This window comes from Nostoc sp. DedSLP04 (assembly GCF_034530775.1).
Classification (GTDB): Bacteria; Cyanobacteriota; Cyanobacteriia; order Cyanobacteriales; family Nostocaceae; genus Nostoc.
Genome location: NZ_JAVRCL010000002.1, coordinates 1 through 57,671, shown reverse-complemented (window position 1 = coordinate 57,671; position 57,671 = coordinate 1). Strand labels below are relative to the sequence as shown.

The following is a 57,671-nucleotide window of genomic DNA, read 5'->3' as shown; positions in this document are numbered from 1 at the left end:
ATTGCTGCGGCTCGATTAATTACCAAAGATGAAGCCCCCTACGCGAAGGCACAAGCAGCAATTAACCTGTGGCGCTTAGAGGGTAAGCAGTATGTGAGTAACAAAACTCTTTTAGATGCAGCGAATGCCTTAATTAAGCCCGAACAGGCATCTACCTACAATCGGGCGATCGAAGTTGCCAAGAAAGTACCACCCGGACAACCAGGCTTCGATACTGCCCAAAAATCGATCGATAAATGGAGTGAGAAAATTTTAGACTTGGCAAAGCGTCGCGCCGCCGAAGGAGAACGTAACGCCGCAATTGCCACCGCAGCCTTAGTGCCAGAGGAGACAGGCGCTTACGAAGATGCTCAGGATGCCATCCAAAAATGGCAAAAGAAATAGTAAAAAAATAGTAAAAAATAGCAGAGAGTTAGGAGTTAGGAGTTATATTATTGATCCCTGAGTCGTTATTCCTTACTCCTAACTTTTCCCTCAACAGTACTGAGATATATCTTCGCCGCATTCATCGGCTAGATAACACATCGCTCGGAAACGTAAACCAACCACTTCTTCATATAAGGGGTTGAGCTTGCACATCGGCGGGATGTGAAACAAGGTCTTGCCAAATAATTTGACATCGCGCTCAAAGGGGCACTGAGATGGAATCAGTTTGCACAAACGGTGAGCTAGTTGGCGATCGCGGACTTGAATGTTTTCTACTCGCTGCCGTAAGGGTTGGAGAATATCCCAGTGAGGCTTGGAAGGAGAATGGTTTAACTGGGTTACTTTATGGTCAGTAGTCTCTGCTTGATTGATTGATACCCAGCTAGCCAGAAAAATCTTTTTTGTGGTATTGTCGAATACCTTCATGGTTAACCCTCTGTGTTATTGAGGCTATTCACCTTTTTGATGAATATATACAACGTGGCAACGAACTTTCCCGGAAAAATCGCGTTCTGACTGCGATATAATGTAATACCTGATTAGCCACTTAAGTCAGAACCTAATTTATTACTACGTCAAGTTAATCGCAAATTTCTGGGGATCGGTAGTGTAATATTACGATCTTGTTCATAACTTGACACAGTTTAAATTTTAATAAAGACATCCATCATTGGATAGGTTTTAGTGTAACATTTACACAACTTAATATAAGGTCTTTCTGAAAGAATTTTTGCTAAGTATAAACATCGATAATACCCTAGAAGGCATTTTTCCTCTCCGTGTTCCCACTTTTTCACGTAAGTGTGTCTTGTTCATCGCTAATTGAATACCGCAAAAGTAGTGATTTTTGATTGAGTAAAATCGATCGCATTTCACAAAATTTAGGTTGGCAGTGGCAATTTGAGAGTGATACAGTCTGAAGCGTTAAAATCAGATGAGCTTGCTTATGGTTTCTGTATTCTACAGCGCAATTCCTCCTGACAGTACGCTGTATGCACGGCTTCTACGTGAAAAGGCACTCAGTATCCTTGTAGCTTATCTTTTCCCCTATGGTTGCAGCATTTTCCGCTTTTTTGAAATTGAGCCTGAAGAGATTGACGAAATCGTGGAAGATGTTATCGAAACAGAACAAGAGACTTTTGGATCTGAGCTAGAAGCAAATCGGGTAATCGCACAATTGCGGTCTGAGTTAAGGCTTACTCGTCAAGTCTATCCAGGGATTGAAGATAGAACAGCAACACTAGAAAAATCATCTGCTGAGATCAAGGAACGTTTGTCGCAAGAGCTATCGAGAAGAAAGTTTGCGAATGCCGATGAGATTGTTGAAAAGCTCATGTTCGGAGATCAAACTTTTGCTCCAACTCTATTGTCAGCAGAGGAGTCATTGGGACTGATATCCCGTGAGCTAGTCAGTGAAGGAGCAAGCATTTTACGACAAATCGATCCTGAAACACTGTTTGCAAGAGATGAAGGTCGGGAAGGATGGTATCTTGACCACTTTGAGCAGTGGAGAGATTTGTATCTTTCAGCAGACGATAAAAATGAAGAGATATTGGTTGGAGTTGCTTGAGGCGACAGCAACCTAACAAGTTAGCTCGCCTCCAATAACTATAGATAATTTCTATGCCCATTATAAAAGAAAGCGCAAAGACGTTCAGAAAAATTCTGTGTCTTTGCGCCAATCAAAATCTGAGCAGTGGCTTTCACTGCTCAAACTTATCTCTGTATGAGATTTTTACCTGAAATTTTCTATGATGCTACCTGAGCAGCAGTCCGAGTCCGCCGTCTTCTGCCATCGGCAACTTTTACAGGTGGCTCATCAGGGATTTGCATCAACAAAGTCACAGATGGCTGACATTGTAATTCCCGACGGATGGAACGTTGCAATTCTCGTTCTAAAGTACCTTGCAATCCACCCCAGTCTATATCTGCTGCTTCACCTTGCTCAGGAGCAAATTCTGTCCAGCGCACAGAGAGAATTTCCTCAATGCGTTGTTTTACCCAGGTTTGCAGGAGCGATCGCTCTACACTTGTCACTACACCCCGGAGGTGAGTTTCTGGTTTTGCTAACAGTTTACCATTCCAATCAATGGCAGCTGCGATCGTGATGATGCCTTCTGAAGCCATGCGTTGCCGTTCTTGCAGCACTTTCGCACTTACCATACCCGAACTAGTAGTATCCACCAGTTCTATACCAGATGGCACTTTCCCAGCGACGCAAATGGCATCTTCTGTCAGTTCGACAATATCACCATTCTGAATAATGATCGTGTTTTCTGCGGGAATGCCCATACTCTGAGCCGTTTCTGCGTGCTTCACTAGCATCCGATGTTCGCCGTGAAATGGCACAAAGAATTTGGGTCGAGTTAAGGCAATCATCAGTTTTTGTTCTTCCTGACAGCCGTGACCGGAGACGTGAATTCCTTTATCCCGTCCATAGACCACTTTTGCACCTTGAATCATTAATTTATCAATGGTGTTGACTACAGCGATCGTATTTCCGGGAATTGGGTTAGCAGAGAATACTACCGTATCTCCTTCGCGGATTTTAATGTGAGGATGTTCTTTGTTAGCAATGCGGGTCATGGCTGCCATCAATTCACCCTGAGAACCTGTAGTTAAAATCAGCACTCTTTCATCGGGTAGGTTGCGGACAGCGTGCAATGGTTGCAGCAGATTGTCTTCACACTTGATGTAACCTAAATTGCGGGCATGAGCAATCAAGTTCAGCATGGAACGCCCGACAACTGTCACTACACGATTCTGCTTCTTGGCAATATCCAAAATCATGTTGATGCGATGGACGCTAGAAGCAAAGGTCGTGACAAATAATCGCCCAGGTGCTTGACTAAATACTCTCTCCAGATTGGGATAAACTGAACGTTCTGAAGGTGTAAATCCTGGCACTTCCGAATTAGTGGAATCACTTAGTAAACAAAGAACGCCTTTTTCTCCATGTTCTGCTAGGCGTTGCAAGTCAAACTTTTCACCATCCACTGGGGTGTGATCGATTTTAAAATCCCCTGTGTGAATAACTACACCCAGGGGAGTATGAATGGCAACTGTGAAACTATCAGCGATGGAGTGAGTATTACGGATATATTCAACTAAAAAGTTTTTGCCAATCCGCACCACATCACGTGGTAGAACTGTTCTGATTTCTGTGCGATCGCGGACTCCTGCTTCTTCTAATTTACCCTCTAGCATTGCCATTGCTAATCTGGGGCCATAAATCACTGGGATATCAAATTGCTTGAGATGAAAAGCAATCCCGCCGATATGGTCTTCATGACCGTGAGTAACAATCATCCCTTTAATTTTGTGCCGATTTTCCCGCAGATAGGTCATATCTGGTAAAACAATATTGACTCCATGCATCATTTCTGTGGGAAAAGCTAATCCTGCATCTAACAGGATAATTTCATCGTCATACTCGAAAAGACAGGTATTTTTACCAATTTCATGCAAACCGCCCAAAGGAATAATTTTCAAGGCGGAATTATTAGCTTCGTTTTTAGCCATTTTCTCCTTAGATTGTTACTTTTGATTAATTAAGTTGATAGTTAACTTTCCTTGTATTTCAGACAACATCTGTCTTTTAAGCCAGTCCCAAAGCAATCAAGTTTTAATTGAAGATTTCAATTTTTTATTCAATAAAATCAACTGTAAAACTCAAGGATTCATAGTATATCTATCAGTCCTAGCACAGGTTTTTAAATGCAACTTATGAACAATTACGATCGTTGTGTATATGTATCTTTGGCAAGGAGGAGAGTATCAACATTTAAATAGCTGGTGGTTAAATTAAACTAAGTTCTTTCAGAATCGCTTCTAACTTTTGACTTACTTCTAAATCAGCTTCACATAGCGGCGGACGAGTTGAACCAACCTCCCAACCTTGAAGTTGCAGTGCTTTTTTCACTGGAATGGGATTTGAAGTAAGAAATAAAGCTTTAAACAACGGAAATAATTGGAGATGAATGTCGCTTGCTACCTCAACTTTTCCCGCCCTAAAAGCTTGAATCATCTGCTGTAGTTGGTTTCCTACCAGATGAGAAGCCACACTTACCACACCCTTTGCCCCGATCGCTAACAAGGGCAAAGTCATGTAATCATCACCAGAATAGATGTGGAATTCTTTTGGTGTCAAGCGACGAATAACGCTAGCCTGATCTATATTACCAGTGGATTCTTTAATCCCGACAATATTGTTAACCTCAGCTAACCGGGCAACTGTTTCTGGCTGAAGGTTTTGTCCGGTACGACCTGGGACATTATATAACAACAACGGTAAGTCGGGACAGGCTTGTGCTATTGCCTTAAAGTGCGCTTCCAATCCCGCTTGCGGCGGTTTGTTGTAATAAGGAACAACTTGTAAGGAACCATGTACTCCTATTTTAGACGCTTTTTGGGTGGCTGCGATCGCTTCTTTGGTGGAATTCGATCCACAACCTGCGATTACCTTGGCTTTTCCGGCCACGGACTGTAATACCTCGACAAACAACTGGTATTCCTCATCCCAACTTAGTGTCGGGGATTCTCCGGTTGTGCCGCACATCACCAATGTATCTGTACCGTTGTTAGCTAGATGCGCCGCCAGTTCTGCCGCTACATCATAGTTGACACTACCATCTGCTTTAAATGGCGTAATCATAGCGGTTAAAACATTGCCAAAATCTCCCACCCTTTTTTCACTCCTGATTACCCATGTTTTTATATCTTGGTGGTTCTCTATTGTAATAACCTATTTGCAAATTGCTTTCAAGTGTCATTAGTCATTTGTTATTTGTCCTTTGTCATTTGTCATTTTACTAATTACCAATGACTAATACAACTCTTGGAGAGGCTGCGCCCGAAGCGTAGCTATGCCGCAGGCTTTACGACTACGCTCAGTACAAGTGACTAATGACTAATAGCTAATGGTTTAAGTAGATTTTTCTCTACTAACAATTCGGCTATTTGTACTGCATTCAATGCTGCACCTTTGCGAATTTGGTCGCCACATAACCATAATTCCAAGCCACAAGGATGAGAAATATCCTGGCGAATTCTTCCCACTAAAACTTCATCTCGACCGGTTGCTTCTATTGGCATCGGAAAATGATTCGTTCCCCAATCTTCTACCAATTTTACTCCCGGGGAGGAATTTAAAATTTCTTTGGCTTCGTTCGCACTGAAAGGAGTCTCAAATTCTAAATTAATGGCTTCTGAGTGAGCGCGGAGTACGGGAACCCGTATACAGGTTGCAGTGATTCTGATTTGCTGCGTACCAAATATTTTTCGGGTTTCGTTGACCATTTTCATTTCTTCCTCACAGTAACCCAAATCGTTTAATGGGGAGTTATGCGGGAATAAATTAAATGCCAATGGATAAGGCAATATTTCGGCAATCGCTGGCTGTCCTTGTAGTATAGCGCTTGTTTGGGTTTTAACTTCTGCCATTGCCCTAGCCCCAGCACCACTAGCAGATTGGTAGGTTGCAGCGACGATGCGTTGCACTGGTTTAACTTTATGCAATGGCCAGACTGCCACAGACATTAAAATTGTTGTGCAGTTGGGGTTAGCAATAATGCCTTGGTGATGCGCCGCAGCTTGGGGATTCACCTCTGGAACTACTAAGGGAACTTCCGGGTTCATCCGAAAAGCACTGGAGTTGTCAATTACCACTGCGCCCTTTTCCACAGCAACTGCTGCCCAAGTTTTGGATGTGGAACCACCTGCACTAGCTAGTACTATATCGACATTTTCAAAGGCGCGATCGCTCACTGCCTCTATTGGTATATTTTCACCTTTAAACCGCAGCGATCGCCCCGCACTCCGCTCTGATGCCAATAACTTCAAGTCAGCAACCGGAAAATTACGACTTTCTAATAATTCCAGCAACTCTGTGCCTACTGCACCAGTAGCTCCTAAAATAGCTAAACGATAGGATTTCGACAAACTTGCTTCCTCCTTATTAAGAGACTTAATCTGCAATTTCTTGGAACAATGGACAATTTAGTTATATTTAAATAGCGATCGCAGTCTGGAAATACATTTTAAATAGGTTTAAATTTTTCTTTCATTTAATATATCTTTATATATTTAATACATTTTTTTATAATGTTGCATTTTAAAATAACGCCGATTTTTTCATCAATAACTATAACTATATATTATACAATAAACCGCTATTTATCAGAAAAAGGGAGATATCTGCATTTAGGGGTTTAACAAGCATCCTTCCTGTAAAGAAACAAATGTATTGGCTACAAACTTGTTTACCAAAGATGATGAATATACTACGAGCTAAATGCAAAAAGCCAGCACAACACTGAGCTATGTGGTTAAGTGACAGATGCACTCTCGTACCACACATAACTTAATAATAGCTAGATAATAGCTAGACTCAATACTATAACTTTAATTTGAGGTACTAACCACTCTTTGAGACCAGGATATCACGGCGTTAGCCCACTGAATAATTAATTCCCAAGTTTTAGAGTGAGTCGGGGGTGAAGAAGGGAATAGCGTATTAGGTTACAGGGTAGAGGTGACAGGGTAAGGGTTACAGATTATTTCCCTATCACCTCCCCCTTAATATCAATGCCCCATTAACCAAATTGTTATGAAAGTAAAATATCAAGTCCTTGATAATTGGCAGTAAACTGGATCTTTGCCCCAAGACAAACATCCATCCTTGGATGTCACAAGACCTTTTGGCAAACTTCCATTGCCCTAAGAGACATCAAGCTATAAACGCAAACAATTATTTTATTGCGTTTTGTGTGTACTCGGAGTATAAAATACCAGAAAACTAGAGACAAAGCATGAAAGTTACCCAGGAAAAACTTCCCGCCAGCCAAATTGGCCTGGAAATAGAGATTACGCCGGAAATTACCAAGCAAACTTACGAACAGGTCATTAAAAACTTAGCGAGTACTGCCAATATTCCTGGGTTTCGTAAAGGCAAGGTGCCTCGGCCGATATTACTACAACGGCTGGGTACAACTCGAATCAAGGCAGCGGCGCTGGAAGAACTAATTCAAGATGGCATTGAGCAAGCAGTCAAACAAGAAGCCATCCCAGCAATCGGTCAGCCGCAATTGCGCTCCTCTTTTGAGGATTTGATTAATAATTATGAACCGGGAAAACCCTTGACGATTTCGGCTGCTGTGGATGTAGAACCAGAAGTGAATCTAGTGCAGTACACTGATTTGCAAGCCAAAGCCGAAGAAGTCAAGTTCGATCCAGAGCAAGTGGAGAACACGCTGGATAAGGAACGTCAAGAATTGGCGACATTGATTCCTGTAGAAGGACGTGCAGCTCAAATTGGCGATATTGCCGTAGTCGATTTTAAAGGTTCATTCGCCAGAGTTGAGGGCGAGGACGAAACAACAGAACTAGAACCGATTCCCGGAGCCGAAGCAACTGATTTTCAGGTTGAGTTGCAGGAAGATAAGTTTATTCCAGGCTTTATTTCGGGAATAGTGGGGATGAATCCTGAAGAAACCAAAGAGATTGCAGCACAGTTCCCAGATCCTTATGCTAATGAAGAATTAGCTGGAAAAGCGGCAACTTTTACCGTGACGCTCAAAGAACTGAAAGAAAAGGAACTACCAGAAGTAAATGACGATTTCGCCCAGGAAATCAGCGATTTTGAAACCTTAGAGGAGTTACGCGCTTCTTTGGTAGAGCGATATCAAAAAGAGGCGGACGACAAAACAAAAACCAATAAGCAGGAAGCCTTGTTAACGGAACTGCTCAAGCAGGTAGAAGTTGACTTACCAGCAACCTTGATTGAGCAAGAAGTGGATGCAATGCTAACGCAAACAGCAATCCGGCTGTCTCAGCAGGGATTGGATGTGAGAAAGCTGTTTACTCAAGATATTATTCCGCAATTGCGGGAGCGATCGCGTACTGAAGCAATTGAACGCATCAAACGCTCCTTATCCTTGCGAGAAATCGGCAAACGCGAATCTATCGAGGTAACACCAGAAGAAATCGCAGCCAGAGTCACAGAACTTTTGGAGCAATACTCAGAGGAACAAGACGTTGATGAAGATAAACTGCGCTCAATCGTGGAAAACGAACTGTTAACCGAAAAAATCATCGATTGGCTCTTAGAACACTCATCAGTTGAACTTGTACCCGAAGGTTCTTTGAGTCCTGCGGAGGAAACGGAAGACGCAGAATCAGATGCTGATGCTGATGCACCTCAGACTGAGGAAGAAAACAGCGAAGCTTCTACAGAAGTTACAGAAGGATAATAAAAAATCCCACAACCATGAGTTCACCAGTTCTGAGTTAAAGTACTGGTGAAATGGGTAAGCTAAGGGAGATGAGGGAGCAGAGAGCAGGGGAAAATAACCAATACCCAATGCCCAATGCCCCATGCCCCATGACTCAGGGATGAAGTCAAAATAATTAAAGAATTAATGAATTTTCGGCAAATAGTGACACTTGTTATCACTTGAGCTTGATACTGTGTTACACGAGAGGAAATTATATGAGGCATAATGGTTAACACGTAGCTTATAAAAATTCCATTCGTTGAAAAGGCAGCATCTGCTGCTGAAACATTTGTCCTAAATAATTCTCAAAGAAAGCTTGTATGCTTGAATCGCAGTCGGGAAATTCCCCAATCAGCAACTTAAGTCGAATAAACATTAACTCCCAGTTAAGCAGCCCTAGCAACATCGTGCCGATGGTGATAGAGCAATCTGGCATGGGAGAAAGAGCTTTCGACATCTACTCCCGCCTGCTGCGAGAGCGGATTATCTTTTTAGGAACGCCAATAGACGATGCCGTAGCCAACTCAATTGTGGCTCAGTTGTTATTCCTAGACGCCGAAGACTCAGAAAAAGACATCCAACTGTATGTTAATTCTCCTGGCGGCTCCGTCTACGCAGGGATGGCAATCTATGATACAATACAGCAAATTCGCCCTGATGTTGTTACCATCTGTTTTGGATTAGCCGCGAGCATGGGGGCATTTTTGTTGACAGCAGGGGCTGCCGGTAAGCGAATGTCTCTGCCCGACTCCCGGATTATGATTCACCAACCACTTGGTGGCGCTCAAGGTCAAGCCATTGACATTGAAATTCAAGCCAGAGAAATTCTTTACGTAAAGGCTAAGTTGAATCAGCTAATGGCTCACCATACTGGTCAACCCTTAGAAAGAATAGAAGCAGATACTGAGCGCGACTTTTTTATGTCGGCAGAAGAGGCAAAAAACTACGGTTTGATCGATCAAGTCATTTCCAGGCAAAATCTTCCCGTAGCAGGGGAAAACGTCACCATTCTGAAATAAGAGGCTGGTATGGTTAAGTACGACTCCCATTTAAAATGTTCATTTTGTGGCAAGTCTCAAGAGCAGGTGCGTAAGTTAATCGCAGGGCCGGGAGTCTACATCTGCGATGAATGCGTTGACTTGTGTAATGAAATACTAGACGAGGAGTTGCTCGATACCAGTGGTGCGGCAGCACAACCAGCACCAAGAGCAGAACCACCTGAAAAACGGCGTACCCACTCTGCTAGTATTTCGTTTAATCAAATACCCAAGCCAAGAGAGATTAAAAAGTATCTAGACGAACACGTTATTGGTCAAGACGAAGCGAAGAAAGTGCTTTCAGTCGCTGTTTACAATCACTACAAGCGGCTGGCGGTGATTCAGTCTAAGGCCAGTGGCAAACCTGGGGCGGATGATGCCATAGAACTGCAAAAGTCCAACATCTTGTTAATCGGCCCGACTGGTTGCGGCAAAACTCTCTTAGCCCAAACCCTAGCGAAAATCCTGGATGTACCCTTTGCCGTAGCCGATGCGACGACGCTGACGGAAGCTGGGTATGTGGGAGAAGATGTGGAAAATATCTTGCTGCGACTGTTACAGGTGGCAGATTTGGATATAGAGGAAGCGCAACGGGGAATTATTTACATTGACGAAATTGACAAAATTGCTCGTAAGAGCGAGAACACGTCAATTACCCGCGATGTTTCTGGCGAAGGCGTGCAGCAAGCCTTGCTGAAAATGTTAGAGGGAACGATCGCTAATGTACCACCCCAAGGAGGGCGCAAGCATCCTTATCAAGACTGCATCCAGATTGATACAAGTAATATTTTGTTCGTCTGTGGTGGTGCCTTCGTTGGCTTAGAAAAGATTGTAGATCAGAGAGTTGGCAAAAAAGCAATCGGCTTTGTGCAGCCAGGAGAAGGCCAATCGAAGGAAAAACGAGCAGCAGACACGCTTCGCCATCTAGAACCGGATGATTTAGTAAAATTTGGCCTGATTCCAGAATTTATTGGGCGGATGCCAATGGTAGCAGTAGTAGATCCGTTAGATGAAGAAGCACTGATGGCGATTCTCACTCAACCACGCAGCGCGCTAGTGAAGCAGTACCAAAAACTGCTGAAGATGGATAATGTCCAGCTAGATTTTAAAGCAGATGCTTTACGAGCGATCGCTCAAGAAGCTTACCGCCGTAAAACTGGTGCGAGAGCATTACGTGGTATTGTTGAAGAATTAATGCTGGATGTAATGTATGAGTTACCATCCCGTAAGGATGTGACACGCTGTACAGTAACACGGGAGATGGTCGAGAAGCGATCGACTGCCGAACTGATAATACATCCGTCTTCACTACCGAAGCCAGAATCAGCTTAATAGTCATTAGTGATTGGTCATTAGTCATTGGTCAAAAAATAAGGAATAATAACCATATACCAGGGACTAATGACAACTGACAAAGGACAAATGACTAATGCCTTATATTAATGTTCGTGGCGTTGAGCATTACTACGAATGGGTGAAAAAACCATCCGGTTCTTTGGTAAAACCAGTGATGGTTTTCATTCACGGTTGGGCTGGTTCGGCTAGATATTGGCAAAATACTGCTGATGCTTTATCAGAGCAATTTGATTGTTTACTCTACGATATGCGGGGATTTGGCCGTTCTGGTGGGAAGCCAACCATAGCCGAAGCAAGTGAAGCTGTTGCCGAATCGGAATCCCCCCAGGAAGAATCAGAGGCAATTAAAGAGTTAACCTATGAATTAGAGGAATACGCTGATGATTTGGCAGCTTTGTTAGATGGGTTGCATCTCCAGCGTGTTTATATCAATGCTCACTCGATGGGCGCTTCTGTTGCCACTTTATTTTTTAACCGCTATCCCGAACGAGTAGAACGAGGAATTTTAACTTGTAGCGGCATTTTTGAGTACGACGAAAAATCTTTTAGTGCTTTTCATAAATTTGGTGGTTATGTAGTAAAATTCCGTCCCAAGTGGTTAAGCAAAATTCCATTTGTTGACCGGATGTTTATGGCCAGATTTCTACATAGTTCCATACCACATTCTGAGCGGCAAGCTTTTTTGGAAGATTTTCTCGAAGCAGATTACGATGCGGCTTTAGGAACAATTTTTACTTCAGTCAGTAAAGCTCAATCTGAAGTGATGCCGGAAGAGTTTGCCAAGCTAACAGTGCCGACTCTGCTTGTGGCGGGGGAGTATGACAAAATTATTCCAGCCGAGATGGGGCGTCAAGCCGCTGCATTGAATGACAAAGTTAAATTTGTGATGATTCGTAACACAGCGCATTTCCCAATGTTGGAAGATGCGCCAACTTATATGCAACAGGTACAAGAGTTTTTGCAAATTAACACGGCAAAACCACAAGTCGGATAACTGATGGCGGTTTTTTAGACAGTTAAATGTACCTGTGTGATACCTTGACGCATTTTGTATTGTCGCTTTAACCAAGACTTTTTAATTATTTTACGGAGCAAGGGAGCAAGTTGAATCAACAGCGATCGCAGCAGTGCATTTTTTCGCAGTAGTTCGCCTTGTTTAGCTTCTTCTAACTGGAGTTGCTGGGCGCGGATAATTTCTGGCTGACGTTCTGCTTGGATGTGCAATAGTGCCATGTCAATATCCTGGTGTCCAGCTTCTTTTTGCAAAAGTGGCACAAGATGATTAGCAGCGACAATCACATCACGGAATGCGAGATTAATTCCTTGGGCACGGACGGGAGACATTGGGTGTGCAGCGTCACCTAGAAGTAATACCCCTGGTGCGTGCCATTGTGGACAATAACCAACCACAACAGAGAGCCTAATGGGGGATTCGATGGTGCCTGCATGATTACGGAAATGCTCTGCTAGCCATGAGGGGGATAGTGAGGCAAAAATATCTGCCCAGTTGGCTTGTTTGGAGTCAGTATTTTCGGTTGCTGACATCACCCAAGCCAGATGTAGTTTTCCTGATTCTGCTCCGTGAAAGATGGTAAATACGCGATCGCCATTTACAATAGTACGAAATACATTATCGGCTGCAAACTCAGGGCTGGCGGCAAGTTTAAACCAGAGAATATCAATATTTTTGGGTTGGCGTACCAATTCCAAACCTATACGTTGTCGCACAAGAGAATTTCGACCATCTGCCCCAATCACTAAGTCAGCAGTAAATTCTCTCCCATCGCTCAGTACTACACCTGCGACACGTTGGTTACTCCACAGCAAATCTTTGACTGGAACACCCTGGATAAATTCAAACCCATCATTGGTTTGAGCTTCCGAAATCAGTGCTTTTAGTAACGGTGGTTGTGAAACCAGTGTACAGGGTCGGGTTGCTCCCATTGGTTCCTCAACTCGAAACAACTGCTTGTCCCCGATAATGAATTCCCACGCGTCGAGTCGCCGATGGGGAATATCCTCTAACAACGCCAATAGACCCATTTGCTCTAGAGCATCTAAGCCACTGGGCATTAATCCTTCGCCGCGAAATACCCGATGAAAGTCTTTTGCTGCTTCAATTAACGTTACAGCAATACCACGTTTTACAAGAAGCAGGGCAAGGGTTACACCTGTTGGGCCTGCGCCCACAATTACAATCTGCACTATCCTATCCCTCCTGTATCAGTTGCTCTCAAAGATGTTGGTAGAATTATCTTGAGATTAACTTAAACCCAGTTCTCTTTTTAGTAAATTAATCGAGTTAGCGCCGATATAATTTTCAACCTTAATCAGCTTTGGTGGACGAATAATATCTTCATCAGAGGCTTGCACGGCTGCTTGTACTGCCGCAAAACTAGCTTGGTCGCTGATGATGACCTCAGCCCGTTTAACCATTGCTTGAAGTTTGTAAGCATCTTTTGGCTGCGAAGTCATCACCAATAGTTCATCGCCCCGCAAACCGTGGAGGATGACTTCTGCGGCTCGTGCAATCCCGGAACTAAGGCTAACTATGCCAACACAGTTTTCTTTTGGTAGAGTTTTTAATAGGTTGAGTTCTTTGCTGTAGTCGTAGATATCGAGAGGAATTACCCGTGCAGCTTTTGGAGCTGCGATCGCTTCTACATTACTGATAAAATATCGACTTGTGACTACTGTCGCCGAGGTAGTTTTATCTAACACAGCTGTTAATTCTTCCATTGCTACCAACTGGACTGGAATTTTTAGCGATCGCTCTAATTCATACACCATCAACTCACCAGCACCCATATCATAAGATGGAACTGCAACCAGTACCCGCGCACTACAACGCAAGCGCCAGTCAATTTCCGCTAAAAATAGCTCTCTAGCTTGGTTCAGCGTACATCCTTGAGAGAGCAGTTCGTCAAGTGCTTGCTGAACAACTTGATATGCATCAGGATTTTGTTTGAGAATTGGTGATTGCAGCCTACTACCGCCCTCATGACCTTGGGCGCGAACATAAATACCCGAACCAGCCATACTTTCAACAAATCCGTCTTCCTCTAGTTGACGGTAAACCTTACTTATGGTATTGCGATGTAATCCCGTTTGCATTGCCAGCGCCCGTGTGCTTGGTAATTTGTAGGCTGGGGGATATTGTCGAGAAGCGATCGCAAATCGGATTTGATTAAACAGCTGGGTTGATGCGGGAATTTCGCTGTCTGGCTGAATACGGAATTGAATCATCACCAAACCTCCTGAATACTAAGTGCTGAGTGCTGAGTCTTGAGTGCTGAGGTTTGAGTCTTAGGTGTTGCTTTCCTACTCAGCACTTTTAACTCAGCATCCCCGGATAACTAGTTGATTTATTACATACAAGATTAGTTATTTACATATAAATTTTTTCTAAACTCAATTTCTAATGCTCTCACTACTGGGAACTGATAATTTAATTAGAAAAAAGCTGGGCATACTGGCATAGTTATATCAAATAAACACACGGTTAATCACACAGCACTAGTAAAAATTATTATGACAGAGCAAGCAACAATTACCACAACGGTTAATCTTTTGCAAGATAATATTCAAGTGTCTGCTTATCTAGCAGAACCAAAAGAACCTGGCTCTTACCCAGGAGTTGTAGTATTACAAGAGATTTTTGGTATCAACGCTCACATTCGGGAAGTTACAGAACGGATTGCCCAACTTGGGTATGTAGCGATCGCACCGGCACTTTTTCAACGGATTGCTCCTGGCTTTGAAACCGGATACACACCCGAAGATATTGAAACGGGCAGAAGCTACGCCATGCAAACCAAAGCTTCAGAGTTGTTGAGCGATATTCAACTAGCGATTGACTACCTCAAAAATTTGCCCCACGTGAAAAAAGATGGTTTTGGCTGTATTGGCTTCTGCTTTGGCGGTCATGTCGCATATCTTGCAGCCACCTTGCCAGATATTAAAGCTACGGCTTCCTTCTACGGTGCTGGAATTACCACTCGCACGCCGGGAGGCGGCGCTCCTACTGTCACCCGCACCAGAGAAATTTCAGGCACTCTCTATGCCTTCTTTGGTAAAGAAGATGCTAGCATTCCAGCCGAACAAGTAGATGAGATTGAAGCAGAGTTAGAAAAATATAAAATTCTTCATCATGTGTTTCGCTACGATGGAGCTGATCACGGATTTTTCTGTAACCACCGTGCCAGTTATAATCCTAAAGCTGCGGCCGATGCTTGGGAGCAAGTAAAACAACTCTTTGGTCAACTAAACTGAAGCATACGCAGCCAAGTTCGTCATTGGTCATTGGTCATTGGTGAATACAAAGGACAAATGACAAATGACAAATGACAATTTAAACTTCAGTTGCACCATATCAAATAAAAACTAATCTTCAAAAGTCATGAATTCCGAATCGAAACTTTCTCAAACAGCCAATTCGCCCTTTACAATGGACGATTTTGCCAAAGCACTAGAAAAACACGACTACCAATTTCAAAAGGGACAGCTTGTAAATGGCAAAGTGTTCCAACTCGATCATGATGGAGCTTATGTTGATATTGGTGGCAAGTCGTCAGCTTTTCTGCCACGCGATGAGGCTTCTTTGAGAGCAGTTACCGATTTATCGGAAGTGCTGCCATTGCAAGAGGAAATGCAATTTTTGATTATCCGAGATCAGGATGCAGAAGGGCAAGTCACCCTTTCTCGAAAGCAGTTGGAAATTCAGCACATCTGGGAACGACTGGCCGAAATGCAGGAAAATGCTCAGACTGTGCAAGTACGAGTTATGGGTGTGAATAAAGGTGGTGTAACCGTTGATATTCTTTCTTTGCGGGGATTTATCCCGCGATCGCACTTGGCAGAGCGTGATAATTTAGATGCACTCAAAGGTCAAAATCTGACCGTGGGCTTTTTGGAAATTAATAAAAACACCAACAAACTCATTCTTTCCCAGCGTTTAGCAACTCGTTCTAGCAACTTCAGCTTATTAGAACTAGGTCAACTGGTGGAAGGTAAAGTTACTGGCATCAAACCTTTTGGTGTATTTGTCGATTTAAGTGGGATGAGCGCCCTACTTCATATCAAGCAAGTAAGCCAGAAATTTATTGATTCTTTAGAAAAAGTATTTCAAGTTGGTCAGCCAATTAAAGCTGTAATTATTGACTTGGATGAAGGTAAAGGCCGGGTTGCTCTTTCTACCAGAGTTTTGGAAAACTTCCCTGGCGAAGTGCTAGAAAATTTCGATGAGGTGATGGCTTCAGCTGAGGCGCGTGCTAATAGAGCTAATAACAAAGCGTCTGAATAGTTTTGAGATGGGCTGCTTGCACAAAGTATAAATAGTGCAATTGCACCTACCGTATATGGGATTAATGGGTGAATACTGCCCAAAAATTAATCAAAAATTCAAATTGTGGGTTATTTTATTACTCCCCCTGCATCTATAAAGATGTGGGGGGATTGAAATTGGGAAAACTTTTAACAAACTTACGTTTTTTTAGTACTTTTTCAAGCTAATATATAGGGTTTTTAGTAAGCATTTTATTGATGAAAAAATAAAGACTAAAGCTATTACTAAAAAAACATTACCTATTAAGATAAACTTGACATCCTAATAGCCTATAGCTAGTAATATGGTTAAAACAATAATTTTAGTTAGCTTTAGATAACTTTCACTTTTAACCACATAAATTCTTCTGAGTAAAACGTGTAGGCAATGCCAAAATTATGCAAGAGGTCTACCGCAGAAATATTGTGTGTTAGGATTTAAATACTTACCTACTTGTGAATTTAATTATTCCAGTTGAAAAACGCTACGATTTACCGCAAAACTTTACCCAGTGAAATTATCTAACTGAAAAATTATTTATGAATGTTACTACAGATCGGACACTTATTCACCAGAAAATATATGCGAAAGAATTACGTTCTCTGATACCACCTGAAGCATTTATTTCCGATCCAAGTAAGTTAATTATCTTGTTCATTAATCTGGCAATTTTGATATTAGGCTGGATGATAGCAGCTCGGCTAGATTGTTGGTCGCCACATCTTTTATGGCTTTATCTACCTTTAAGCATCATTATGGGCAATAGCGTTCTTGTCTTACTATTGAGTTCTCACGAGATGATGCATGGTAGCGTAATTAAAAACGCCCGGTTAACTTATATCATTAGCTTTCTAGGGCTAACAATTGGGTGGATGCCACCAACGTTGTGGAAAGCAGTTCATAATCGAGTACATCATAATCACACTAATGATTTAGGCGACCCAGATCGTAATTACTTGTATGAACAATCTTCAACCTGGGGAAAATGGATTCAGAACTTATTTGTGCCTTCTACTGAAGTCAATCCTATATGGTTCATAGTGGGAATGACTTCTGCTTGGGGAGTACATACTTTTCGCAATGTGACATCTGTGCTATTTTTCAATCATGAATCCGTCGATTATGTTCCTGCTGCATTTACAGTCAGTCCGAAAGATCGTCGAGCGATCGCAGGGGAATTATTGATGATGATCGTGATTCATCTGAGTATCCTCATCTATCTTCAACTTGACCCCATAAAGCTCATACTTGGTTATTTTTTACCGATTGCAATTGGTTATGCCGGAGTAATTTTTTATATTTATACAAATCATTTACTTTGTCCCATGACTAGTGTGAACGATCCACTAATTAATAGTATGTCTCTCCGGGTTTACAAAATATTTGACTTGTTACATTTCAATTTTTCTCATCACACTGAGCATCATATTTTTCCAGGAATGAACTCGGACTATTATGTGATGGTTAGGGATTTGTTAGAAACTCAATATTCTGAAAAGTTTAATTTATTGGATGCTGGAGAAGCTTGGCATTTGCTGCTGAAAACTCCCCGGCATTATAGAGATGAAAATACTCTTACAGATTGGTCAGGAGAAAAGTCTGTCCCCTGCCCTACAAGCGACAATTAAAAAGCTGACTTTTCATGCTATCTAGAAAATCTCTCTCCTTTCAGGAGAGAGACTTTGAATTTTCCACCTTAATCCCCTCTTTACAAGGGGGAAAACTGGAAAATCTAGTTCCCTCCCCAATACATACGGGGAGGGTTAGGGTGGGGTAAAAAACGTTGATACACCAATTATGACTTTTCAAACATCCTCTTAACAGCTTTTGGCTATGGGCGGGCAAGATGCCCACTCCACAAGAAGTAGTTGAGTATTTTTTATTTGGGAGTCCCTAAAGTCAAATTTAATAAGCAAAATGACATTTGACTTACTCAAAAGCTGTGTTTGCTTACTCAAAAGCTGCTTTTACTTTCTAATTTCGGTGTTTTCCGCAAGTAAAATGAGCTTTTACTTTCTCAAACCCCAGTTTGCTTTCTCATTTTGGTGTTTTCCGCAAGCAAAATCAGCTTTTACTTTCTCAAACTCCAGTTTGTTTTCTCATTTTGGTGTTTTCCGCAAGCAAAATGAGCTTTTACTTTCTCAAATCCTAGTTTGTTTTCTCATTTTGGTGTTTTCCGCAAACAATCAAGCATATTGCTGACTTATTCCAGTAATTCACACATTCGTGACAACTATCTCTTTGAAATTACTTCTGTTTATCTTTATCTAATGCTTCCTGGATTGCACGACGGCAAAATTCTGGAGGATCATCCTTTGTAGATAGTTCTTCCTTCATAGTCTTGGTAATGCGTAGGTTAATCCTTTCTGTTAATGATTCTTCTCTATTTGATTTAATTGGTTGTAAATTTTGTGGATTCCCTTTAGGATTAGGCATTATTGAGAAATATAAATAAGGCTTGATTTACTTGGTGCCAAAACAATAGATTGTTTTTTGGTGGTTGCGACAACTTGCCGGAAGTACAACCACCAATATCCAATTTCAAAAATGGACACTACTATTTTATGTTCACGCGTTCCGAACTTGAAATCAAGACTATTAAAGAATTACGCGACTTGTGTCGGAGATACGGCATCAAACCAACTGGGAATGCAGGATACAAAACCTCATACATCGTAACTCTGATGGCATTTCCACTTTTAGCACTGCAACAAATGAAGCAAGGTAAAGGGTTAAAATTCCCTAACTTTAACGCTATCCAGGTAATCAGTTCTGCTATAGATGAGATGAATTCACCCACAGATGAGCAAGCAGCACTAATTCGGATAACTTTAGAGGGCAGGAAAATGAGCTATCCTGACCGATACGACCAGGAAAACCTGCTAAATTTGCACAAGGCTAAGATGTCGCTTGAACAAGCTATTGACTTGTTGAGCCAGTAAAACTAATCCTATTATTCTATCCCCTGCATCTACAAGGATGTGGGGGATCATTTTTAGAGTATTAAAATAAATAAGGTGTGACTATATATCGAGATATCGAGAATTTTGACAATTATAAACGCTGTAACTATTCAATTTAGGTATTTGTATGTTTCTGGTAACTGGAGCAACGGGAGGCATTGGTCGCAGAGTTGTGCGACTTCTACGACAACGAGAACAGTCTGTGCGGGCATTTGTCCGCCTTACCTCGCGCTATAGCGAGTTAGAACATCGGGGTGCAGAAATCTTCATTGGTGACTTGCTAGAGGAAAAAGATATCCAGAAAGCTAGTCAGGGTGTGCGGTATATTATCAGCGCCCACGGTTCTGATAGCGATGCCCTATCTTTAGATTACCGTGCCAATATTGAACTCATCGACCAAGCGAAAGCCAATGGCGTAGAGCATTTTGTCTTCATTTCTGTACTGGGAGCGGATCGCGGTTATGAAGATGCTCCTGTTTTTAAAGCTAAACGAGCAGTAGAGCGATATTTGGCAGCTAGTGGCTTAAATTACACTATTTTGCGCCCAGCTGGATTAGCATCTAACTTGCTGCCACTAGTAGAACGATTTCGGGAAACGGGATTATATCTGCTGGTTGGCGATCGCAAAAACCGTACCTCAATTGTCAGTACTGATGATTTGGCAAGGATAGTAGTGGATTCTGTGACAGTTGAAGGCGCTCGCAACCAGATTTTACCCGTTGGAGGGCCAGAGATTTTATTACGAGAAGATATTCCCCGGATTTTTGGTCGGATTTTTGCCAAAGAACCAGTAATAATTAACTCACCCCTATTTCTGATTGATGGGTTACAGAGTGCATTAGGTTTATTTAATCCCCAAACCCAAAAAGCTTTGGGAACTTTTCGTACATTGCTAGCAAATGAATTTTTCTGTACAAAAGATGAAATTGCCAATTTAGAGACGATTTTTAACTTCCAATTAGAGACATTAGACAGTTTTTTGCGGCGCTATTTAGCAGTTTGAATAGTCATTAGTCATTAGTCATTGGTCATTCGTGAATAATCAAGGACAAATGACAAATGACAAATGATAAATGACAAAGGACAAAAATATATGGTAAATGCTGCTCAAGCACGTCAAACAAAAGAGCGATTCGCTAAACCGGAGGAACAACTTACTTATGAATTAGGGAAGGCCGTACAGGAATTGCCACCCCTGTACACTAGATTATTAGCGGGAACGATGAGTGCCATTGTATTTGGAGCGATCGCTTGGGCGTACTTCTCGCAAATAGATGAAGTCGCAACAGCACCGGGGGAATTAATTGCTTCTACACAGGTAAGACCGGTGACATCTTTGGGTGGAGGGTCAATTGTCGCTGTTAAAGTACAAGAAGGCGATCGCGTTACTAAAGGTCAAGTTTTGGTTCAAAAAGATCCAGACTTGCAAGTAACCGATGTTTCCCGCCTAGCTAAATCTACCAGATTGATTCAAGACGATTTACAACGTTTGGATGCAGAACGCACCGGAGCTAAAACTACTGGGACGAAACTGCAAGATGAACTTTTAAGTTCCCGCCTGCAAGACTACCAAGCGCGTCAAGCAGCAGCAGAAGCAGAAGCAAATCGTCAAATAGCACTCATCGATCAAGCTAAAGTCCGCTTGAGCAGGTTGCAAGATAACTTAGTTAATGCTAAAAGCAGCTTTGCGAATGCTCAAACCAACCTTGTGAATGCAGATAGCATCCGAATTAAAATTGAAAGTAATTTAGCCCTTGCTCAAGAAAGGGAAAAAAGCCTACGCACTCTAATTACTCCTGGCGCTGTGCCTCGTGTCGATTACCTTGATGCCCAAGAAAGATTAACTCGTGCAAAGACAGAAATCACTAGATCGCAAGATGAAGTGATCAACGCTCAAAATAGAATCACAGAGGCTCAAGATAAAGTCACATCATTAGAAAAAGATATTGCTGCTCAAGTCCAGGAAATTCGCCAAGCACAACAAGCTTACAACGCTGCACGCAGTCAGGCGCAGCGTGTAGCATCAGAACGCCAAAGCGAAATTTTGACGCAATATAATAAGCGTAAAGAAGAACTGACAACTGTACAAGGTCAATTAGAGCAGGCGAGGAAGCAACAAGCTTTAGAAACGATTGAGGCTCCCGTAGCCGGTACAATTTATAAAGTCAAAGCCACCAAGGGGCCAGTACAATCGGGTGAAGAATTGCTGTCAATTTTGCCGGAAGGCGAAGAAATGCTTCTAGAGGTGAAAGTTCTCAACCGTGATATTGGGTTTATTCGTCAAGGAATGAAGGCAAAAGTGAAAATGGCGACTTTTCCCTTCCAAGAATTTGGCATTGTGGATGGCGAAGTTATGCAAGTCAGTCCAAATGCAATTGCTGATAAAGAATTGGGTTTAGTTTTTCCGACGAGAATTAAGCTAAATAAACACGCGGTAAATGTTCGAGGTCAAGAAGTAGAATTTACACCAGGGATGGCTGCTACAGGTGAAATTGTCACTCGGAAAAAGTCAATTTTGACATTCATTACTGAGCCTGTGACACGGCGATTCAGCGAGGCATTTTCTGTTAGGTAGGAAAGTCTGTTAGATTAGCTACAAGTAAGGGTTTAGCATTGTTCATTGGTGTCAACTTAAGCTGAAACTCCTTTAAAACCTCGTTTCCAGCCTCTGGCTGGAAATGCACTTCAATTGGGCTGCTGCCGCCAGCAAGAGAGGCGGAGCCTCTAGGACGGCATTCCCAGTCGGAGACTGGGAACGAGACACGGGCAGTATTGAACTTAACTGCAAATTGCTATAATTTTCAAGCTATACCCAAAAATTTTATTTTCTATACCGATCTATTTGTTTTTACATTCCCTCTAGTAGTTTGACAAAATCTGGATTATTCTCATCCTGATTGCTATTCACATTGATGCTACCCAGAATCTTCTCATAGCTTTGAAATTGCGACCATAATTCTGGATTTGTTGATATGTTATTACCTTCGGCTGATATCAGATATTTTGTGGTTTCTGTAATTGCTTGACCAATTACAGGGTTAAAATCAGAATTATTCCAACTATTGATATTTTCTGGTGTTAGATATCTTGTAGTTTCTGTAATTCCCTGACCGATTAGAGAACCAAAATTGGAATTATTAAAACTATTGATATTTTCTGGGGTTAGATATCTTGTGGTTTCTGTAATTCCCTGACCAATTAGAGAGCCAAAATTGTAACTATTAAAACTAGAGCTTGTAGTTTGTGTACTATTTCCTGCGGTTTCTGCAATCACCTGACTCGCTAGAGAACTGACATTAGAAATTTTAAAACTAGAGCTTGTAGTTTGCGTACTATTTTCTGCGGTTTCTGTGACAATCTGACGTACTTGGGCATCTGTCAAGTTAGAGTTAGCACTAAGCATCAGGGCAACGATACCAGCAACGTGGGGAGCAGCCATAGATGTGCCGCTATAAGTTGCATATTGATTATTCGGAACTGATGAATAAACCTTGACTCCTGGAGCTGTGACGTAAGCGATTGGATTTGTTCCAGAGCGGTTAGAGAAGTCAGCCAAATTATTATTCTTATCTACTGCCCCAACGGCAATTCCCGACTTGGATGCATAGCGGGCGGGATAGTCTGGTGATGAGTCACCATCATTACCTGCTGCCATGACGACAATCACTCCTTTACTGCTGGCGTAGTTAATGGCTGACTCTAAAGTGCGATTGGAAGATCCGCCTCCTAAACTCAGGTTAATCACATTAGCTCCATTATCTACAGCGTAGCGAATACCTTTAGATATGGAACTATAGGAACCAGAGCCAGAGCTATCTAAAGCTTTGACAGGCATAATCTTGGCATCGTAGGCAATACCAGTGACACCGTAGTTATTATTTTCTCCTGCGATCGTGCCGGAAACATGAGTACCATGACCGTTGTCATCTAGGGTGTTGTTATTTTGATCGGCAAAGTTCCAGCCGTAAGTATCATCAACATAGCCATTTCCATCATCATCTATACCGTTACCTGCAATTTCCTTGCTATTCGTCCAGATATTATTTTTTAAATCTTCGTGGTTGTAGTCAACTCCAGTATCTACAACAGCGACAACAACGCCTTTACCTGTATATCCATGTGCCCAAACTTCCGGTGCTTTAACTAGGTCTGCTCCCCAATTATTGCCACCGAGATCGGGAACATCAGCAAAGGTATTTTGACCAATAGCTCTAGCCACTGCTGCTGCTCCATTAATCAAGCCATAACCATTAGTGGAGTTATAATTTTGAGTGTTAAAAGCATTATTAGTAGGGTTATTGCTATTTTTAGATTCATCCTTATTTCGCAACTGCACATCAGCATCGGCTGAGTTATAGCTACTACATCTGCTGAAGTTGAGGCTGTATCCATCTTTTGTATTAAAGCTATCTAATGAGGAGATTGAAGTGGTATTTAGCTGTTTATTTGACAATATATTGTTATTAACATCATCAATGTGCATAAATTTTTTCTCAAAGATAGCAACCGTTTTTTGACAGTTTGAAGCTTTGAAACCTTGACAATCAAAAGATTTCAATGTGTGAATAAACTTCATTCTCAATAATTACTATGGAATCTAATAACAAAATGCTAATTTTATTACCAAAAAAAATTATGATAATTACGGTTTTTATTAAGAGTAACTTTGTCGAGTAAATCTTAAATATTTGAGGTGTATTAATGGAGACTAAAGTAAAAATGATAATAGGATGCTATAACTCCTTTTGTTACTCTTAAAACTGCTGCGATCGCTAGCTATAAAAGTTATTTACACCACACAGACTGGAGCATCAACAAAATAAAAATAACGAATGGAGTTATGCTCCATTCGCCAAAGGCTATGCTTAAGCCGCTTTGCAAAGGTTTCTTTTTTATGTAGCTACAAGCTTTGAGTTAGTTAAATCTATTAAATGTTTGCTTGCTGTCGCTGATATAATGACCAATACAAACCCTTTTGTTGCAACAACTGTGAGTGAGTACCACGTTCGGCAATCACGCCTTGCTCTAATACCAAAATCAAATCAGCACGTTTAAGGGGAGCAAAGCGGTGAGCAATCAGAAACACGGTACGGTTGGCGGAAATTTTTTGCAGGTTTTGCAGTACTTGTTGTTCAGTTTCACTATCCAAGGCACTAGTAGCTTCATCCAAAACTAGAATCGGCGCTTGGGAAAGAAATAGCCTTGCTAGGGCAATGCGTTGTCTCTGTCCGCCAGATAAAGCTGTACCGCGTTCGCCAACATTGGTTTCGTAACCGTAAGGTAATTGACTAATGAAGTCGTGTGCCACGGCTAATCTTGCCGCTTCTACTACTTGCTCTGCGGTAATGTCAGGACTACCGAGAGTGATATTTTCCAAAATAGAACCATTGAATAAAAAGTCTTCTTGGAGAACTACACTAACTTGTTGCCGCAGTGAGGCTAAATCGGCACTTTTTATATCAAAACCATCAATCAGGATGCGTCCTGATTCAATTTGATAGAGGCGTTGTAATAGTTTAGACAGAGTACTTTTCCCAGAACCGCTACGTCCGACAATGCCAACAAACTGCCCTGGTTCGGCACTGAAAGAGATTCCCCGCAGAATTGCTTCAAAGTTCGGGCGGTAGCGGAAAAATACTTGCTCGAAGGTGATTTGTCCTTTCAGGGGTGGCAAAACTAAGCCAGTTCCCAGTTCAGCTTCTGGGGAGACGTTGAGAATATCACCAATGCGATCTACAGAAAGTAGCACTTGTTGAAGGTTTTGCCACAACTGTACTAAGCGCAAAAGCGGGCCTGTGACTCTACCAGACAACATTTGAAATGCAACAAGCTGTCCAATTGTGAGCTTTTGTTCGATGACTAACTTGGCTCCATACCAGAGAATCAGCATGGTGGACAAATTAGTGAGAAAGTCACCAATGTTGCTGCTGATATTGGAGGTGGTAGAGGCTTTAAAACCTGTGCGAATGAAGCGGGCAAATAAGCCTTCCCAGCGATCGCGGGCTACTGGTTCGGCTGCATGGGCTTTAACGGAGTGAATTCCCGTCACTGTCTCTACTAGAAACGATTGACTATCGGCACTCCGGTTAAAGGTTTCGTTGAGCCAGTTACGCAGAATTGGTGTTGCAACTATCGTCAATGTGGCAAATAGCGGCAGTACTGCTAAGGCCACAAAGGTGAGTGGAATATTATAGTAAAACATCAATGCCAGGTACACCACAGCAAAGATGCTATCTAGAATTACAGTTAATGCTGTACCTGTGAGAAACTGACGAATTTGTTCGAGTTCCTGGACTCTTGCTACTGTGTCTCCGACGCGTCGCGACTCAAAATAAGCTAATGGCAGACGCATCAGATGGCGAAATAGCTGCGCTGATAAACTCAAATCCAGACGGCGAGCTGTATGGGTAAAGATGAATAGGCGCAGAATACCCAGTACGGATTCAAATATGGCTACGCATAAAAGTGCGATCGCCATCACATCGAGAGTCGGCAAACTCCCCTGCACCATCACTTTATCAATGACGACTTGGGTAATTAGCGGTGTTGTTAACCCCAAAAGCTGCAAGGTAAAAGATGCTAACAATACTTCCGTGAGCAATCCTTTATACTTCCAAACTGCTGGGGTAAACCAACTGAGGTTAAATTTTTCTTGCTGGGATATGAGTTCTACTTGCCACAATTGTCCATCCCAAGACGCCTCAACTATAGATTGCGGCAAGCTTTCACAAGTCCGTTCAGGATTTAGGGGGTTAGCGATAATTAAGCGATCGCCCTTAACTCCATAAGCCACCACCCAGGATGGACTCTGGGGTGAGTCAGAATTCCACAGCAATAAAGCTGGAAATGACAACTGTCGCAACTCACTCCAACTCACTTGTAACCGCCGCAACACTAACCCTAACTTTTCTGCTGCTTCCACAACCTGTTTTGGGCGTTGTCCTCTAAGTTGACGCTGCACCCATTCCAGTTGCACAGAATTTTCTAACTGTTGCGCCACCATTGTTAAACAGGCAGCAGCGGTATTCCAACTGGCAACAAACGGATAAATTGCAGCGATCAGATTGGCGGCTGGGAGTCCTTTTTGTGGTTGGAGGCTGTGGGGGCTGGAAGTCCCGTCTGAGGCTGAAGTTACTGAAGGAGTGCTAGAGAAGGAAAATGTTTCCCTTTGTCCCTCCATCTCTACTGGTAACGCTTGCCAAAATTCCTGAATTTGTGGATGAGAAAATTCTGCCCACAGCGCAGTATCCCAATAAACTACTATCACTTCTTTACTAGCAGCTACAGCTTTAAAATCCGCAGACAGCTTTTGGAAGTCGCCAAACCAATCCCCTGCATCTAGGGCGGCTATTGGTTTACCAATGCCTTCTTCTCGCAAGCGGACTTTCCCAGCCACAATTAAGAATTGATAACCGCGAACATCGTTTGACCAGATTTTTTCTCCAAGACGATACTGGCGGGTTTGGCACTCATTTTCCAATCGGGATTGTTGTTCGGGAGTCAGCCAGGATAGCGGTGGCTGATTCCAAGGCAAAGAAGCTAGCACTTTTAATCGTAAAGATTCATTATCCAGAGTTTTTAACTCACTTGTAACTTGACTGTCAGTTTTTGAATTTTCTCTGCTAGCCATTTTTCAAACAACTCATTTTGTAGTGCTTGCTGTAGTTGAGTATCTTCTAAAGACGCTGGTAGAAATTGTTCTACTCGAAACAAACCATAAGGCCCTTCTCCTTGGGGAGAGTCTTTGCCAACGATTTCTATTGGGCCTATCAATTGTCCAGGACTGGCCACATCAATAGCTGCCCGCAATATATCCGGCATACTACCTCGGCTGACGATTCCCATCATGCCATTCACAATTCGGTCATCTGAAAGGGAATACTCTTTAGCTAGTTGCTCAAAACTACCTCCTTCTTCTATTTGGGTTTGGAGTTCGTCTGCCAATTCTCGATTGTCAACAACAATCCGGGAAAGTACTACCCGATCCAAAAAAATCTTGCGTTCAATAAAATATTCTGGGAGTTTTGTTTGTGTCACTACAGCTTTCAGCTTTTCTAACTTGTAACCAAAAGCAACCGATGTGTGAAAAGTAGCGTAATCCGTATTATTTGTCTTTAACCATTCTTGAAAACTTTGGGGGTCAGTGAGTTGATTTTTTAGTCTAAAGTCAATTATTGACTGTTCAGTTATTGCAGTGCCAATTTCAATATCATCTCGTGTTCGGATTTCTTCCTCAATTACGTACTGCCGGAGAATATCTCCAATGAACTGTCCCAATTTTCCAGACGCTTGCAGGTACTTTACTGCTTGCTCTATAGAAATTATTTGGTCATTAATTGTCAAAAATGATAAAGATTCCATGAACTAATTATGTGAAAATGGTTAATCACTTATAGTACTTTTTTATTAAATCATATAGAAATAATCTGGTTATTGATGGATAAATATGATAAAGATTCCGTGAACTAATTACATCTAAATGGTCAAAAAATTATATAGCTAGTAAATAAAATAATTTGCCACGATCACTTTTACAGTCTAACGGGGACAAAACAGGATTGAAAATATCATTGATAGCGTAGTAGTAACGGCAGATTAGTTATTTTCTAGCAATGCCCCACTTAAATAGAGTAATTATTTCTTTCCAGTCTAGTTAATGAAACTTATCCATGTCCAAGCAAGTAGTACAGATGCGATCGCACCGATTAATGTATTAAAAATATTTACTACTTCATTGGTCAGCCAGGTATACTTAGATTGCAGTGTTGCACCAATCACACTTTCTAGGTTGGTGGCAATAAATGCTGCCAGCACACACCAAGCGACTCCCAATAGATCGATTAAACCAACTCCCCAACCCACAAATGCGATCGCTACAGAAGCCACAATCCCAGCTAAAGTTCCCTCCAAGCTTACTGCTCCTTCTGTGCCACGAGGTACTGGTTGGAGTGTGGTAATCAAAAAGGTGCTTTTACCATAAGCTTTACCAACTTCACTAGCAGTGGTATCAGCCAGCTTGGTACTGAAACTCGCTACATAGGCTAGCAATAATAGGGACTGGAGACTTGTACTGAGCGAAGCCGAAGTATTGGGGATTAGCGACTGGGGATTAGATACGAAGAATCCCGAATTTATTATTCCTACTCCCAAAGCACACAGCGCCCCAGTCAAAGCCGAACCCCAGACATTTTCTGGGCCTCTTGCCCCAGAACGCTTTTCGGCAATTCCTTCTGCCTCCTTCTGCGCCATCCCGATGCGGGTAACGCCAGAACCAACCAAAAAATAGAACATTACTACTGCATATCCTTGCCAGCCTAATGTTACCCAAATTAAGATGGCCAAAAACCAGGCGTGGAATAATCCAGCAGGGGTAAGTAGCTTTTTGGGAGCAATCCAAGCTAAACCCAATAAAATTGTGTTTAATACTACTGCTACTAACCAGGGATTTACAGAATCTATTGAGGATAACATCAGCAATTAATCATGAGTAATTTTGTCTGAATATCAACAGAATAACGAATTTGTGATGCTTAATGCTTTATTTTTGAACCCTCTTTAAGTAAAGTAATATGTTTGTATTATTAACTAAATTGCGTAGGCATCGCTCTGAAAGCTGAGTGTCAAACCATCAATGGTGTCTTAGATATATGCTGCAATGATTAAACAAAATGCAAAACTTCTTTTGAGTTAGGTAAACTCTTCTCTGTAGCCGCAGAGTACAGTGGCGGAAGTATTACTCAGTCCCCAATCTTAGTAATAAGGATAAAGAATATAAGTTAATGTCAATAAAAACTGTGTCCAAGTTAACCACAATCAAAACTTAATAGCATAAATTGTAGATAGCATAAATTACTAGTATTTTTCACATAAGCTATGAGCCAAACTTTATTCCATTTAGCTTTCCCTGTAACTGACATTGCCCAAACAAAAGCATATTATGTAGATGGTTTGGGCTGCATTCCTGGTCGTGAAAACCACCATGCCCTGATACTCAATCTCTACGGTCATCAATTAGTGGCTCATGTCACAAAAGAACTTTTGACACCGCAACAAACTATATATCCCAGACATTTTGGGCTAATTTTTACCCAAGAAGGTGACTGGCAAGACTTACTACAAAGGGCACAACGACAACAGCTACTTTTTCGTGAAGAAACCAAAAATCGCTTTATCGGTTCTCCTCTTGAGCATCGCACTTTCTTTTTAGAAGATCCCTTTTATAATCTCATGGAGTTCAAGTATTATCGTCATCCAGAGGCAATTTTTGGGAGTTACGAACATACGCAAATTGGCGATAGGACTTAAAAAATTAAAAATTAAAAATTAAAAATTAAGTAATGCAAGTCTATCAAGCATCCTGGTTACTGACTGGATTTTTTATTCAGCAAGGGTAACTTAATAGGCTTTGCTAAAGCTGCTGTGACTACTGCTAAACTCCTGGGGTCTGTTACCATCCAACGGTGTAGAGCAACTGGTACTATTACTTCGCTTCCTACGGAGATTTGTGAACTATTCGCTGGGACAATCATTAAATCATAAGGTGTCCAGATAGATGTAAAATCTAGCTGCCCCAACATTACAACATCTGAATTTAAATCCTTGAGAAAAATGCTGTCAGGGCGCATTTGTAGGCAACCAAGACGCCAAGAACCATAAGCAACCACAGTTCCATGATGGGGCGAAGAGATCGTGATAAACCGCTGCACGCGGTTAATTCCTCCCAATCTCTGAACATAGTAACGGCTGACAATTCCTCCCATGCTGAAGCCTACTAAATCTAGGCGTTGTTCTGGTGCAAAGGTAGCTGTAACATAATCGGCTACCTGCTTTGCCAATTCATCAAGACCCACATTACCATTATTGGGAACGAGATCCAGGCTATATACAGACCAACCCCGTTGTATGAGGTATGCCCTCATTTTATGGAAAACTGCCTCTGTATCGACAATGCCGTGTATTAACAAAACGGGATTGCGTTGTTGATTTTCAATGTTCATTTACAAAATCTAACTGAATTAAAGGGTGTATTTCACTTTTGTAGACACATCCTGCTCTACAAACTGAAGCTATTGCTTTTCGGATTCGATATTGTTGCAAACAAAACTGAAATGCTTCCAAAGAGAATTTGTATAAAGTTTTACAAATTAATCCGTTCGTCTGCCAATAGGCTATGACACTCTTCTTACTGGGTGAGAGCAAACTGCTTATTTAACTTCAATTGGGTATTTAACAAACAAAGAAATGTTAATTATTGTAAAGCTTGCTTTCAGAATCTTGCTCTTAGCTACAGTAAAATTTAATAATTAATTCTCGGTGTGTGCAGGTTGCAAATGCTTGCAATAGAACATTTGCCCTGTGGTTTTACTACAATGTTAATTAAGCACAAGCCTATAAGGGTTGTCACCAGAGCGAGGTGACACTAAGTAGATAATGTAACATTTTGTCGTAATTTTTAACAATTACGGTCGAGTTCAAAATATAAAAGGTAAAAGGCAGGAGTAATTGTAATGGATTTTATCAAAAAGTTAATTTCGGGTATTCAGGGTTTTCTTGGCGGTATTCTGGGTTTCATTACTGGATTGTTACCAGGGAAGAAGAAAAGCAACGGCTACTTCTTAGAATTGGACGAAGCCAAAGATGCTGCCAAAGATGCTGCTAAAGAGGTAGCATCGAACGCAAAGAAAGTAGCAGAGACAGTTACATCGACAGTTGCATCGAATGCTAAGAAAGTAGCAGAGACGATTACATCAGAAGCACCAACTCCATCTAAACCAGATTCATTGAACGGAACAAAAACTGCTGCGGCTAAGACTAAGGCTAAGGAGAAATCAGCTAAAAATCCCAAACCAGCCGATGTTCAACTAGTCCAGACTGCTGAAGGTCTGAAAGTTGAACCGGGCAAAAAAGAAAAAGCCGCAGCCGCCAAAGTCCTCAAAGAGGAGCCAAAAGAAACTACCTTTGCACCAAAATATCTTGCTCCCTCGGCTACTAGTTCTAATGGTCGTCGTCGTCCAGGGGCGAATATGAGTGCTTATCTAGACATGGCACGTCAGATTAAAACACCTAAATAATTTATAGAGACCGTAAATTTACGGTCTTTATAGATTAAGCGTGAAGATGCAAGGTTAAGATAACTTTGCCAGTTGTAGATGGGGGAACTCTCCAAAGTAAGAGCGATCGCTTAATTTTATCCACTACAACTGGATCTTTTAGGGTGGAGGTTTCCTCATCCAAAACTACCCGTTCTACCCGACCTTTCTTGACGGTGAACTCAAAGACGATTTCACCACTGAAGCCGGAAGGAAAGTTTAGTTGCTGAAGGTGTCGGGTTAGATTAGTAATTTCTGTATTATCCAAGCCAGTTGCGCTGATGACCTCTAACTGATGGTTGATGGCTGCGTCTAATATTTCATCTTGTGCCATCTCCTCTAAATCAAAGTTCAAAGATATCTCGACTTCTTTGGCTACTGGGGATTGTGGCGATCGCTTTTGCCGAAGAAAATCTGGAGCTTCTGCTGAAGCTGGCGCTGATAAGGTTAAGAATTCCATTTGATCCGCAAAACCACCAGCCGGAGCATTGCCAAACACTCCTTTGTAACTAACTGCTTCAGGCATTTCCACTGGCATTTGCATAGATACATATTCGCTTCCTGGTTCAACCCGCACGTCATCACTGACGGCAACAAAAGCAGTGTATTGAGAAAGTAGTTGATAAGTTAAGGCTGTTTCTGTCACCGCTTCTACAACAGCTTTAGTTTCAAAGCTCACCATCTGATTCATCAAGTCTTTGATGCAAGCACGTCCCCATAACTGGGCTACAGCAAGATTTCCTGTTTCTTCAAATTTGAGGTGAAAAGTTTTTTCGTAGTCTTTACCGCCCGCAGCAACGCCGGAAATTTGCAGATTACCTCCGACTCTATCTTGCTTCCGACCAAACAACACTAATGGTTGTTCGCTGAATAAATCAGGCGCTATTGCTGGGTAAATAACAGGCGATTCTGTCTCACCCTGCCAAGAAATTTGAATATTCGTGAGTACAGGATTGTTAATTTGTCTGTAGAACTTTTCGGTAACTTCTTCTGTGGGTTCATCATGACGAATGATTTGGGATATTCCCCGGCCAATTTCGGCGATGCGATTTAGTAAGAAACGGTTGACTGAACTACCAGCACCAAAACTGTAAAGGCGATTTCCTGGTTGGAGGTGCTGTTGTACTTCTGCTAAAATCTCATTTTCGTTGCCGATATAGCCATCAGTTAAGAGTACAACACTGCGTAATCTTCCGACTGGTGTAGGGAAATTTATGGCTGTACGAATGCCACTGAGCATTTCTGTGCTGCCATCAGCTTGTAAATTGTTAATGTAAGCGATCGCTTTGGTACGATTTTCTGCTGTATTCGGTAGAGGTTTTTTTGATAACTGTCTGACTCTATTGGAAAAATCGATAATTGTGAAAGTATCGTTGGGATTTAACCCATTAATAAATCGCCGCATTAATTCCTGACACTTCCATAACGGATCGCCAGATTGTGAACCGGAAGTATCCACCAAAAATACAACATCTTTAGGGACAATTTGATCCGTGGAATATTCCAAAGCTGGAATCAGATATATGGCAAAATGTCCGCCGCGATCGTCGGCTTGGCTTAATACTGTGGATTGAGTTTCTTTACCAGAAACTTGATAACGGAGAATTAAATCTTTGTTGGGAATTGTATCTTCTTTGGCTAATTGAATCCGTACAATTTGACCTGAGTGTTCAATTTTTAATTGATGGGAAGGAGAACGCACTTCATAAATTGGTAAACCTGCATCAATTTCGACTGTGACATTAATATTGTGACGCGATCGCATTCCTTCTGGGACTACAGGTGGTGTAATGCGGGAAGCATCAGGAACTCGGTCTGTATCACCGCTACCATCTATCGGCGTTCCCGGAATATATCTTGGCCCCACCACCATCGGGAAAACAAATTCGTAGTTTCCCGCCTCAAATTTTAAACTTTCGGTGTAACGAATTGTAACATCAATTTGTTCGCCAGGTTTGATGTTAGCGAGAGATTGGGTAAAAATGTTGTCTCGTTCCTGTTCTAGTAGTCCGGCGGTGCGTCCTTCTTGTTTGGCTTGTTCATAGATTTGTTGTGCTTCTTCACGTTTTTTAATATTACCTTTGATGATGCGATCGCCTATTTTGATTTCCATGTCATCCACCGCCGCCTCATCAGGTAACGGAAAGATATAGACTGCTTCTAAAGGCTGCGTGAAGGTATTTTCAAAGCTTTGAATGACATCAACTCGTGACAAGTTACCTGCAATTTTTGCTAGAACCTCTGTATGCTTGAGTGGAAAAACTAGTTGCTCTCCTTGAGGCGATTGAACATACAAACCCCCTAGATGTTGTTTTTTAGCACTTACTATATTCATAGAACACTCCTATTTGATTTGTGAACTTACTTTTTAAAGTAGGCAATAAGTAACTTAATTACGAATTACGAATTACGAATTACGAATTATTTAACAAACACCAGTCCACTATACAAATGAAAAGCTGAATCCCAATTAGTCTGTTCTCGACGAAACAAATCGATGTGAGACTTGATATGACTCAACATTTCTGTTTGATCTAATGTTGTATCTGCAAAAGGCGTGAAATCTGACCAGATTTTGACTTGAGGTAGTTGCTGGTCAATCCAACTTGATAAACTATTCCAATTAATTCTGATTGTATTTTGGCTAGCTTGAGGAATGATTTCTAAACCTTGCTGGAATTCATAGCCATTATCATAAAGTCGGAGAATAGAACGCCTACCAGGTATGTGTAAATCACAAAACTGAGCATAGTCTTGTGTTTGGGTTTTCCATTCCAGTTTACGGCGAGCATCAACATCTACAACTTGTTCAAAAATGGGCAAAAGTCCTACTACTCTCGCTGTGACTTCTGACCAGTCAAAGGTGAGAGAACCAAGTTGATTGACTTCGTTTCGGCAAACAACAGTAGCTTGTGGGGTAGATGCTTGGAAATGTTTGACTTGATAAACTTGAATTTGCTGAATTTGCGCTATTGTTGCCCAAAAGCAAGGAATACCAGCCTGCTGTAGCTGTTTGCCATAAAATTTTAGTTCTCCTACTTGGCCAGTGCGGTACAATCTCCAGCCACGACTTGGGAGTATCAGCCGTGCAGTGTAGGGATCTAGCTGCATAATCTGAGCAAATTTTCGAGACACTTCTGTTTTCAATTCGTTACTGAGTGGCTCTAAGACTAGTACGCCAAGTTCGATGTTATTTGGTTCAGATTTTGCTTGGGAAATAGCTCTTTGTCTTTCTTCTAGCTCCATTTCTTGTAGCCGTCGCAAACCTTGGCGTGCGAGCGTTACTATTTTGGCGTTCCTTGTATCTCGCAGCAATTGCCGATAAATTTGTTCTGCATCTTGGCGCTTTTGGGATACTTCATGGAGCCGACCGAGATAATATTGTACCCAAGGATTTTCGGGTGATTCTTTTTGCAGCTGTTTGAGTAATTTAGCTGCTGTTTGATAATCTTTATGCTCAAAGGCGATCGCAACTTGCTCAATCATCACTTACTCTAAATACACGTTGGAGTGATGTCTCGCGCAAAAGTAATTTTGCGTGAGCTATAAATCATTTATACTTCACAACTTGCGGTAATCAAGGATAATGCTACTACTGGGGCTGTAACTGCTCTCAAAATGCGGCGACCAAGAGAAACAGGCTGAAATCCAGCTGACTTTGCATTCTCAATTTCTTCTGTTGTCCATCCTCCCTCTGGGCCAGTAGCAATAACAATTGTCATTTGTCCTGTGTCATTTGTCATTTGTCCTTTGTGATGTAAGCAATCTTTTAAATGGGGAAACTCACCACGCGCGACACAAATATATTGTTGGCTATTCGCCAATGACAAATGACTAATGACTGATGACAAACCCGTATTAAAAGCAACAGGCTCTAAAATTGTCGGCACGAATGAGCGCTCTGATTGTTCGGCGGCTTCGGCTGCAATGCGCCGCCAGCGTTCGAGCTTTTGAGGACTAGGATGAAGTAAAGTGCGATCGCTCAATACTGGTGCAATACAAGTTACTCCCAACTCTGTACAACACCGCACTACTTCATCAAATCCATTGCCTTTGGGCAACGCTACCATCAGGATAATTGATACAGGTAATTCTGTTTCCACCAAAAGCGCTTCTAAAACCCGTGCTTGTTCCCCTGCTAGCTGCGCTAACCACCATTTTCCTCTACCATCCATTGCAATAAAGCGATCGCCTTCACGCAAGCGCAACACACGCCCCAAATAATGCTGCTGTTCTTTGGTGAGTAAAATTTGCCCTTGTTGAAATTGGGAGGGTGCAATCGCAATTCTTTGCAGTTGAGACATGGGATTTTGGAATTTCAAGAATATCAAATCAAAGATGGACACAGATAAATCCATCTGTGTCCATCATGGTTTAATTATTTATTCGGCTTACGAAAGATTCTGGAAGTAAACCTCTAGCGCTTCAGTAACTAACTGAGTCATCGGCTTACCTTGACTTTCTGCTACTTCTTTCAACTTGCCATAAACCTCTTCTTTCAAATTGACCCGATGACGCGATTTGTTTGCACCATTAGCTGTTTGCGGTTCGTAGCTAGCAGCAAATTCGCGGATGGCATCAAAACCAACGCGATCGCAAAAATCACCAAACTTTTCTTTCGATTTGCGAGATTTCTTAAAGTAGACAAAAATCGGCTCTAAGAAGGTTTCCAAGTCATTATGGTGCAGCTTTTCTATGTAAGGTTGCGCCAGTCGAGTTTGATTTGCCGAACCCCCTAACCATAATTGGTAAGATTCTGGGGCGCTACCGACAAAGCCCAATTCTGCTAAGTAGGGACGAGCGCAACCGTTGGGGCATCCAGTCATCCTTACCACAAAATGCTCTTTTTGTAAACCAACTTTATCCAAAAGGGCGCGAACTCTTTCCAAAATACCCGGTATTGCTCGTTCTGATTCCGTGATTGCCAAGCCGCAAGTGGGCAAAGCCGGACAAGCCATTGCATACCGTACTAAAGGTTCGATTTTACTGGGGTCGTCTACGACACCGTGACGGCTGAGAATGTCTTGAATAGCTTGCTTGCTATCTGGTTCGATATCGTAAAAAATTAGGTTGTGGTTGGCACTCAGGCGGATGTGTAAGTTGAACTGCTCGACAATTTCCCGCAAAGCGGTTTTCAGTTGAAACGAACCTTCATCTTTGATTCGACCATTGTCAATGGAAATTCCTAAGAATAGCTTGCCATCACCTTGTTCATTCCAGCCGAGGAAGTCGTAATATTTAAACTCTGGCAGTGGTTTGAAGGCTTCAATTGATTTACCGAAATATTCTTCAACTTGAGTGCGGAATTTTTCTAAGCCCCAATCGTTGATTAAATATTTTAATCTGGCATGACGACGGTCGGTGCGATCGCCATAATCTCTCTGGGTAGCAACAATCGCTTTTACTATGTCGTAAACGTCATCCTTCGCCACATAACCGATGGGGTCTGCTAACCTAGCGAAAGTTTCTTCTTTACCGTGGGTTCTACCTAAACCACCACCAGCAAAAATATTAAATCCTTCTAATTGCTTCTTTTTATTGGTAATCACTACCAACGTCAGGTCTTGAGAATACAAATCAATCGAATTATCCCCTGGCACTGTCACGCAAATTTTAAACTTGCGAGGCATATAGTACGTGCCATAAATCGGTTCTTCGTTATCATGAATAATTGTGCCATTGCCATTGCGCTGTCGGGCTGCCTTCACCTCTGGGTCTTCTTCAGCACTAATTGCTTTTTCGCCATCTAACCAAATTTCGTAATAAGCGCCTGTCTGTGCTGTCAGCAAGTCAGCAATATTCTGGGCATAGTCCCAAGCATACTGATACTCTGGGCGATTCTTAAATGGGGCTGGTGGTGCCATCACGTTGCGGTTAATATCGCCGCAAGCTCCCAAAGTCGAACCCAGGTTCTTGACAATCGTGGCAATTGCTGATTTAAGATTCTTCTTTAAAATTCCGTGCAGTTGGAAACCTTGACGCGTAGTTGCTCGTAACGTGTGGTTGCCATACTCATCAGCTATTTTATCTAAAGCCAGATACAGCTGCGGCGGTACTAAACCACCCGGATTTTTTGTCCGCAGCATAAACTGGTAATCTTTTTCCTGTCCCTTGGTGCGGTTGTCGCGGTTATCCTGCTGGTAAGAACCGTGATACTTCAAAAGCTGTACCGCATTTTCAGTAAAATGGGTAGTATCTTGAAGGATTTCAGTTGCTACAGGTTCACGCAAAAAATTACTATTTTCCTTGATCCCTTCTACTTTGGAAGGCTTACGGCTAGCGATGGGGGAAGGAGCAGATTTAACCATTAGACTTGTATAGTATTCTCAATAAAGCATTAGTAGACGCCGAATCAGCACCCTTCGGCTAGTTTATCCCCGGTAATCCGGCCGGAATAATGAGGAATATTTTAATTTTATCACGGCAAAAGCTGGCTTTGTCAGTGATGTAATACTTAACAAAACCAGCTTTTTGGAGTAGTGAGTGAAGAAGTGCTGAGTCCTAAGTACTAAGTAAAGTATAAACTGACTGAGGACTCAATAATTTTTTATTTGAAGCGATAGCCAAGACCACCGTTGATGGTAACAGCAGAAGCATCACTATTTTGGTAGGCACCAAGTCCTACTTTAGCGTTAGTGTAGACGAGGAAGTTATTAGCAACTTCCGATTCAACACCAGCACCTACCACTACTGAATCTTTGTTACCTATAGGAGTTGGTGAGCCATCTTTCTCTACAAAAGAATAACCACCAGTTAAATAAGCATTAGTTCTATTAGCGATAGGCACATCCACAGAAACTTCTGGGATAATGGCACTTGTCTTATCACTCCAGAGGACATTACCGCGTGCAGAAAATGGCGTAGTTCCTAATTTCACGCGACCTGTAACATTACCACCAAATGTGGCATCATCGTTGATACCTTGTCCGCCACTGGTAACGCCAGCGGCAACACCAGCACCAACATAGCTAGCATCAGTACCCTTTTTAGTTTCAGCAGAAGCTTGACCAGCTGATAGAACAAAAGGAGCAACTATTAAGGAAGACAATGCTGAAATTGTCACGAAAGACTTGAGTAAGCGTTTCATAATTTTTACCAAATTTTGTATTTTTTACTTGTATATTCCAGGTCGAAAATAAAGTGATAATGTTCCAAATAATTCTCAACTTTTATTAAAAAATTGTTGTTGTTAATGTATAACGCTTACAGGATAACTATCCCTTAAATTGATAAATAAGCTGTTATAATTACATCTCAATGTCTTTACATTCTGTCTGTTTGTTCCCCCAATAGACGCTTTTAAAACTGTCACAATATTTGGAACTAAAAATAAGTCGGGATATGGTAAATAAAATACCCGATTAATAATTTTTGCCTACCTTTTCACAGATGATGAAGTAGGCTGTAACATCTGTTGCAACAAGCTATAGAGGGAATCTATAAAGTTAATTTTGAGCAATTCTTGTGGAGATTGAATAATGCTAACCGCTACAAAAACGTTATCTGGTTTGATGGGTTTATGTGTCGGTGATGCGTTGGGTGTGCCGGTGGAGTTTACTAGCCGTGCTGAACGAGTAAAATCTCCAGTGACAACGATGCAAGGTTATGGCACATGGAATCAACCACCAGGAACTTGGTCAGATGACAGTTCCTTAAGCTTTTGCTTGGCAGAATGCCTTTGTCGGGGGTATTCGTTGGATGCGATAGCCAATTCCTTCTGGCGCTGGTATAAGGAGGCTTACTGGACTCCCCGTGGCGATGTCTTTGATATTGGTCAAACTACCCACACAGCAATTATGCGCCTGAAACAGGGAGTTGTTCCCCATCAGGCCGGTGGTAAGGTTGAAAATACTAATGGCAATGGTTCTTTAATGAGAATCTTGCCGATGGCTTATTGTCACAGAAGCTTAACTTTAGCCGAATTGCTAGCGCGGGTGCATGATGTTTCGGCAATTACCCATGCTCATGCGCGATCGCAAATGGCCTGTGGCATTTATATTAGTATTGCAGTGGCGCTCTTGGAAGGGGCTGACCTCCAAACAGCTTATTTACAAGGACTGCAAGATATCCAAACAATTTATTCTGTCCGAGAATTTTTGTTAGAGAAGCCGCATTTTGGCAGAATTTTCAGTGGTGAGATTGCCAAGATACCAGTGGAAGAGATTAATTCTGGTGGCTATGTGATTGATACTTTAGAATCATCCCTGTGGTGTTTGTTAAATAGCTCGTCTTATTCTGAAGCTGTACTGAAAGCTGTCAACTTAGGCGGAGATACAGATACTACCGCTGCTGTCACTGGTGGATTAGCGGGAATTTACTACGGGGTGGAAAATATTCCCAAACAATGGATAAATCAAATTGCTCGTAGACAGGACATTATTTACTTAGCAGAACGTTTTGCAAGGGCTGTCTACACTTAGGTTAGGAGTTAAAAGTTAAGAGTTAAGAATTATGAAACTCTAAACTCCTAACTCCTAACTCCTAACTTATAACTCTTAAACCGTAGACAAAGAATAGACCTGACCATCAATTAGCAGTCGTGTAATGCCCTTAGCTTGGAGATGAGTCCGAGCCTTATGCAGCATTTTACTATCAGGAACTTTAATCACGCGATCGCGTTTAGTAGAAAAACGCTTGGCGACACGATGGTTATCAAACACCGGCAGAGTTCTTTGCTGGGTTTCCAGGCTGGGAATTTGTCCCAAATCACCAAAGTCCTTCAGAGGTCGCGTAATTAATTCTGAGGAACGGTCAATTACCAAATAGCAAGTTTTGGGCAAATTGGCTATCGACAGTGGTAAAACTTCAACTGATGCTTCACCTGGTCTTCTTCTTGTAACTAAAGGTCTTTGCTCATCCAGGTCATCATCATCAAAGTCTTCTTCCTCAAAGTCGTCATCCTCTAAATCATCATCATCTAAATCATCCAAATCTTCGGATTCGTCGAGCAAATCTTCGCCCAGCATGTGCGCGATAACAGCCGCTCCTGGATGTTCATTCTTTAGCGGTGGGATGGGGATGCTGACTATTTCCGGCGGCTTTGGCTCTGGAGTTTCTAATTTATCTGCTGTGACTCGGAGTTTCGGTTTTTCCGCCGCCGAGGGGCGTCGTCGCACTCTTCTACTAGCAGCAATTGACTCCGCCGTTTCCTCTGAGTACACTTCCTGCTCTACACGAATTATTTTACGTGGTAGTGGCTCAACCTTTGGCACTTCCAAGGGTTGGCTTTCGCTGGGTGGAACTTCTATCTCCGGCTCTGGTTCTGGTTGACTCAGCAGTGGTAACTGCTCGTAGCTCACCTGTGCCCTTCCTTCAGGAGTTCTCGCAGCCCGCTTTAAGGAGACTAAATATTCATACTCATCTTCTGGCAAAGTGCTTTTGAGCAGGCGACTAATTGTCGAATTACTCACACCATAGCGGTCTGCCAAAGTTGAGGTTGTTTCAGCAGTCTCTCGATATAACTTCAGAATTTCTTGCTTGTCAGAGTCTGTTAGTTTTCTCACGGTAGATACCAAAAATCTTTACTAAGCTCGTTTACGTCCGCTGGTACGCCGCGTTCGTCTTAGTGATGCGTCATATTCTAAGGCAGCGCCCATACCAAATAACACTCCACTAAACACCCAAAACACTTCTAATATTTCTCCACTTTGATAATTGGGGCCTTGGGCATATTTAAACCACATATCTGCAATGTAGAGCGAAAAGGCCGCCGCTGCAATCATTCGCCAAGACTGGGAAACTCTTCCCCCCCAAAAGGCTAGTAGCAGAGTGGTAGCAATAATTAACAAAACTACATCGCTAACTACGTAAAACCAATTCAAAATAGCGACTAGCAGTTCTGAGGGTGTTTCTTGTTGCATAGAAATCCACCATGCCAACAAACTACCGAACACTGCAATTGCTAATACAATTAGCCACTGCCATTTTTCCAGATTGATTCGCCTGGAAGCCACAGCTAAAATCATGCCTGCGCCAAGTAATAGATAAGTCAGTACAAAAAATATATCGCCCACAGACACATCCGGTTCATCTTTTAAAACTATTTCGGTATAGCCGAAAATTATCCCTCCAACGAAATAAGAAAGCATACCTAGCCCAATTAAGAGCCAAACATTTCGGCCACTGACGATTTGCGGACTCAGCCAGTTCCTCAAGCATAAGATACTGGCACCCAAATAAGCTAAAGCTTCAAAAATATTTGTGCCAATCACATACCATTCGGCTCGGCTTTCGATGCCATCGGCTCCAGGAACTTTGGCACTAAATAACAAAAAGTATAGCAGTGCCAGTACGGCCCAGCCAATATTAGCTAAGACAATGTTCTGAGTAGTGAAAATTGATTTAGAAAGGAACGAATTCTCGTAAGAGTTACTCATAGGACTTGACTATGTAGATGCACTCTGGCAGTATTTTGAGTTAAAGGACTGTATATCTAGCAGTGTGTCTATCAGGTAATACACAATCGGACACCAAAAGCAAGTGCCAGTGGCAGGAATTTTGTGAAAAAATTTCCCTGCTACTGCCATAGTTTACCCAGTGGCGATTGATTTAGCCAAGTGATAAACAGCGATCGCTCGGCTTCTGGCATATCTTCTAGCTTATAAATTACTTGTTTGGTAAAATTAGCATTGCCAAAATAGGCTTTTCCTAATCTATGCAGTTCTTGTAACAGGATAACTACATGGTTTTCTTGCCAATCAGGTATTTTAGCTGTTGGCAAAGGATTAGTAGATACCAGATATTTCACTGCTTCTAAAGAAGATGCTTGGGGAAATTGTTTTTGCTTGAACACCTCCGCAATATCTTTTTCAAATAATGCAGCTTGTCTAGCACCTAAAAACTCTTCAATGTCGATAGAAACACCCTGCAACAGCAAAATACCGGCTTGGATTAAAATCGCCGTTTTGCCATGATTACCTGTGTCACTATCTAGTTGCTCTAAACGGATTTTACCCCAAACACTAAAGCGTTCCGGTTCCTCCAGCAAAACACAGGCTTTACCTCGGTTATCCGTTAATTCTCTCCATAAGGCTCTAGCTTCTTCCTCTTGACTAGCTTTGAAAACACTAATCAAGCGGAAAGTCTGCCCTTGATAACTAAGAATCGGCACCTGCTGATCCTTTTTTGGGTGCTGAATGCTTGATATTTCAACATCCTGCCGTTTGAGAATAAACATGGCACTAGCAAATAACTCCTCACAGGGGCACTCTTAATATGGAATATATAATGGCATTTGGCAGTATCGCCAAGGCTGAAATTACCTAGCATACTGTAGGAATGAGCCTCGCGATCGCCAGATTCTTCCCGAAGGTAGCCGCCCAGAGGACGTTAGCGCTAACGGGCAAATAACCCCTTGACAACACAATATATCTAAACCAATACCCCATCTGTTTCGTTTTCAGTGTAGATTGCACTAACTAGCGACTAGCATCTTAGCCTTGCTAGTGGTAAATCTGCAATTTTCGATTGCTTCTTGTTACGTCGAAACGATATAATAGTTAAGATGACTCTTTTGGGAGCCATTATTTTGTTTTGGGCGCGTAGCTCAGTGGATAGAGCCACGGATTTCTAATCCGTTGGTCGCAGGTTCGAACCCTGCCGCGCTCGTTTTAACTTAATACGAACCCTAAAAAAGCCTTTTCATGCTAATTTACCAAATAGGCTTGAGAGTTCATATAAATGCACCACACAAAAGATAAAGGCGATCTAGCAGCTGCTAAAGTGATAGCAGATTTAGTCGAGAAAGAATATTCGGTTTTTGTACCAGTAGTAACTGAACATGCACCCTTTGATTTGATTGCCTACAAAGATGGCAAATGTTACAGAATTCAAGCTAAGTACAGTTGTGATGGCACATTGAAAAATAAAAGCAATTGGGCAGACAAGAATGGTTGTCATGAGAAAAAATATAAATCTGATGACTTTGATTTCTATGGTCTTTATTTGCCAGATATAAACAAAGTAGTATATCCATCAATCACGTTTGGCGGTTGCGGTATCAGGACAACGCCACCTAAATCACCTAATCCTTTTTATTGGTGGGAAGATTTTACAGATTTAACTGAAGTAGCACTTAAGCGAACCTACAAGGAGTTTGGCGTTGACTTAACAACTAGAAAGGTTAACCCAGACTCTAGGATTCATACCAGAAAAGTAGAAAGGCCATCTAAAGAAGAACTAGAAAAACTAGTTTGGAAAAAGCCAACAGCGCAAATTGGGAAAGATTTTGGCGTATCTGATAAGGCTGTAGAAAAGTGGTGTAAGGCTTATGGGATAGAAAAGCCACCTAGAGGGTATTGGGTAAAGAAAGCTTATGGAACAGTAGAAGGACAGTTAACAATCATGACGAAGATTGAAACTTATTGAGTCTACTCAAAAAAATCTAAATAAATGAAAACTTTTTTATATACATCAGATATTCCATCTAATCGGAGTGAGGTTTTAGACTCCCTTAAGGGACTTGTGATACTTAATTTGACTAGATATAGTTGGGAGCCACCTGATAGGGCGGTTCTGGAATACGGCATTGAAGCAAAAGAAGTTTTTTCACTGACAGCCGGCTGTCTTATTATGAGCTTTGACTCAGGGCTAGTTATTGGATATGGAAGTCAACCATCAAAAAACTCAGTTACTATCTGGGTTGAGAAAAACGAGGCTGGTGAAACAAGTGAAGAACTAGCTGAAGAAGATAACGAGCTTTATCCAGTAGATGCAAGAGATGCAGTATACAGTAATAATTTTTGGGCTAGGTTTGTAGGGCAACGTATATCAAATATAACTATTTGAAAAAGAAGTTACAGCAGCGCACTATACGCAGATATTGCAAATGAAATTGGATTACTCCTTGAGGTAGAAGATGGGAGTAGATTTATCGCTTCTCACGGATTACATGACGATTCGGATGATTTTTCGGTAATTCAGGAATCACAGATTGATAATGAAATTCGTAATCAGATCCAAGGACTTTAGAGGAGAAAGTGAAAAAAGGGCGTTGCTCAATAGTAGGATAAATGTCTCTGCGGCTTATACTGAGCCTACAAAATCATAGCCAAATCATAGCCAAAAAAACAACCTGGATATCCCAAATTCTGATCTGATAGTCAAAATAGTCACAAATACAAATAAGATAATTAGCTTTTTAACATTTGAATTCCTTCAAAAGCTTGAAGCCCTTGCTTTTACGTTGATTATTTTATCAATTTAAAAAGCCCGTGACGAGGATTGAACTCGTGACCTCACCCTTACCAAGGGTGTGCTCTACCACTGAGCCACACGGGCAAAAGATAACTTCTGTTTTTTAGTTGTAAGTTACAATGCTGGGAGCTTTGCTCTTAACCCAGTCATTATAACTTATAACTTCGTAAGTGGTGGGCCGGGCTGGATTTGAACCAGCGTAGGCGCTAGCCAACGGATTTACAGTCCGTCTCCATTAACCACTCGGACACCGACCCGATTTGTCTCACGATTTAACATATTAGCACCATGATTTAGAAATTGCAAGTAATTATAAAAAACAACTTGCGGGTAGAGATCGCAACAAAACTGCGTCTCTACCATTTGTATAAAAAATACTGCTTACACGCTCATCTCCAGCATTCGTTGCATTGGTCGCAGTGCAGCCAGCCGAATACCCTCTGACATGGTAATTTCAGGAGTACGATTTTTCATTGCCCAGTAAAGCTTTTCTAGGGTGTTTAATCGCATAAACGGACATTCGTTACAAGCACAGTTATTCATCGGCGGTGCAGGAATAAAACGCTTGTCAGGAGCTAGTTTTTGCATTTGGTGAATGATTCCAGGCTCTGTAGCAACGATAAATTCTTTGGTGGGGCTGTTTTGACAATACTTGAGTAAAGCGGCTGTGGAGCCAATAAAACTGGCGTGGCGTAATACACTACTTTCACATTCTGGATGTGCGATCGCCTCTGCTTCGGGATGGGCAATTTTTAACTGGACAATTTTCTTTTCCGAAAAGGTTTCATGGACAATACAGCTACCTTGCCATAGCACCAAATCTCGTCCAGTCTGTTCCATAACATACCGCCCCAAATTCCGATCTGGGGCAAAAATAATCGGCTGTTCTTTCGGTATCTGCTGCACAATTTTCACAGCGTTGGAACTAGTACAAATAATATCGCTCATTGCCTTGATATCAGCAGAACAGTTGATGTAAGACACCACCAAATGATCTGGATGCGCTGCTTTAAAAGCTGCGAATTCGTCTGCTGGACAACTGTCGGCTAAAGAACAACCAGCATTCAAATCTGGTAAAAGTACTAATTTATCAGGATTAAGTATCTTTGCTGTTTCTGCCATGAAGTGAACACCAGCAAAGACAATTACATCAGCATTAGTCTTTTCGGCGGCTCTTGCCAGTTGTAATGAATCCCCAATAAAGTCTGCAATATCCTGAATATCTGGCTCTTGATAATAATGCGCCAGGATAACGGCGTTGAGTTCTTTTTTGAGACTCTGAATCGCGGCAAACAAATCTAGTGGTACACCCAGTTGGGTGTTTTCTCGTTGAGCTAGTGCAGTGGTAAACACAGTTTAGGGGTGCTTTATGTTGCAAATGTATGTCCTGTGGATTCAATTATAGTAGTTTTTACCAAAAATAGTGGACGGTTGATATTTTGGGGTTGTGTCCAAATCGGGCTGAGTTTCATATCCTGGAGATAGACGGCAAGGAAAGTGGCATGACCAGTCAAGAAACTCAATCGATAAACCTCAAAATTGCTGTAGTTGGAGATATTCACGACCAATGGGAAGTGGAAGATGGCGTTGCACTCAAGCATTTGGGTGTTGACTTAGTGCTGTTTGTCGGGGATTTTGGCAATGAATCGGTGGAAGTGGTCAGAGCGATCGCTTCTCTCGATATTCCCAAAGCAGCCGTGATGGGCAACCACGATGCCTGGTACACCGCCACCGAATGGGGACGCAAAAAGGCTCCTTATGACCGCTCTAAGGAAGACTGGGTACAGGAACAACTCGATTTATTAGGTTCGTCCCATGTTGGTTACGGTAAGCTGGATTTTCCTGCTTGGAATTTAACTGTAGTGGGGGGTCGTCCCTTTACTTGGGGTGGCCCAGAGTGGAAATTCGCGGAAATCTGTAAAGAACGTTACGGTGTGACGAGTTTGGAAGAATCCGCCGATCGCATCTTCAAAGCTGTTAAAAGCGCCGCTTACGAGACAATTATATTTTTGGGTCACAATGGGCCGAGTGGGTTAGGCGATCGCCCCGAAGACCCCTGCGGCAAAGACTGGCATCCAATTGGCGGCGACTTTGGCGATCCAGATTTGGGCGAGGCGATTTCTCAAGCCTTGACTGCTGGTAAAACCATTCCTTTGGTGACATTTGGTCACATGCACCGAGATTTACGCCATACCAAGAAGGTGCAGCGCAAACCCATCTTTAGAAGTCCAGAGGGGACAATTTACTTAAATGCGGCTAGTGTCCCCAGGATTGTGGAAAATGACGGCGAGAAGTTGCGTAATTTTTCCATTGTCACCCTAGAGGCGGGTGTGGTTTCACAAGTTTCCTTAGTTTGGGTGGGGAATGACTTTCAGGTGGCTAAAGGGGAAATTTTGTATGAGCGATCGCGCATTGTGTCGTAGATATTCGCATCCAGTAGTGCAATCTGCGTAGATAATAGGGTATAGTATGATCTGTCAAGTTTAGTGCTAACCAACAAAAGCGCCTGAATAGCGTCTGAAACTAGTAGGATCAGCACAAGTTTGACAGATTTACTGGAGAGGTGGCAGAGTGGTCGATTGCGTCCGACTTGAAATCGGATGAGGCTAAAACCTCCGGGAGTTCGAATCTCCCCCTCTCCGTTGAATATTTTGCGAATAGTAGCAGCCAATGATAGTCATGATGTAATCATGATTATGTTTTTCAATTTCCAGCTTAAACCTAATGTTTGACAAGAGCTTTAAACATAGAGATATTTTAACAGAGATACTTTTATCAAATTTCGGCTACTAAGTAAGTCGGCACGAGAAAACCAATGTATGTTGAGTTTTGTAAAAATCTGAGAATGATTTATTCATAAGCTCTTTGATGATTTCACATTTTGTTATACAAGTTGATTTTTTAACGCTGACTTACTTAGGCAATCTGAGTGAGTTGATCTGTTTGTTTTTTCCGGAATTAGGATTTTGAGGTTTGTGGTTATCTTTGACCCATTCAAACAACTAAGTTTCCTGGTTTAATAATCAGAGTATAATTTATGAGTGACAATAAACAGCAAAGTGGTTTCTGGACAAGCTTCTCTAGCATTTTGACCGCTTTAGGCGGAGGTGTTGGGGTTGCAGCTATTCTTGCAGCTGTATTCTCAAACGTACATCCATCAACATCAATACAAGCTAATACTTCATCAACAAATCCACCTACTTCTTCACCCGTTCTTTAGGAGACGCAGGGAAAGTTTACAGTGGTAGCTAAGAGTCAACTAGGTCAAGCCTTTGCTAATCCGCAATCCTCGACTAGAACATTTCACTTCTTTGCTACGGGTAAGTGGACATACAACCCAAACGAGGGTCTTAATGGTCCTGATGGAAATAACAAATATCCTAGAGCTGGTGAAAACTACAATTTGCCTGGTTCTCCAGAGGGAGCTTTGATAGTTCGTCAGAAAGGCGAATACAATCTTATTGGAGATAGTCAAACCTTAACTTTAGACCCAAATGAAAAAGTTTACTTCACAATCAACGATACTGGAAAGAGTAATAACGGTGATGCGTTCAGTGATAATAAAGGCAATTTAACTGTTGAGTGGAATTGCGAGGATTGTAAGTAGTAACTGTGGTAATGATCTCAAACTGAATTTCAAATTTCCAAGAGAAGCTGGCTCTGTTTGTAGAGCCAGTTATTTATAGCGATTCTCGTTTGGATGCAATACACTCTGATCTCTCTCCAAACCTCTCTCCTAAAAGGAAAGAGGTTTGGAATCTTACTCCCCAATGCTAGTAGGGAAGGGGGTGGGGGTTAGCTCTGTATTCCATGAAATTGAGAATCGCTATATACGTCTGAGGGCAATTTGCCAAAACTTCTTAAGTAGGTGGGCGTGGAAAAAACAATATATGTAAAGCAATCTTAAGAAGAAAGATGGTTGTTGAATTTGAAACGTTCTGTACCGTAATTATTTCGTTCTCCTCTGGCTTCTATCCCATCAATAACTGCATAAGCTAGGTCTAATTTGTCATCAAACATCTGTCCAGAAATTTCATGTTTTTTGAGTTGTTGCCACTCTAGTTCAATTCTATTCATCTCTAAACAATATGTAGGCAGAAAGAAAATATATAATCCCATGTGTTACCACTGAGTCCAATATTGTTGTACATCAAGAGATTTATGTATGGAACCATTATCTTGAACTATTACTCTTATACGTCCAGTCGCCTTGATTTGTTCTTCTGCCTGAATAGCCTCATATTCCATCATTTTCATATAAGATTCACTAGTGATGCTACCAATAACTAAGCCATAAATAAAACTTACTAATGGTTGAAACAAACCAAGAATACTCAATCTTCTACCACGTCGTTTACTTTGCTCTAAGCGCTTTTGTTCCCCTATTGGATAATATGTATAACCGGGTGTACACCACATACAAAAGCCTGATTCATCTAGATATTTCAGGTCTATCTCGCCAGCCGCCGCAGCTAGCTCTAGCATTTCAAGGTCTGCCTGTTTGAGCTTTCGTGTTACAGGATCGCGCTTCCATATTTTATACCTGTTTTCATAATTTATCCGTATTTCCTTATTGTTACACATTTTGGTTTTTCCCCGCCCAGCTACTTACAAGCAATGAAGATATGTTAAATGAAATATCTCAAAGAAGAAACGCTTTAGAACCAAAGTTAAGGAAAATAGTTCGTACTCAGTTAAAGGCCAAATACGGGGAGAATCAAGCAAGAGAGAAATTATTAGTTTATTTTAGTAAAGAGGAGCAAAAAAAGTATAATCACCTAGCTTATAAAGATTTGTTCGATCCTGAGAAGATAAACATATATTTTGAATTTGTGAGAAATATAATCAAAAAATAATGGGCAACTTTTGAACACATTTTTTCACGTAAGCAAGATGAATTTAATTCAAAAATGGAAGCTATAAACAAGTATAGGGCTGATGCACATGCAAAACAGATAACACAAGATAAGATGGGTCACTTTAGAGACTGTATGACATGGATTGAAACCCATGTAAACGATTTTTTAAAAGACTAAAACTTAAATATTATTTAACCTCTATAATTAAAGATTGAAATACGTTCTTAGAAAGCAAAAAGTATAATCACCCTCTATCCCCTATGAACATCATGCTACCATTACCAATAAATTATTTTGGGAGTTTGATCAATGACTACCCTTTATGCGCTAAACATACCTGATGAGTTATACGAACAACTGCAAGAGTTAGCTAAAGCTGAAAATAGCTCAGTTGATGCTCAAGTTATTACAATATTGCAGAACGCCTTGCAGAAGACAAAAACACAATTAACTGAGGACGAAAGACGAAAAAATGTCCCAAAACTCTTAGAGGAAATCCGCCTTCGCCGTGAGAGTCGCGAAACTGATGTGGAATGGCCTGATAGTACTGCGTTAATCCGAGAAGACCGAGACAGATGACTATCCCTCTCAGGTGTGTTGTAGACGCAAGTGTAGCTATTAAGCAATTTATACCAGACGATCCACTAACTCCGAAAGTTAATCAACTGTTTGCTTATCTTGCCAATCCTCAAACTGCGATCTTTGTCCCAGACCTGTTTTACATTGAGTGTGGCAACATCATTTGGAAGTATGTCCGCGCCAGACTTTATGCTGTTGCTGATGTGCCAGCAGATTTAGCAACTCTCAAAAGCTTTCCTTTGCGTGTTGTCTCAACGGCTGACTTGATGGTGGATGCAGTTGCGATCGCATTAAATTATGGAATCTCCGCCTACGATGGCTCTTATGTCGCACTTTCTCAGCAGGTAGGTGCTAGTTTGCTGACTCTCGACGGTAAGCTGGTAAAGGCTTTAGCCGCTTCGTCTTACAATGTTTGCTCGTTTAATGACTTTGAAGTTCCGCCGTTGGAGCCAATGTAGAAGCGATCGCCTTTGCTCACCCCAAAGCATTAGATAAGACTAAACATCTTGATACAAACTCAGAATTGGGGAAATTGAATTTTTATCATCGATTTACTTAGTTGCAATAAAATTAGTTTGTAGAGTAGGCAATAATCCTACTGTTTTTTAATATTCAATTGTCAAAAATGCCTTTTACTTATAACCGCACGGTTCGCTTTCAAGATACTGATGCTGCTGGGGTAGTTTATTTTGCTAATGTTTTGGGTATTTGCCATGAAGCTTATGAAGAATCTTTAGAAGCATCAAGTATTAATCTCAAAGATTTTTTTACTAATCCTTCTGTAGCTTTCCCCATTGTTCATGCTAGTGTCGATTTTTTGCGCCCTATGTTTGGTGGGGATAAGTTACTGATTAGTTTAATTCCCCAAAAAATAGGTGTTGATAAGTTTGAAATTACTTATGAAGTAACAGTGGCTGAGGTGGTAGTTGCAAAGGCTATTACTCGCCATGTTTGTATTGATGCAAGTAGTAGAAGTAAGCAGGAATTACCTGATGAGATAGTTCAGTGGTTGGAAACGAACCGCAGAGACGCAGAGGGCGCAGAGAGAAGAAGGTCGAGAGAGATTATGTGATGGGATTTTGGAGGAATTCTGTGGCTATTTGTTGTAAGTGTTGGCGGTTAATTTTACCTTGGGAGTTGCGAGGTAGGTTTTGCTGGGGAATCCAATATTTTGGGATTTTAAATTTGCTGAGTTTGTTTTTGAGTAGGGTTTGGATTGTTAAGGCAGAGATATCTGATTTTTTGGGAATGTAAATCGCTGTTAACGCTTGTCCCCAGTGTTTATCTGGAATGCCAATGACACAAATATCAGCAACCATTTGAGTGGCTTGTATCGCTGATTCAATCTCTGCTGGGTAAATATTTTCTCCACCTGTAATAATTTTGTCGCTGTTACGTCCGACAATATTTAAATGTCCTTGTTCGTCTAAAAAGCCTAAATCATCTACTTGGAAATCAGTTTGATTTTCTCTAGTTTGAGAATAGTAACCAAGGGCTAAAGATTGAGCATGAATGGTAATATTTCCGATTTGATTGGAATTTAAAATCTCGCCTTGATGATTGCGAATAGTTACTTTTGCATGGGGAAGAATTTGACCACTGCTAATTTTACCACTAAGAAAATCATCTGGTTTGAGGGTGGCAATTTGAGAGGCGGTTTCTGTCATACCATAAGTAGGCGCTAACCGGATGCGATGAAATCTGGCTTTTTCTAGTAGTTCGTTCCATGCTGGCGCACCTCCTAAAAGTACTGTATTAAATTGGGATAACCATTCAGTTAATTCTGGATTTTCTAGAAGACGTTGTAACTGTGTTGGTACTAAAGATATGAAAAATTCTGATTGTTTAAAATTGAATATCTGACCTGTTTCTACTGCTTTGAAGGGTAGAATAGCTAGTTTCCCTCCAGTAGTGAAAGAGCGCATAAATTGCATTAAACCGCTCACGTGATACAGGGGTAATATGCAAAAAGAATTGACTTGCTTTAGTTGAAAGTATTCTGTAAATCCTTGTACTGATGCTGTGAGAGTTTCCCAAGTGTGGATGGCAAATTTAATCTGCCCCGATGAACCACCTGTGGGAATCATAATCAGTGGGCGTGGGGCATCCCTTCGGCTTCGCTCAGGGCAAGTGGGAATTGGGCATTGGTAATTATTTCCATTCCCTATTCCCCATACTTCGACTGCGCTCAGTACAAGTTCCCTATTCCCCATTCCCAAAATAATGTCTGGTTGTACTAGATCAAAGACTTGTTGCCATTCTTGTGTTCCCCAATCGGGGTTACAAAGGAAAACTGGACAATTAGCTGCACAAGCAGCAATAAAGCTTGCTAAAAATCGTAATGGTTCGCGTTCAGCTAAGATTATTTTTGGTGGTGTTCCACATTCTGAAATACGTGTTAGTTCTAAATATAATTCTTTAGCTATTTGATTAAATTGATGGCTATCATAACCGATTAGCCAATCATTTTGAGATAGCTTATTAAGACAGTTTAAAAGTCGTTCCATAAAGTTTGAAACCACGTTTGTTCTTGTTCAAAAAAATGGTCGATGCCAAAACCAATTGCCCTATTGTTTTGGGATAATTCGGCTGCAAGTTGGAGTGCTGCAAGTCTACCGATCGCAGTTTCAAATACTGACGAAAATACAGTATCAATTGGATACTGGTGGCAAAATTTTCTCAGACGAGATGGCGATCCAACTATCCCAGGTTTGATGACAAAAACCCCTCGCCAACCTTGTTGATGAGAGGCGGCGAGTTGTCCAAGTGTGGCGACAGATTCATCTAAAGCGATCGCAGTTTCATAACTCGTACTCAATTCCAACATCTGCTGAAATTGCTCAACGGGTAGCGGTTGTTCGATAAATTCAATTTCTAGGGGTAGTTCTGGATTTTCCTTGAGATTATCGCAAGTCCGCAGCCATAAGTTAGCTTCTTCATAACTGAGTCCACCGTTGGCATCTAATCGTAGTTTGGTAAAGGCTGGTAAGGTGTGTATCAATGATTCAAAAATTTTTAGTTCATCAGCGATCGCATCCACACCAATTTTCCACTTAAATGTGCGATATCCTTGCTGCCATAGAGTTTCCAATTGATTTAAAGCCGCTTTCCCAGATGGTAATAAGCCACTAAAAGATTGGGCATTGGGCATTGGGCATTGGGCATTGGGCATTGAAAAGAATTTACTTCCCCAGTTCACATTGCCTACTCCCGATTCCCAACTCCTCATCTCGTAGGCTGACTCAAAGCCAAATTGACAAGCAGGTAACTCATCTGGGATGGAGAAAATTGTTTCGTCTGTGATTTCTGCTGGGAGTTGGCGACAAAAATCTAAGGCTTGTTCTAGGGTTTCGGAACCAAACCAACTAATAGGGGCGATTTCTCCCCACCCGACTTTACCTGATTCATCAGTAAGGCGAAGAATAATACCTTCACGAATATCCCACTTACCATGATTAGTGGTAAGCGATCGCAAAAATCTTCGCTGATATGGACGAAATTTAAATTGATAACGCATCAATTAGTAATCGCTAAAGTATAAATCCCAGTCCAAGCAGCAAGCAAGCCCAGAAATGCACGGCTACGGCAATGAATTTACAGTTACTAACTTTGTCCGGCTGATTGTGATTTTCTTGGACGTGGCGGCATAATTTGAAGGCAAAGGGTAAACTTACCCAACTTAGTAACGTCCAAACTGGAAAAATCCCCAATAGCACAAATAGTAAGGTGAGGGGATAAATGCTGGCAGTAAACCAAACTAGGAGTTTGGCCCCTTTTGCTGTTCCGAGACGGACGATAGGCGATCGCTTGCCTGCGGCTATATCATCCTTAACTTGGTGAAAGTGCGAGCAAAACAAAATTAAGGTTGTGGCAATCCCGACAATTACTGAAGCTGCTAAACTTGTCATTGACCAAGTTTGCGTTTGGCTATAATATGCTGCCTCCACTGCTAAGGGGCCAAAGGCAAAAAAGCAAATAATCTCGCCTAAACCCTGATATCCTAAGCGAAAGGGAGGCCCTTGGTATGTGTAGCCTAAACCGCAACACAGCAGTATTATACCGATAACAGTTAGGTCATGTTGCCAAAAGGCGATCGCTAGTATGCCCAGCAATCCCAAACCTAAACAAAAATTTCCTATCCAAAATATTAATGGCTTATTGCCTGTTAAATTCACCAAAGAATGGTGCTTATTTTGATCGATACCTGTTTCGGAATCAAACACATCATTACTGATATTTTCCCAGGCAAGAATTAAGATTGCCGCAGCTACAAAAGTAGAAAATACTACAGTATTGAAAGTTTTAGTTTCGGCAAATGCTACTGCTGTTCCTACCCAAATGGGCATAATGGCAACGCTATACATTGGCGGTTTAATCGCTGCCATCCATAACTTAGTGTTGGGATATAAAATTTGCTTGGTAGTCATCAGTTGTGATTAATTAAATTACCGGAATATTACTCTCACTTGAGATTTTATGGTTTAAAGAGACGCTAGATATGGGTGATATATAAACAACTGTCACTTTTACTATGGCTTGTTAACCTGGTGTTGTTAATACTCACCCTCACGTTGCAGTCTCAGGCTGAAACTGTCTTATCATAGTCTGAGAACACCACAAATAAGGCAAACCCTACGCTGGTGAAATAGCAACTTAATATGTTACCTGTAAAAATACGACCACGATTAATTACACTTTAGGAAGTTAACTTAAAAAAAATTTACTATCGTTAAATCCATGACAGTTTTACCATGTCGTAGCAACTTCTTTGTAAAGCACAAAGATTTATATCAATTTCTGGTAGCAGTGCAAGAAAAGTGCGTCAAAAATAATTGCAGACAAATTGTCAGTGTTTCCCAAGAAATTGATTTAGTTGACCCTTTACTTGTATTAGATAAACTTACACAAGCAAATGAAATAAATTTTTACTTTGAGGACAGAGGTAAAGGAGAAGCGATCGCAGCAATTGATGCTGTAGCAAAATTACAGATTGATGGCTCAGACCGTTTTAATCAAGCAGAATATTTTATCAAATCTTGTCTAAAAAATATAATTAATTTTGGTAACGCAAACCAACCTTTTTCTGGGCCTCACTTTTTTTGTTATTTCAGCTTTTTTGATAAAAATGCCCAAGTAGATTATCCATTTCCATCTGCTACCATTTTTCTTCCACGTTGGCAAGTAGCTGTCAAAAATCAGCGTTGCATATTAGTAACAAATATAATTATCAATCCAGATGTAAATATTGAAAGATTGTTGGAGAAAATTCAAAATAAAATTGAATTTATCCAAACTTTAGAAAATTACTCTACTAATATTGATTATTTTTCTAGAAACTTATATAAAAAATCTCTCACAAATGCTGCTAAATTTAAACGTTCAGTAGTATCTGCTTTAGAAAAAATTCAGTCTAGTCATTTAAGCAAAATTGTATTAGCAGATATATTAGATGTAAAGTCAAGCACCCACTTTAGCCTAGTTAAATCCTTAAATAATCTTAGACAAAACCATCCTAATTGTTATATTTTTTCTACAAGTAATGGCAAAGGACAAAATTTTATTGGTGCAAGTCCAGAAAGATTAATTAGTATTAATAATCAACAGTTAATCACTGATGCTTTAGCTGGTTCTGCACCACGAGGTAAAACCCCTGCTGAAGATGCAGCTAATGCTAATCGCTTACTAAATAGTGAAAAAGAAAAGCATGAACATTCCCTAGTGCTTAATTTCATTACACAACGCCTATCCCAGTTAGGTTTATTACCGCAAATATTAGCACCGCGATTGCGACAATTATCGAATATCCAGCATTTATGGACACCAATCAGTGCTATGGTTCCCGCTGACATACACCCATTAAAGATTGTCGGACAATTGCATCCTACGCCAGCCGTTGCAGGTGCAGCACAAGATGTAGCTTGTGCCGAAATTCGTCGTTATGAAAGCTTCGAGAGAGGTTTATATGCTGCACCTCTGGGTTGGATAGATTCTCAGGGTAACTGTGAGTTTATTGTGGGAATTCGTTCAGCATTGATTGATGGCGATCGCGCCAGATTGTATGCTGGTGCTGGTATTGTGGCTGGCTCCGATCCTGACAAGGAGTTTGCAGAGGTGCAGCTTAAGCTTCAGGCGTTACTGAAAGCCTTAGTTTAAAGTTAATTACTAATCTTGTATGCCAGCTAAAGATATTTACCACAATTCTGTTAGAAACGCTCTTGAAAAAGAGAGTTGGCATATTACCAACGATCCATTTATCTTAAGATGGGGTGCAAGAGATTTATATATTGATTTAGGTGCCCAAAAGCTAATAGCAGCAGAAAAAAGCGGACAGAAAATAGCAGTAGAAGTTAAAAGCTTTATCGGTGCTTCTCCAGTAACCGAATTAGAAAAGGCTTTGGGACAATATATTTTATACTACGATATTCTCAGTCGCTTAGAACCAGACCGCCGCTTGTATCTTGCTATTCGTCAACAAACATACTTAGAATTATTTCAAGAACCAATTGGTAAGATATTGATAGAAAATCAGCGTCTTTGTTTACTCGTCTTCGATTCAGAACTAGAGGTGATTCTAAAATGGATACCTTAAATAATTATCGTAAAATAATTGAAAAAATATTAACTGAATACGCTCAACTTCCTTACGCTCACGGAGAACTAGAAAGACAGCTAATTATTGATGAAAATGCAAACCATTACCTACTACTCACACTTGGCTGGGAAAACAAACAACGAGTACATGGGTGCCTTGTCCACATTGATATTATCAATGATAAAATTTGGATTCAAAGAGATGGTACTGAAGATGGTATTGCTAACGAATTCGTCAGTGTCGGCATTCCTAAAGATCGTATTGTTCTAGCTTTTCAACCTACCGAAGTAAGAAAGTATACTGATTTTGCTGCTACATAAATTTTAAATACGGCGATCGCGTGAGATTGTATGTTGGTGCTGGTATCGTGGCTGGCTCCGCTCCTCACAAAGAGTTTGCAGAGGTGCAACTTAAACTTCAAGCTTTACTTAAAGCCTTAGTTTGACATTCAAAAAAGGGCGTTTTTAAACAGACTATTTGAGTTGATTTTAATTATCCAAAGAATTGTAGGCTTCATTCAGTTTGGCGGCTGACTCTTCTAATAAACGTTGTTCATGAGTATTTCTTGGTAACACCAGTTGGCGCTCAATACCTTGGGCGCTAATGATACATGGAAGTCCAAGAACAACTTCATTGCCAACTCCATAGTTAAAATCTGCTCTGGCCGATACTGGAAATATCTGCTTTTCATCTCGCAGGATGGTATCAACTAACTGACAAACTACTATTGATATGCCATAGCTAGTATTTCCTTTACGTTTAGAAATGTTATAACCTCGTTTACGGGTTAACTCTGCGTACTCTTGCTGAATTTCTTCCAGCGTTGCTCCTTGTGGTATGGGAAATTCAGCTAACAAAATTCCCCCAATAAATGCACTAGACCAAACGACAAACTCACTGTCTCCATGCTCTCCAATCACATAAACATGAACCTATCCCACTAATAAAATCCTTTGAACCCAGATATGGATAGTAGCAAG

53 protein-coding genes, 4 tRNA genes and 2 pseudogenes (1 of these 59 running past the window's edge) are annotated in these 57,671 nt (G+C 41.3%); 30 read left to right on the top strand and 29 right to left on the bottom strand.

The genetic code is table 11. The features are described from left to right. Positions 1-384: the 3' end of a caspase family protein gene (locus RMX89_RS01345; RefSeq protein WP_322687648.1), read on the top strand. It extends 1,494 nt beyond the left edge of the window; 384 of the gene's 1,878 nt are visible here — the last part of the coding sequence; its start codon lies beyond the left edge, outside the window; it ends in the stop codon at positions 382-384. A 90-nt stretch (positions 385-474) separates the two neighbouring features. Here RMX89_RS01345 and RMX89_RS01340 read toward each other — a convergent pair whose 3' ends face one another. Further along, positions 475-852 (bottom strand): Mo-dependent nitrogenase C-terminal domain-containing protein, encoded by a 378-nt coding sequence (locus RMX89_RS01340; RefSeq protein WP_322687647.1) that lies wholly within the window; start codon positions 850-852, stop codon positions 475-477. A 520-nt stretch (positions 853-1,372) separates the two neighbouring features. On the opposite strand from RMX89_RS01340, the gene RMX89_RS01335 reads away from it, so the two are divergent. Beyond that, positions 1,373-1,996, top strand: a complete 624-nt coding sequence (locus tag RMX89_RS01335) for a hypothetical protein (RefSeq protein ID WP_322687646.1) — start codon at positions 1,373-1,375, stop codon at positions 1,994-1,996. A gap of 179 nt (positions 1,997-2,175) precedes the next feature. On the opposite strand, the gene RMX89_RS01330 is transcribed toward RMX89_RS01335, so the two are convergent. From RMX89_RS01330 to RMX89_RS01320, 3 genes are all read right to left on the bottom strand, one after another. After that, positions 2,176-3,948 (bottom strand): ribonuclease J, encoded by a 1,773-nt coding sequence (locus RMX89_RS01330; protein ID WP_322687645.1) that lies wholly within the window; start codon positions 3,946-3,948, stop codon positions 2,176-2,178. Positions 3,949-4,225: 277 nt separating this feature from the next. Then, complete coding sequence (gene dapA / locus RMX89_RS01325) at positions 4,226-5,110, bottom strand: 4-hydroxy-tetrahydrodipicolinate synthase (RefSeq protein ID WP_322669676.1); 885 nt, start codon at positions 5,108-5,110, stop codon at positions 4,226-4,228. A gap of 218 nt (positions 5,111-5,328) precedes the next feature. Next, on the bottom strand, positions 5,329-6,366 hold the full coding sequence (locus tag RMX89_RS01320) for an aspartate-semialdehyde dehydrogenase (RefSeq protein ID WP_322687644.1): 1,038 nt from the start codon (positions 6,364-6,366) through the stop codon (positions 5,329-5,331). A gap of 869 nt (positions 6,367-7,235) precedes the next feature. Between RMX89_RS01320 and tig the strand changes: the two genes are divergently transcribed. The 4 genes from tig to RMX89_RS01300 all read left to right on the top strand — a co-directional run bounded on the left by tig (position 7,236) and on the right by RMX89_RS01300 (position 12,086). Next, the gene (tig, locus tag RMX89_RS01315; RefSeq protein WP_322687643.1) at positions 7,236-8,675 is read left to right on the top strand and encodes a trigger factor; all 1,440 of its coding nucleotides are present in this window, start codon (positions 7,236-7,238) and stop codon (positions 8,673-8,675) included. Between the two features lie 344 nt (positions 8,676-9,019). Next, on the top strand, positions 9,020-9,718 hold the full coding sequence (gene clpP / locus RMX89_RS01310; protein WP_104905916.1) for an ATP-dependent Clp endopeptidase proteolytic subunit ClpP: 699 nt from the start codon (positions 9,020-9,022) through the stop codon (positions 9,716-9,718). A 9-nt stretch (positions 9,719-9,727) separates the two neighbouring features. After that, entirely contained in the window at positions 9,728-11,068 is a 1,341-nt protein-coding gene (clpX, locus tag RMX89_RS01305; RefSeq protein WP_322669673.1) for an ATP-dependent protease ATP-binding subunit ClpX, read from the top strand. Between the two features lie 97 nt (positions 11,069-11,165). After that, complete coding sequence (locus tag RMX89_RS01300; protein ID WP_322687642.1) at positions 11,166-12,086, top strand: alpha/beta hydrolase; 921 nt, start codon at positions 11,166-11,168, stop codon at positions 12,084-12,086. A gap of 14 nt (positions 12,087-12,100) precedes the next feature. On the opposite strand, the gene RMX89_RS01295 is transcribed toward RMX89_RS01300, so the two are convergent. Beyond that, complete coding sequence (locus RMX89_RS01295) at positions 12,101-13,300, bottom strand: FAD-dependent monooxygenase (RefSeq protein ID WP_322687759.1); 1,200 nt, start codon at positions 13,298-13,300, stop codon at positions 12,101-12,103. Between the two features lie 54 nt (positions 13,301-13,354). Then, the gene (locus RMX89_RS01290; RefSeq protein WP_322687641.1) at positions 13,355-14,338 is read right to left on the bottom strand and encodes a GntR family transcriptional regulator; all 984 of its coding nucleotides are present in this window, start codon (positions 14,336-14,338) and stop codon (positions 13,355-13,357) included. Positions 14,339-14,623: 285 nt separating this feature from the next. Between RMX89_RS01290 and RMX89_RS01285 the strand changes: the two genes are divergently transcribed. The 3 genes from RMX89_RS01285 (at position 14,624) to RMX89_RS01275 (ending at position 18,043) form a co-directional block, all read left to right on the top strand. Next, positions 14,624-15,364 (top strand): dienelactone hydrolase family protein, encoded by a 741-nt coding sequence (locus RMX89_RS01285; protein ID WP_322687640.1) that lies wholly within the window; start codon positions 14,624-14,626, stop codon positions 15,362-15,364. Between the two features lie 127 nt (positions 15,365-15,491). Next, positions 15,492-16,394 (top strand): S1 RNA-binding domain-containing protein, encoded by a 903-nt coding sequence (locus tag RMX89_RS01280; RefSeq protein WP_322684873.1) that lies wholly within the window; start codon positions 15,492-15,494, stop codon positions 16,392-16,394. A gap of 560 nt (positions 16,395-16,954) precedes the next feature. Then, the gene (locus RMX89_RS01275; protein WP_322687639.1) at positions 16,955-18,043 is read left to right on the top strand and encodes a fatty acid desaturase family protein; all 1,089 of its coding nucleotides are present in this window, start codon (positions 16,955-16,957) and stop codon (positions 18,041-18,043) included. Between the two features lie 619 nt (positions 18,044-18,662). Here the strand turns inward: RMX89_RS01275 and RMX89_RS01270 are convergent. Further along, complete coding sequence (locus RMX89_RS01270; RefSeq protein ID WP_322668337.1) at positions 18,663-18,851, bottom strand: hypothetical protein; 189 nt, start codon at positions 18,849-18,851, stop codon at positions 18,663-18,665. 128 nt (positions 18,852-18,979) lie between these two features. On the opposite strand from RMX89_RS01270, the gene RMX89_RS01265 reads away from it, so the two are divergent. The 3 genes from RMX89_RS01265 (at position 18,980) to RMX89_RS01255 (ending at position 21,953) form a co-directional block, all read left to right on the top strand. Next, positions 18,980-19,357, top strand: a complete 378-nt coding sequence (locus tag RMX89_RS01265) for a hypothetical protein (RefSeq protein ID WP_322669668.1) — start codon at positions 18,980-18,982, stop codon at positions 19,355-19,357. A 148-nt stretch (positions 19,358-19,505) separates the two neighbouring features. Beyond that, positions 19,506-20,381 (top strand): SDR family oxidoreductase, encoded by an 876-nt coding sequence (locus RMX89_RS01260; RefSeq protein ID WP_322669667.1) that lies wholly within the window; start codon positions 19,506-19,508, stop codon positions 20,379-20,381. Positions 20,382-20,444: 63 nt separating this feature from the next. Then, a complete protein-coding gene (locus RMX89_RS01255; RefSeq protein ID WP_322684876.1) occupies positions 20,445-21,953 on the top strand; it encodes an HlyD family efflux transporter periplasmic adaptor subunit in 1,509 nt (502 codons plus the stop codon). A 273-nt stretch (positions 21,954-22,226) separates the two neighbouring features. Here RMX89_RS01255 and RMX89_RS01250 read toward each other — a convergent pair whose 3' ends face one another. The 4 genes from RMX89_RS01250 to RMX89_RS01235 form a co-directional block, all read right to left on the bottom strand. Beyond that, positions 22,227-23,861: a S8 family peptidase gene (locus RMX89_RS01250; RefSeq protein ID WP_322687638.1), complete on the bottom strand. Its 1,635-nt coding sequence runs from the start codon at positions 23,859-23,861 to the stop codon at positions 22,227-22,229. Between the two features lie 444 nt (positions 23,862-24,305). Continuing rightward, complete coding sequence (locus tag RMX89_RS01245; RefSeq protein ID WP_322669664.1) at positions 24,306-27,008, bottom strand: type I secretion system permease/ATPase; 2,703 nt, start codon at positions 27,006-27,008, stop codon at positions 24,306-24,308. Continuing rightward, a complete protein-coding gene (locus RMX89_RS01240) occupies positions 26,957-27,739 on the bottom strand; it encodes a peptidylprolyl isomerase (RefSeq protein ID WP_099102542.1) in 783 nt (260 codons plus the stop codon). Before RMX89_RS01240 ends, RMX89_RS01245 begins: the two co-directional genes overlap by 52 nt. Positions 27,740-28,027: 288 nt before the next feature. Continuing rightward, a complete protein-coding gene (locus tag RMX89_RS01235) occupies positions 28,028-28,849 on the bottom strand; it encodes a TIGR00297 family protein (RefSeq protein WP_322669663.1) in 822 nt (273 codons plus the stop codon). Positions 28,850-29,251: 402 nt separating this feature from the next. Here RMX89_RS01235 and RMX89_RS01230 point away from each other — a divergent pair, with 402 nt between their 5' ends. After that, positions 29,252-29,683 carry a VOC family protein gene (locus RMX89_RS01230; protein WP_322687637.1) on the top strand — a complete coding sequence of 144 codons (432 nt, stop codon included), beginning with the start codon at positions 29,252-29,254 and terminating at the stop codon, positions 29,681-29,683. A gap of 56 nt (positions 29,684-29,739) precedes the next feature. Here RMX89_RS01230 and RMX89_RS01225 read toward each other — a convergent pair whose 3' ends face one another. Further along, entirely contained in the window at positions 29,740-30,375 is a 636-nt protein-coding gene (locus RMX89_RS01225) for a triacylglycerol lipase (protein WP_322669661.1), read from the bottom strand. 510 nt (positions 30,376-30,885) lie between these two features. Between RMX89_RS01225 and RMX89_RS01220 the strand changes: the two genes are divergently transcribed. Then, a complete protein-coding gene (locus tag RMX89_RS01220; RefSeq protein ID WP_322687636.1) occupies positions 30,886-31,449 on the top strand; it encodes a hypothetical protein in 564 nt (187 codons plus the stop codon). Positions 31,450-31,483: 34 nt separating this feature from the next. Here the strand turns inward: RMX89_RS01220 and RMX89_RS01215 are convergent, their stop codons facing one another. The 5 genes from RMX89_RS01215 to RMX89_RS01195 form a co-directional block, all read right to left on the bottom strand. Continuing rightward, entirely contained in the window at positions 31,484-33,802 is a 2,319-nt protein-coding gene (locus RMX89_RS01215; protein WP_322687635.1) for a VIT domain-containing protein, read from the bottom strand. An 86-nt stretch (positions 33,803-33,888) separates the two neighbouring features. Beyond that, positions 33,889-34,953 carry a tetratricopeptide repeat protein gene (locus RMX89_RS01210; protein ID WP_322687634.1) on the bottom strand — a complete coding sequence of 355 codons (1,065 nt, stop codon included), beginning with the start codon at positions 34,951-34,953 and terminating at the stop codon, positions 33,889-33,891. A 68-nt stretch (positions 34,954-35,021) separates the two neighbouring features. Further along, positions 35,022-35,771, bottom strand: a complete 750-nt coding sequence (locus tag RMX89_RS01205) for a 16S rRNA (uracil(1498)-N(3))-methyltransferase (RefSeq protein WP_322687758.1) — start codon at positions 35,769-35,771, stop codon at positions 35,022-35,024. Positions 35,772-35,858: 87 nt separating this feature from the next. Continuing rightward, positions 35,859-37,775, bottom strand: coding sequence for a sulfite reductase, ferredoxin dependent (gene sir / locus RMX89_RS01200; protein WP_322687633.1), 1,917 nt, complete (start codon positions 37,773-37,775; stop codon positions 35,859-35,861). Positions 37,776-38,014: 239 nt separating this feature from the next. Beyond that, entirely contained in the window at positions 38,015-38,554 is a 540-nt protein-coding gene (locus RMX89_RS01195) for an outer membrane beta-barrel protein (RefSeq protein ID WP_322669656.1), read from the bottom strand. A gap of 391 nt (positions 38,555-38,945) precedes the next feature. On the opposite strand from RMX89_RS01195, the gene RMX89_RS01190 reads away from it, so the two are divergent. Next, positions 38,946-39,887 carry an ADP-ribosylglycohydrolase family protein gene (locus tag RMX89_RS01190; protein ID WP_322687632.1) on the top strand — a complete coding sequence of 314 codons (942 nt, stop codon included), beginning with the start codon at positions 38,946-38,948 and terminating at the stop codon, positions 39,885-39,887. A gap of 75 nt (positions 39,888-39,962) precedes the next feature. On the opposite strand, the gene RMX89_RS01185 is transcribed toward RMX89_RS01190, so the two are convergent. The 3 genes from RMX89_RS01185 to RMX89_RS01175 all read right to left on the bottom strand — a co-directional run bounded on the left by RMX89_RS01185 (position 39,963) and on the right by RMX89_RS01175 (position 42,643). Then, positions 39,963-40,970, bottom strand: a complete 1,008-nt coding sequence (locus tag RMX89_RS01185; protein ID WP_322687631.1) for a transposase — start codon at positions 40,968-40,970, stop codon at positions 39,963-39,965. A 21-nt stretch (positions 40,971-40,991) separates the two neighbouring features. Then, on the bottom strand, positions 40,992-41,843 hold the full coding sequence (locus RMX89_RS01180) for a hypothetical protein (protein ID WP_322669653.1): 852 nt from the start codon (positions 41,841-41,843) through the stop codon (positions 40,992-40,994). 140 nt (positions 41,844-41,983) lie between these two features. Further along, a complete protein-coding gene (locus RMX89_RS01175; protein ID WP_322669652.1) occupies positions 41,984-42,643 on the bottom strand; it encodes an Npun_F0813 family protein in 660 nt (219 codons plus the stop codon). A 358-nt stretch (positions 42,644-43,001) separates the two neighbouring features. Between RMX89_RS01175 and RMX89_RS01170 the strand changes: the two genes are divergently transcribed. The 3 genes from RMX89_RS01170 to RMX89_RS01160 all read left to right on the top strand — a co-directional run bounded on the left by RMX89_RS01170 (position 43,002) and on the right by RMX89_RS01160 (position 44,253). Next, positions 43,002-43,074: transfer RNA gene (locus RMX89_RS01170), tRNA-Arg, on the top strand. 72 nt (positions 43,075-43,146) lie between these two features. After that, positions 43,147-43,833: a group I intron-associated PD-(D/E)XK endonuclease gene (locus RMX89_RS01165; RefSeq protein ID WP_322687630.1), complete on the top strand. Its 687-nt coding sequence runs from the start codon at positions 43,147-43,149 to the stop codon at positions 43,831-43,833. A 24-nt stretch (positions 43,834-43,857) separates the two neighbouring features. Next, positions 43,858-44,253 carry a hypothetical protein gene (locus RMX89_RS01160; protein WP_322687629.1) on the top strand — a complete coding sequence of 132 codons (396 nt, stop codon included), beginning with the start codon at positions 43,858-43,860 and terminating at the stop codon, positions 44,251-44,253. Positions 44,254-44,673: 420 nt separating this feature from the next. Here RMX89_RS01160 and RMX89_RS01155 read toward each other — a convergent pair. The 3 genes from RMX89_RS01155 to nadA all read right to left on the bottom strand — a co-directional run bounded on the left by RMX89_RS01155 (position 44,674) and on the right by nadA (position 46,014). Beyond that, positions 44,674-44,745 (bottom strand) — tRNA-Thr (locus RMX89_RS01155). A gap of 87 nt (positions 44,746-44,832) precedes the next feature. Continuing rightward, positions 44,833-44,918: transfer RNA gene (locus tag RMX89_RS01150), tRNA-Tyr, on the bottom strand. A 124-nt stretch (positions 44,919-45,042) separates the two neighbouring features. Beyond that, positions 45,043-46,014 carry a quinolinate synthase NadA gene (gene nadA / locus RMX89_RS01145; protein WP_322687628.1) on the bottom strand — a complete coding sequence of 324 codons (972 nt, stop codon included), beginning with the start codon at positions 46,012-46,014 and terminating at the stop codon, positions 45,043-45,045. A gap of 149 nt (positions 46,015-46,163) precedes the next feature. Here nadA and RMX89_RS01140 point away from each other — a divergent pair, with 149 nt between their 5' ends. The 4 genes from RMX89_RS01140 to RMX89_RS01125 all read left to right on the top strand — a co-directional run bounded on the left by RMX89_RS01140 (position 46,164) and on the right by RMX89_RS01125 (position 48,268). Further along, positions 46,164-47,084 (top strand): TIGR04168 family protein, encoded by a 921-nt coding sequence (locus RMX89_RS01140; RefSeq protein ID WP_322687627.1) that lies wholly within the window; start codon positions 46,164-46,166, stop codon positions 47,082-47,084. A gap of 134 nt (positions 47,085-47,218) precedes the next feature. Further along, positions 47,219-47,303 (top strand) — tRNA-Ser (locus RMX89_RS01135). Positions 47,304-47,698: 395 nt separating this feature from the next. Further along, positions 47,699-47,881 carry a hypothetical protein gene (locus RMX89_RS01130; protein WP_322687626.1) on the top strand — a complete coding sequence of 61 codons (183 nt, stop codon included), beginning with the start codon at positions 47,699-47,701 and terminating at the stop codon, positions 47,879-47,881. Between the two features lie 21 nt (positions 47,882-47,902). Continuing rightward, the gene (locus RMX89_RS01125; protein ID WP_322687625.1) at positions 47,903-48,268 is read left to right on the top strand and encodes a hypothetical protein; all 366 of its coding nucleotides are present in this window, start codon (positions 47,903-47,905) and stop codon (positions 48,266-48,268) included. Between the two features lie 296 nt (positions 48,269-48,564). Here the strand turns inward: RMX89_RS01125 and RMX89_RS01120 are convergent, their stop codons facing one another. Both RMX89_RS01120 and RMX89_RS01115 read right to left on the bottom strand, forming a co-directional pair. Continuing rightward, positions 48,565-48,738 carry a hypothetical protein gene (locus RMX89_RS01120; RefSeq protein WP_322687624.1) on the bottom strand — a complete coding sequence of 58 codons (174 nt, stop codon included), beginning with the start codon at positions 48,736-48,738 and terminating at the stop codon, positions 48,565-48,567. 48 nt (positions 48,739-48,786) lie between these two features. Continuing rightward, positions 48,787-49,191 (bottom strand): annotated as a pseudogene (locus RMX89_RS01115) (transposase); the annotation flags it as partial. A 95-nt stretch (positions 49,192-49,286) separates the two neighbouring features. Between RMX89_RS01115 and RMX89_RS01110 the strand changes: the two are divergent. The 4 genes from RMX89_RS01110 (at position 49,287) to RMX89_RS01095 (ending at position 51,171) form a co-directional block, all read left to right on the top strand. Then, positions 49,287-49,517, top strand: a complete 231-nt coding sequence (locus RMX89_RS01110; protein ID WP_322687623.1) for a hypothetical protein — start codon at positions 49,287-49,289, stop codon at positions 49,515-49,517. 312 nt (positions 49,518-49,829) lie between these two features. Further along, the gene (locus RMX89_RS01105; protein ID WP_322687622.1) at positions 49,830-50,099 is read left to right on the top strand and encodes a hypothetical protein; all 270 of its coding nucleotides are present in this window, start codon (positions 49,830-49,832) and stop codon (positions 50,097-50,099) included. Further along, complete coding sequence (locus RMX89_RS01100; protein WP_322687621.1) at positions 50,096-50,557, top strand: type II toxin-antitoxin system VapC family toxin; 462 nt, start codon at positions 50,096-50,098, stop codon at positions 50,555-50,557. Before RMX89_RS01105 ends, RMX89_RS01100 begins: the two co-directional genes overlap by 4 nt. A 167-nt stretch (positions 50,558-50,724) precedes the next feature. Next, a complete protein-coding gene (locus RMX89_RS01095; protein ID WP_322687620.1) occupies positions 50,725-51,171 on the top strand; it encodes a thioesterase family protein in 447 nt (148 codons plus the stop codon). Here RMX89_RS01095 and RMX89_RS01090 read toward each other — a convergent pair. From RMX89_RS01090 to menA, 3 genes are read right to left on the bottom strand one after another with little or no spacing between them, the layout of a single operon-like run. Then, positions 51,164-52,606: a 2-succinylbenzoate--CoA ligase gene (locus tag RMX89_RS01090; protein WP_322687619.1), complete on the bottom strand. Its 1,443-nt coding sequence runs from the start codon at positions 52,604-52,606 to the stop codon at positions 51,164-51,166. The two genes, RMX89_RS01095 and RMX89_RS01090, sit on opposite strands and share 8 nt — an antisense overlap. Next, on the bottom strand, positions 52,591-53,616 hold the full coding sequence (locus RMX89_RS01085; protein ID WP_322687618.1) for an o-succinylbenzoate synthase: 1,026 nt from the start codon (positions 53,614-53,616) through the stop codon (positions 52,591-52,593). Before RMX89_RS01085 ends, RMX89_RS01090 begins: the two co-directional genes overlap by 16 nt. A 13-nt stretch (positions 53,617-53,629) precedes the next feature. Beyond that, the gene (gene menA, locus RMX89_RS01080; protein ID WP_322669640.1) at positions 53,630-54,526 is read right to left on the bottom strand and encodes a 2-carboxy-1,4-naphthoquinone phytyltransferase; all 897 of its coding nucleotides are present in this window, start codon (positions 54,524-54,526) and stop codon (positions 53,630-53,632) included. A 310-nt stretch (positions 54,527-54,836) separates the two neighbouring features. Between menA and RMX89_RS01075 the strand changes: the two genes are divergently transcribed. The 4 genes and pseudogenes from RMX89_RS01075 to RMX89_RS34420 all read left to right on the top strand — a co-directional run. Beyond that, a complete protein-coding gene (locus tag RMX89_RS01075; RefSeq protein WP_322687617.1) occupies positions 54,837-56,252 on the top strand; it encodes an isochorismate synthase MenF in 1,416 nt (471 codons plus the stop codon). Positions 56,253-56,271: 19 nt separating this feature from the next. Continuing rightward, positions 56,272-56,688: an element excision factor XisH family protein gene (locus tag RMX89_RS01070; protein WP_322687616.1), complete on the top strand. Its 417-nt coding sequence runs from the start codon at positions 56,272-56,274 to the stop codon at positions 56,686-56,688. Next, entirely contained in the window at positions 56,676-57,011 is a 336-nt protein-coding gene (locus RMX89_RS01065) for a XisI protein (protein WP_322687615.1), read from the top strand. Before RMX89_RS01070 ends, RMX89_RS01065 begins: the two co-directional genes overlap by 13 nt. An 11-nt stretch (positions 57,012-57,022) precedes the next feature. Further along, positions 57,023-57,136 (top strand): annotated as a pseudogene (locus tag RMX89_RS34420) (hypothetical protein); the annotation flags it as partial. 43 nt (positions 57,137-57,179) lie between these two features. Here RMX89_RS34420 and RMX89_RS01060 read toward each other — a convergent pair. Beyond that, positions 57,180-57,611 (bottom strand): hypothetical protein, encoded by a 432-nt coding sequence (locus tag RMX89_RS01060; protein WP_322687614.1) that lies wholly within the window; start codon positions 57,609-57,611, stop codon positions 57,180-57,182. Between the last annotated feature and the right edge of the window lie 60 nt (positions 57,612-57,671).

Excerpts from the sequence above, each read along its gene's own strand:
- RMX89_RS01180 (WP_322669653.1), bottom strand. The coding sequence starts at position 41,843 with ATGAGTAACTCTTACGAGAATTCGTTCCTTTCTAAATCAATTTTCACT.
- RMX89_RS01255 (WP_322684876.1), top strand. The coding sequence starts at position 20,445 with ATGATAAATGACAAAGGACAAAAATATATGGTAAATGCTGCTCAAGCA.
- RMX89_RS01120 (WP_322687624.1), bottom strand. The coding sequence starts at position 48,738 with ATGAATAGAATTGAACTAGAGTGGCAACAACTCAAAAAACATGAAATT.
- RMX89_RS01130 (WP_322687626.1), top strand. The coding sequence starts at position 47,699 with ATGAGTGACAATAAACAGCAAAGTGGTTTCTGGACAAGCTTCTCTAGC.
- RMX89_RS01280 (WP_322684873.1), top strand. The coding sequence starts at position 15,492 with ATGAATTCCGAATCGAAACTTTCTCAAACAGCCAATTCGCCCTTTACA.
- RMX89_RS01290 (WP_322687641.1), bottom strand. The coding sequence starts at position 14,338 with ATGATTCAATTCCGTATTCAGCCAGACAGCGAAATTCCCGCATCAACC.
- RMX89_RS01175 (WP_322669652.1), bottom strand. The coding sequence starts at position 42,643 with ATGTTTATTCTCAAACGGCAGGATGTTGAAATATCAAGCATTCAGCAC.
- RMX89_RS01160 (WP_322687629.1), top strand. The coding sequence starts at position 43,858 with ATGAAAACTTTTTTATATACATCAGATATTCCATCTAATCGGAGTGAG.
- RMX89_RS01220 (WP_322687636.1), top strand. The coding sequence starts at position 30,886 with ATGGATTTTATCAAAAAGTTAATTTCGGGTATTCAGGGTTTTCTTGGC.
- RMX89_RS01110 (WP_322687623.1), top strand. The coding sequence starts at position 49,287 with ATGTTAAATGAAATATCTCAAAGAAGAAACGCTTTAGAACCAAAGTTA.
- RMX89_RS01090 (WP_322687619.1), bottom strand. The coding sequence starts at position 52,606 with ATGGAACGACTTTTAAACTGTCTTAATAAGCTATCTCAAAATGATTGG.
- RMX89_RS01275 (WP_322687639.1), top strand. The coding sequence starts at position 16,955 with ATGAATGTTACTACAGATCGGACACTTATTCACCAGAAAATATATGCG.
- RMX89_RS01285 (WP_322687640.1), top strand. The coding sequence starts at position 14,624 with ATGACAGAGCAAGCAACAATTACCACAACGGTTAATCTTTTGCAAGAT.
- RMX89_RS01105 (WP_322687622.1), top strand. The coding sequence starts at position 49,830 with ATGACTACCCTTTATGCGCTAAACATACCTGATGAGTTATACGAACAA.
- RMX89_RS01340 (WP_322687647.1), bottom strand. The coding sequence starts at position 852 with ATGAAGGTATTCGACAATACCACAAAAAAGATTTTTCTGGCTAGCTGG.
- RMX89_RS01250 (WP_322687638.1), bottom strand. The coding sequence starts at position 23,861 with ATGCACATTGATGATGTTAATAACAATATATTGTCAAATAAACAGCTA.
- menA (WP_322669640.1), bottom strand. The coding sequence starts at position 54,526 with ATGACTACCAAGCAAATTTTATATCCCAACACTAAGTTATGGATGGCA.
- clpP (WP_104905916.1), top strand. The coding sequence starts at position 9,020 with ATGCTTGAATCGCAGTCGGGAAATTCCCCAATCAGCAACTTAAGTCGA.
- sir (WP_322687633.1), bottom strand. The coding sequence starts at position 37,775 with ATGGTTAAATCTGCTCCTTCCCCCATCGCTAGCCGTAAGCCTTCCAAA.
- tig (WP_322687643.1), top strand. The coding sequence starts at position 7,236 with ATGAAAGTTACCCAGGAAAAACTTCCCGCCAGCCAAATTGGCCTGGAA.
- RMX89_RS01245 (WP_322669664.1), bottom strand. The coding sequence starts at position 27,008 with ATGGCTAGCAGAGAAAATTCAAAAACTGACAGTCAAGTTACAAGTGAG.
- RMX89_RS01100 (WP_322687621.1), top strand. The coding sequence starts at position 50,096 with ATGACTATCCCTCTCAGGTGTGTTGTAGACGCAAGTGTAGCTATTAAG.
- RMX89_RS01265 (WP_322669668.1), top strand. The coding sequence starts at position 18,980 with ATGTTCACGCGTTCCGAACTTGAAATCAAGACTATTAAAGAATTACGC.
- RMX89_RS01335 (WP_322687646.1), top strand. The coding sequence starts at position 1,373 with ATGGTTTCTGTATTCTACAGCGCAATTCCTCCTGACAGTACGCTGTAT.
- RMX89_RS01270 (WP_322668337.1), bottom strand. The coding sequence starts at position 18,851 with ATGCCTAATCCTAAAGGGAATCCACAAAATTTACAACCAATTAAATCA.
- RMX89_RS01165 (WP_322687630.1), top strand. The coding sequence starts at position 43,147 with ATGCACCACACAAAAGATAAAGGCGATCTAGCAGCTGCTAAAGTGATA.
- RMX89_RS01190 (WP_322687632.1), top strand. The coding sequence starts at position 38,946 with ATGCTAACCGCTACAAAAACGTTATCTGGTTTGATGGGTTTATGTGTC.
- RMX89_RS01330 (WP_322687645.1), bottom strand. The coding sequence starts at position 3,948 with ATGGCTAAAAACGAAGCTAATAATTCCGCCTTGAAAATTATTCCTTTG.
- RMX89_RS01225 (WP_322669661.1), bottom strand. The coding sequence starts at position 30,375 with ATGAACATTGAAAATCAACAACGCAATCCCGTTTTGTTAATACACGGC.
- RMX89_RS01065 (WP_322687615.1), top strand. The coding sequence starts at position 56,676 with ATGGATACCTTAAATAATTATCGTAAAATAATTGAAAAAATATTAACT.
- RMX89_RS01240 (WP_099102542.1), bottom strand. The coding sequence starts at position 27,739 with ATGGAATCTTTATCATTTTTGACAATTAATGACCAAATAATTTCTATA.
- RMX89_RS01235 (WP_322669663.1), bottom strand. The coding sequence starts at position 28,849 with ATGTTATCCTCAATAGATTCTGTAAATCCCTGGTTAGTAGCAGTAGTA.
- RMX89_RS01195 (WP_322669656.1), bottom strand. The coding sequence starts at position 38,554 with ATGAAACGCTTACTCAAGTCTTTCGTGACAATTTCAGCATTGTCTTCC.
- RMX89_RS01205 (WP_322687758.1), bottom strand. The coding sequence starts at position 35,771 with ATGTCTCAACTGCAAAGAATTGCGATTGCACCCTCCCAATTTCAACAA.
- RMX89_RS01095 (WP_322687620.1), top strand. The coding sequence starts at position 50,725 with ATGCCTTTTACTTATAACCGCACGGTTCGCTTTCAAGATACTGATGCT.
- RMX89_RS01075 (WP_322687617.1), top strand. The coding sequence starts at position 54,837 with ATGACAGTTTTACCATGTCGTAGCAACTTCTTTGTAAAGCACAAAGAT.
- RMX89_RS01230 (WP_322687637.1), top strand. The coding sequence starts at position 29,252 with ATGAGCCAAACTTTATTCCATTTAGCTTTCCCTGTAACTGACATTGCC.
- RMX89_RS01260 (WP_322669667.1), top strand. The coding sequence starts at position 19,506 with ATGTTTCTGGTAACTGGAGCAACGGGAGGCATTGGTCGCAGAGTTGTG.
- RMX89_RS01210 (WP_322687634.1), bottom strand. The coding sequence starts at position 34,953 with ATGATTGAGCAAGTTGCGATCGCCTTTGAGCATAAAGATTATCAAACA.
- RMX89_RS01085 (WP_322687618.1), bottom strand. The coding sequence starts at position 53,616 with ATGCGTTATCAATTTAAATTTCGTCCATATCAGCGAAGATTTTTGCGA.
- RMX89_RS01070 (WP_322687616.1), top strand. The coding sequence starts at position 56,272 with ATGCCAGCTAAAGATATTTACCACAATTCTGTTAGAAACGCTCTTGAA.
- RMX89_RS01215 (WP_322687635.1), bottom strand. The coding sequence starts at position 33,802 with ATGAATATAGTAAGTGCTAAAAAACAACATCTAGGGGGTTTGTATGTT.
- RMX89_RS01300 (WP_322687642.1), top strand. The coding sequence starts at position 11,166 with ATGCCTTATATTAATGTTCGTGGCGTTGAGCATTACTACGAATGGGTG.
- clpX (WP_322669673.1), top strand. The coding sequence starts at position 9,728 with ATGGTTAAGTACGACTCCCATTTAAAATGTTCATTTTGTGGCAAGTCT.
- RMX89_RS01140 (WP_322687627.1), top strand. The coding sequence starts at position 46,164 with ATGACCAGTCAAGAAACTCAATCGATAAACCTCAAAATTGCTGTAGTT.